Source organism: Streptomyces sp. NPDC096339 (genome assembly GCF_044762985.1).
Taxonomy (GTDB): Bacteria; Actinomycetota; Actinomycetes; order Streptomycetales; family Streptomycetaceae; genus Streptomyces.
In genome coordinates, this window is the sequence record NZ_JBIWFI010000007.1 from 166,296 (window position 1) to 223,966 (window position 57,671).

General features: G+C 71.1%; 44 protein-coding genes and 1 pseudogene (2 of these 45 cut by a window edge). 22 read left to right on the forward strand and 23 right to left on the reverse strand.

Going from position 1 to position 57,671, the window contains the following annotated elements:
* The 4 genes in view from ACIQ5Y_RS13210 to ACIQ5Y_RS13225 are tightly spaced (each overlapping or abutting the next) and all read right to left on the reverse strand, a layout consistent with a single transcriptional unit that may run on beyond the window.
* On the reverse strand, positions 1–1,204 hold the 5' portion of the coding sequence (locus ACIQ5Y_RS13210; protein ID WP_403879127.1) for an ABC transporter permease. Its footprint begins 17 nt before the window's first position; only the first 1,204 of its 1,221 coding nucleotides appear in the window; its start codon is at positions 1,202–1,204; its stop codon lies off the left edge, out of view.
* Positions 1,201–1,896 (reverse strand): ABC transporter ATP-binding protein, encoded by a 696-nt coding sequence (locus ACIQ5Y_RS13215; RefSeq protein WP_403879129.1) that lies wholly within the window; start codon positions 1,894–1,896, stop codon positions 1,201–1,203. The genes ACIQ5Y_RS13210 and ACIQ5Y_RS13215 overlap by 4 nt, the downstream gene beginning before the upstream one ends.
* Entirely contained in the window at positions 1,893–3,038 is a 1,146-nt protein-coding gene (locus ACIQ5Y_RS13220; protein WP_403879131.1) for a peptidoglycan-binding protein, read from the reverse strand. The genes ACIQ5Y_RS13215 and ACIQ5Y_RS13220 overlap by 4 nt, the downstream gene beginning before the upstream one ends.
* On the reverse strand, positions 3,035–3,601 hold the full coding sequence (locus ACIQ5Y_RS13225) for a hypothetical protein (protein ID WP_403879133.1): 567 nt from the start codon (positions 3,599–3,601) through the stop codon (positions 3,035–3,037). The genes ACIQ5Y_RS13220 and ACIQ5Y_RS13225 overlap by 4 nt, the downstream gene beginning before the upstream one ends.
* A 223-nt stretch (positions 3,602–3,824) precedes the next feature.
* On the opposite strand from ACIQ5Y_RS13225, the gene ACIQ5Y_RS13230 reads away from it, so the two are divergent.
* Positions 3,825–4,481, forward strand: coding sequence for a response regulator transcription factor (locus ACIQ5Y_RS13230; protein WP_403879135.1), 657 nt, complete (start codon positions 3,825–3,827; stop codon positions 4,479–4,481).
* Entirely contained in the window at positions 4,478–5,656 is a 1,179-nt protein-coding gene (locus ACIQ5Y_RS13235; protein WP_403879137.1) for a sensor histidine kinase, read from the forward strand. The genes ACIQ5Y_RS13230 and ACIQ5Y_RS13235 overlap by 4 nt, the downstream gene beginning before the upstream one ends.
* A 145-nt stretch (positions 5,657–5,801) precedes the next feature.
* Here the strand turns inward: ACIQ5Y_RS13235 and ACIQ5Y_RS13240 are convergent, their stop codons facing one another.
* The 3 genes from ACIQ5Y_RS13240 to ACIQ5Y_RS13250 all read right to left on the reverse strand — a co-directional run bounded on the left by ACIQ5Y_RS13240 (position 5,802) and on the right by ACIQ5Y_RS13250 (position 9,132).
* Entirely contained in the window at positions 5,802–6,758 is a 957-nt protein-coding gene (locus tag ACIQ5Y_RS13240; protein ID WP_403879139.1) for a sigma-70 family RNA polymerase sigma factor, read from the reverse strand.
* A gap of 66 nt (positions 6,759–6,824) precedes the next feature.
* Positions 6,825–7,859, reverse strand: a complete 1,035-nt coding sequence (locus tag ACIQ5Y_RS13245; RefSeq protein WP_403879141.1) for an ABC transporter permease — start codon at positions 7,857–7,859, stop codon at positions 6,825–6,827.
* A gap of 70 nt (positions 7,860–7,929) precedes the next feature.
* The gene (locus tag ACIQ5Y_RS13250; protein ID WP_403879143.1) at positions 7,930–9,132 is read right to left on the reverse strand and encodes an NAD(P)/FAD-dependent oxidoreductase; all 1,203 of its coding nucleotides are present in this window, start codon (positions 9,130–9,132) and stop codon (positions 7,930–7,932) included.
* A gap of 180 nt (positions 9,133–9,312) precedes the next feature.
* Here ACIQ5Y_RS13250 and ACIQ5Y_RS13255 point away from each other — a divergent pair, with 180 nt between their 5' ends.
* The 3 genes from ACIQ5Y_RS13255 (at position 9,313) to ACIQ5Y_RS13265 (ending at position 11,568) form a co-directional block, all read left to right on the forward strand.
* Positions 9,313–9,876, forward strand: a complete 564-nt coding sequence (locus ACIQ5Y_RS13255) for a GNAT family N-acetyltransferase (RefSeq protein WP_403879145.1) — start codon at positions 9,313–9,315, stop codon at positions 9,874–9,876.
* 253 nt (positions 9,877–10,129) lie between these two features.
* Positions 10,130–10,504: an SAV_915 family protein gene (locus tag ACIQ5Y_RS13260; RefSeq protein WP_403879147.1), complete on the forward strand. Its 375-nt coding sequence runs from the start codon at positions 10,130–10,132 to the stop codon at positions 10,502–10,504.
* Positions 10,505–10,518: 14 nt separating this feature from the next.
* Complete coding sequence (locus ACIQ5Y_RS13265; protein WP_403879148.1) at positions 10,519–11,568, forward strand: diaminopimelate decarboxylase family protein; 1,050 nt, start codon at positions 10,519–10,521, stop codon at positions 11,566–11,568.
* Between the two features lie 115 nt (positions 11,569–11,683).
* Here ACIQ5Y_RS13265 and ACIQ5Y_RS13270 read toward each other — a convergent pair whose 3' ends face one another.
* The 6 genes from ACIQ5Y_RS13270 to ACIQ5Y_RS13295 all read right to left on the reverse strand — a co-directional run bounded on the left by ACIQ5Y_RS13270 (position 11,684) and on the right by ACIQ5Y_RS13295 (position 20,803).
* Positions 11,684–12,796, reverse strand: a complete 1,113-nt coding sequence (locus tag ACIQ5Y_RS13270) for a type IV pilus twitching motility protein PilT (RefSeq protein ID WP_403879150.1) — start codon at positions 12,794–12,796, stop codon at positions 11,684–11,686.
* Positions 12,793–16,701: a hypothetical protein gene (locus ACIQ5Y_RS13275; RefSeq protein WP_403879152.1), complete on the reverse strand. Its 3,909-nt coding sequence runs from the start codon at positions 16,699–16,701 to the stop codon at positions 12,793–12,795. Before ACIQ5Y_RS13275 ends, ACIQ5Y_RS13270 begins: the two co-directional genes overlap by 4 nt.
* Positions 16,698–17,222 carry a type II secretion system protein gene (locus tag ACIQ5Y_RS13280; RefSeq protein WP_403879153.1) on the reverse strand — a complete coding sequence of 175 codons (525 nt, stop codon included), beginning with the start codon at positions 17,220–17,222 and terminating at the stop codon, positions 16,698–16,700. Before ACIQ5Y_RS13280 ends, ACIQ5Y_RS13275 begins: the two co-directional genes overlap by 4 nt.
* The gene (locus ACIQ5Y_RS13285) at positions 17,219–17,671 is read right to left on the reverse strand and encodes a prepilin-type N-terminal cleavage/methylation domain-containing protein (protein ID WP_403879155.1); all 453 of its coding nucleotides are present in this window, start codon (positions 17,669–17,671) and stop codon (positions 17,219–17,221) included. Before ACIQ5Y_RS13285 ends, ACIQ5Y_RS13280 begins: the two co-directional genes overlap by 4 nt.
* Complete coding sequence (locus ACIQ5Y_RS13290) at positions 17,668–18,879, reverse strand: type II secretion system F family protein (protein ID WP_403879157.1); 1,212 nt, start codon at positions 18,877–18,879, stop codon at positions 17,668–17,670. Before ACIQ5Y_RS13290 ends, ACIQ5Y_RS13285 begins: the two co-directional genes overlap by 4 nt.
* A gap of 103 nt (positions 18,880–18,982) precedes the next feature.
* Positions 18,983–20,803: a GspE/PulE family protein gene (locus ACIQ5Y_RS13295; RefSeq protein WP_403879159.1), complete on the reverse strand. Its 1,821-nt coding sequence runs from the start codon at positions 20,801–20,803 to the stop codon at positions 18,983–18,985.
* Positions 20,804–21,091: 288 nt separating this feature from the next.
* Here ACIQ5Y_RS13295 and ACIQ5Y_RS13300 point away from each other — a divergent pair, with 288 nt between their 5' ends.
* The 3 genes from ACIQ5Y_RS13300 (at position 21,092) to ACIQ5Y_RS13310 (ending at position 23,158) form a co-directional block, all read left to right on the forward strand.
* A complete protein-coding gene (locus ACIQ5Y_RS13300) occupies positions 21,092–21,442 on the forward strand; it encodes a type IV pilin protein (protein ID WP_403879160.1) in 351 nt (116 codons plus the stop codon).
* Between the two features lie 180 nt (positions 21,443–21,622).
* Positions 21,623–22,447 (forward strand): prepilin peptidase, encoded by an 825-nt coding sequence (locus ACIQ5Y_RS13305; protein WP_403879162.1) that lies wholly within the window; start codon positions 21,623–21,625, stop codon positions 22,445–22,447.
* A gap of 159 nt (positions 22,448–22,606) precedes the next feature.
* Positions 22,607–23,158 carry a PadR family transcriptional regulator gene (locus ACIQ5Y_RS13310; protein ID WP_403879164.1) on the forward strand — a complete coding sequence of 184 codons (552 nt, stop codon included), beginning with the start codon at positions 22,607–22,609 and terminating at the stop codon, positions 23,156–23,158.
* A gap of 111 nt (positions 23,159–23,269) precedes the next feature.
* Here the strand turns inward: ACIQ5Y_RS13310 and ACIQ5Y_RS13315 are convergent, their stop codons facing one another.
* Both ACIQ5Y_RS13315 and ACIQ5Y_RS13320 read right to left on the reverse strand, forming a co-directional pair.
* Positions 23,270–25,147, reverse strand: a complete 1,878-nt coding sequence (locus ACIQ5Y_RS13315) for an FG-GAP-like repeat-containing protein (RefSeq protein ID WP_403879166.1) — start codon at positions 25,145–25,147, stop codon at positions 23,270–23,272.
* 395 nt (positions 25,148–25,542) lie between these two features.
* The gene (locus ACIQ5Y_RS13320) at positions 25,543–26,691 is read right to left on the reverse strand and encodes a hypothetical protein (RefSeq protein WP_403879167.1); all 1,149 of its coding nucleotides are present in this window, start codon (positions 26,689–26,691) and stop codon (positions 25,543–25,545) included.
* 379 nt (positions 26,692–27,070) lie between these two features.
* Between ACIQ5Y_RS13320 and ACIQ5Y_RS13325 the strand changes: the two genes are divergently transcribed.
* From ACIQ5Y_RS13325 to ACIQ5Y_RS13335, 3 genes are all read left to right on the forward strand, one after another.
* On the forward strand, positions 27,071–27,706 hold the full coding sequence (locus tag ACIQ5Y_RS13325; RefSeq protein WP_403879169.1) for a hypothetical protein: 636 nt from the start codon (positions 27,071–27,073) through the stop codon (positions 27,704–27,706).
* A 68-nt stretch (positions 27,707–27,774) separates the two neighbouring features.
* Positions 27,775–29,376: a prepilin-type N-terminal cleavage/methylation domain-containing protein gene (locus tag ACIQ5Y_RS13330; RefSeq protein ID WP_403879171.1), complete on the forward strand. Its 1,602-nt coding sequence runs from the start codon at positions 27,775–27,777 to the stop codon at positions 29,374–29,376.
* Positions 29,377–29,380: 4 nt separating this feature from the next.
* Positions 29,381–29,767 (forward strand): excalibur calcium-binding domain-containing protein, encoded by a 387-nt coding sequence (locus ACIQ5Y_RS13335; protein WP_403879173.1) that lies wholly within the window; start codon positions 29,381–29,383, stop codon positions 29,765–29,767.
* An 88-nt stretch (positions 29,768–29,855) separates the two neighbouring features.
* Here ACIQ5Y_RS13335 and ACIQ5Y_RS13340 read toward each other — a convergent pair whose 3' ends face one another.
* From ACIQ5Y_RS13340 to ACIQ5Y_RS13350, 3 genes are all read right to left on the reverse strand, one after another.
* Positions 29,856–30,824: an MASE1 domain-containing protein gene (locus tag ACIQ5Y_RS13340; protein WP_403879238.1), complete on the reverse strand. Its 969-nt coding sequence runs from the start codon at positions 30,822–30,824 to the stop codon at positions 29,856–29,858.
* Between the two features lie 71 nt (positions 30,825–30,895).
* Complete coding sequence (locus ACIQ5Y_RS13345) at positions 30,896–31,726, reverse strand: PP2C family protein-serine/threonine phosphatase (protein WP_403879175.1); 831 nt, start codon at positions 31,724–31,726, stop codon at positions 30,896–30,898.
* A gap of 38 nt (positions 31,727–31,764) precedes the next feature.
* Complete coding sequence (locus ACIQ5Y_RS13350) at positions 31,765–34,686, reverse strand: BTAD domain-containing putative transcriptional regulator (RefSeq protein ID WP_403879177.1); 2,922 nt, start codon at positions 34,684–34,686, stop codon at positions 31,765–31,767.
* Between the two features lie 80 nt (positions 34,687–34,766).
* Between ACIQ5Y_RS13350 and ACIQ5Y_RS13355 the strand changes: the two genes are divergently transcribed.
* The 6 genes and pseudogenes from ACIQ5Y_RS13355 (at position 34,767) to lanKC (ending at position 42,602) form a co-directional block, all read left to right on the forward strand.
* Positions 34,767–35,309, forward strand: a complete 543-nt coding sequence (locus ACIQ5Y_RS13355; protein ID WP_403879179.1) for a carboxymuconolactone decarboxylase family protein — start codon at positions 34,767–34,769, stop codon at positions 35,307–35,309.
* A gap of 31 nt (positions 35,310–35,340) precedes the next feature.
* Positions 35,341–36,342 (forward strand): GNAT family N-acetyltransferase, encoded by a 1,002-nt coding sequence (locus tag ACIQ5Y_RS13360; protein ID WP_403879181.1) that lies wholly within the window; start codon positions 35,341–35,343, stop codon positions 36,340–36,342.
* Between the two features lie 73 nt (positions 36,343–36,415).
* Positions 36,416–37,606 (forward strand): annotated as a pseudogene (locus tag ACIQ5Y_RS13365) (glycosyltransferase); the annotation flags it as partial.
* 18 nt (positions 37,607–37,624) lie between these two features.
* Positions 37,625–38,356: an SAM-dependent methyltransferase gene (locus ACIQ5Y_RS13370; RefSeq protein ID WP_403879240.1), complete on the forward strand. Its 732-nt coding sequence runs from the start codon at positions 37,625–37,627 to the stop codon at positions 38,354–38,356.
* 77 nt (positions 38,357–38,433) lie between these two features.
* On the forward strand, positions 38,434–39,942 hold the full coding sequence (locus tag ACIQ5Y_RS13375; protein WP_403879183.1) for a DUF4246 domain-containing protein: 1,509 nt from the start codon (positions 38,434–38,436) through the stop codon (positions 39,940–39,942).
* 101 nt (positions 39,943–40,043) lie between these two features.
* Complete coding sequence (lanKC, locus tag ACIQ5Y_RS13380) at positions 40,044–42,602, forward strand: class III lanthionine synthetase LanKC (protein ID WP_403879185.1); 2,559 nt, start codon at positions 40,044–40,046, stop codon at positions 42,600–42,602.
* A gap of 260 nt (positions 42,603–42,862) precedes the next feature.
* On the opposite strand, the gene ACIQ5Y_RS13385 is transcribed toward lanKC, so the two are convergent.
* The 4 genes from ACIQ5Y_RS13385 to tsaD all read right to left on the reverse strand — a co-directional run bounded on the left by ACIQ5Y_RS13385 (position 42,863) and on the right by tsaD (position 49,365).
* Positions 42,863–44,980 carry a UvrD-helicase domain-containing protein gene (locus ACIQ5Y_RS13385; protein ID WP_403879187.1) on the reverse strand — a complete coding sequence of 706 codons (2,118 nt, stop codon included), beginning with the start codon at positions 44,978–44,980 and terminating at the stop codon, positions 42,863–42,865.
* Positions 44,981–45,145: 165 nt separating this feature from the next.
* Positions 45,146–47,635 (reverse strand): SpoIIE family protein phosphatase, encoded by a 2,490-nt coding sequence (locus ACIQ5Y_RS13390; protein WP_403879189.1) that lies wholly within the window; start codon positions 47,633–47,635, stop codon positions 45,146–45,148.
* Between the two features lie 96 nt (positions 47,636–47,731).
* Entirely contained in the window at positions 47,732–48,217 is a 486-nt protein-coding gene (locus ACIQ5Y_RS13395) for a DUF6328 family protein (protein WP_403879191.1), read from the reverse strand.
* A gap of 89 nt (positions 48,218–48,306) precedes the next feature.
* Positions 48,307–49,365: a tRNA (adenosine(37)-N6)-threonylcarbamoyltransferase complex transferase subunit TsaD gene (gene tsaD, locus ACIQ5Y_RS13400; protein ID WP_403879242.1), complete on the reverse strand. Its 1,059-nt coding sequence runs from the start codon at positions 49,363–49,365 to the stop codon at positions 48,307–48,309.
* A gap of 291 nt (positions 49,366–49,656) precedes the next feature.
* On the opposite strand from tsaD, the gene ACIQ5Y_RS13405 reads away from it, so the two are divergent.
* On the forward strand, positions 49,657–50,793 hold the full coding sequence (locus ACIQ5Y_RS13405) for a Gfo/Idh/MocA family oxidoreductase (RefSeq protein WP_403879193.1): 1,137 nt from the start codon (positions 49,657–49,659) through the stop codon (positions 50,791–50,793).
* Positions 50,790–51,575 (forward strand): cupin, encoded by a 786-nt coding sequence (locus tag ACIQ5Y_RS13410; RefSeq protein WP_403879195.1) that lies wholly within the window; start codon positions 50,790–50,792, stop codon positions 51,573–51,575. The genes ACIQ5Y_RS13405 and ACIQ5Y_RS13410 overlap by 4 nt, the downstream gene beginning before the upstream one ends.
* 144 nt (positions 51,576–51,719) lie before the next feature.
* Here ACIQ5Y_RS13410 and ACIQ5Y_RS13415 read toward each other — a convergent pair whose 3' ends face one another.
* Complete coding sequence (locus ACIQ5Y_RS13415) at positions 51,720–53,552, reverse strand: glycoside hydrolase family 15 protein (RefSeq protein WP_403879197.1); 1,833 nt, start codon at positions 53,550–53,552, stop codon at positions 51,720–51,722.
* A gap of 175 nt (positions 53,553–53,727) precedes the next feature.
* Between ACIQ5Y_RS13415 and ACIQ5Y_RS13420 the strand changes: the two genes are divergently transcribed.
* The 3 genes from ACIQ5Y_RS13420 to ACIQ5Y_RS13430 form a co-directional block, all read left to right on the forward strand.
* On the forward strand, positions 53,728–54,096 hold the full coding sequence (locus ACIQ5Y_RS13420) for a three-helix bundle dimerization domain-containing protein (protein WP_403879199.1): 369 nt from the start codon (positions 53,728–53,730) through the stop codon (positions 54,094–54,096).
* The gene (locus ACIQ5Y_RS13425) at positions 54,096–55,079 is read left to right on the forward strand and encodes a polyphosphate kinase 2 family protein (protein WP_403879201.1); all 984 of its coding nucleotides are present in this window, start codon (positions 54,096–54,098) and stop codon (positions 55,077–55,079) included. Before ACIQ5Y_RS13420 ends, ACIQ5Y_RS13425 begins: the two co-directional genes overlap by 1 nt.
* Before the next feature lie 69 nt (positions 55,080–55,148).
* Positions 55,149–57,671 carry the 5' portion of a cation-translocating P-type ATPase gene (locus ACIQ5Y_RS13430; RefSeq protein ID WP_403879203.1) on the forward strand. It continues 198 nt past the right edge of the window, so 2,523 of the gene's 2,721 nt are visible here — the first part of the coding sequence; its start codon is at positions 55,149–55,151; its stop codon lies off the right edge, out of view.

Consider the following 57,671-nt stretch of genomic DNA (forward strand, 5'->3'; position numbering starts at 1 on the left):
CCGTGGGCGAGAGTCGGGAGGCGCGGACGGCCGGGTAGAGGCCGGCCAGGGCACCGATGGCCAGGGTCGCGGCGATGCCGCCCAGCACGGCCCACGGCGGGATGACCGCCGGCCAGTCCTGGTACGCGGCGTACCCGACGGTCACGGTGGTTCCCAGGAGTGCTCCGCCGACGCCGCCGAGTGCCGACAGCAGAAGGGATTCGGTGAGGAACTGGGTGCGGATCTGTCCCCGGGTGGCGCCCAGCGAGCGTCGCAGACCGATTTCGGCACGGCGCTCCAGGACCGAGATGACCATGGTGTTGGCGACTCCGACGCCACCGACGAGCAGGGCCACCGCGCCGAGGCCGAGCAGCAGTCCCGTGAAGGCTTCGCTCGCGGCCTGCTTGGCGGCGAGGGCGTCGGAAGGCCGGGATACCTTGACCTCGCCCGGGGCTTGGGGGTTGGCGGTGGCGCCGAGTACGGACCGTACGGATGAGACGTCGGCGTCGGCGCTGCGGACGTAGACGGTGGTGGGACGGCCGTCGAAGCCCAGTACGGTTTCGGCGGCCGGCCAGCCGATGAGGGCCGCCGAGTTCAGCTCGGGGGCGAGCGAGACCGGTTCGAGGATGCCGATCACGGTGAACCAGCGGCCGCCGATCAGCACGCGGGTGTCCGGCCGGGCGTGGCCTGTGCCGAGGCGCTCAGCGGCCTCGGCCCCGAGAACCGTGGTGGGGTACTTGCCGGTGGCGGCGTTGAGCCAGGTGCCACTGCGGAGCTTCGCTCCTGTGGTCGCGGGAAGGTCGGTACGGGCCGCATAGGCCGTGATGCCGCCGTTGTCCGTGCCGGGGATCCTGTCGGTACGGAAGACATCGGTGTCCGCGAGTTTCCCGATGGCCGACATCGCGGTCACCGGGCGGATCCGGGAGATCATCTGCTCTGCGGTGGGCGGCAGTTGGGCGGTGCCACCGGTCAAGGTGTCGCCCGGGCCGACGGTGAGCAGGTTGGTGCCCAGTGCGGCCAGGGTGCGGTCGAGGTCGGCACGGGAGGATGAGGAGACGCCGACCACCGCGACCATGGCGGCGATGCCGATGGCGATGCCCAACGCGGAGAGGAACGCCCGCATCGGGCGCGTACGCAGGCCCAGCGCACCCACTCTGACCGCGTCGGCGGGCCTCATCCGTGCAGGCCGCAGCCTGTCCGCGGGCAGCAGCGCGTCCGCGGTCATCGGCTCTGCTCCGCTGCGGGGGCCTTGCGGCGGAGCGAGTCGTCGACCACCCGGCCGTCGCGCATGTGGACCTGCCTGGGCAGGGACGCGGCGAGCTCTCGGTCGTGGGTGATGATCACAACGGTGGTGCCGGAGGAATGGAGTTCCCGCAGCAGCCGCATCACCGCCTGCCCGGACACCGAGTCCAGTGCGCCGGTCGGCTCGTCCGCGAGCAGAAGCGCCGGCCCACCGGCCACGGCCCGGGCGATGGCCACGCGCTGGCGCTCGCCGCCGGACAGCTCGTGCGGCTCGTGGTCCATGCGCCGGCCGAGGCCGACCCGGTGCAGTACCGCCGCCGCACGCCGCCGCCGTTCGGCGTGCCGCAGCCCCGAGTAGAGGAGTCCGTCGGCCACGTTGGCCAGTGCCGTGGTTCCGGCGGCGAGGTGGAACTGCTGGAAGACGAACCCGATCCGGGAGGCGCGCAGCGCGGACAGTTCGGCGTCGGACAGCGCGCCGATGTCGTGGCCGTCGAGGTGCACGCCACCGGTGGTGGGTCGGTCGAGGGTGCCGAGCAGGTTCAGCATGGTGGACTTGCCGGAGCCGGACGGCCCGACGATGGCGACGAGCTCACCGCGGTCGATGGCCAGCGAGACACCGCCGAGTGCGGTGACCCCGCCCGGATAGGTCTTGGTCACATCTGTCAGGGTGATCACTTCGGTATCCCCACCTTGGCGCCCTGGGCGATGCCGCTGCCGGAGACCTCCACCCGCCCTTCGGCGAACAGCCCCGTGGTGACCGCGACGTACCGCGAGGTCGATCCCTCGACCACCTCCACACCGAAGCCGCCCTCGGCGAGGGCGAGCAGCGCGGAGACCGGCACCGTCAGGACGTCGTTGCGGGTGTCGGCGGTGAAGACTACGTGCACTCCGGCCTGGTCGTAGGCGCGGACGGCTTCGCGAGCCTTGGCGTCCGCGAGCGCGACCACCGCCTTGATCTTCGTCTCCGCCTTCTTCTGGCCCTCGGCCGGCTTCGACGCGGTGGCCACCTCGCTGATCGTGCCTTGGACGACCACCCCGTCAGGGAGCGAGACGTCGACCGGAGTGCCCTGTTTGGCCAGCCGCTGGTCGGCGATGTCGAGCTCCGCGGTGACGGCCTTGGCGGTGCCGGTGTACGACAGCACCTTCTGACCCGGCCCGGTCTGCTGCCCCGGCTCCGCCTCCAGGCCGGCGACCCGGACGGCGTCGGGGGCGAACACGATCCGCCCCAGCTCCACGGTCCCGGTCTTCCGCAGACCGAGGCTGCCCTGCCACCGCTCCACCGCCTTGGCGGTGGCATCGGTGTACTCCTCATCAGGGGTGAACCCGGTGTAGCCGAGCGCGCGGAGGTTCTCCTCCAACTGCTTGACGTCCAGCCCTTCGGCACCCTTCGCCAGGGCACGATAGGCCGGCAGTGACCCGTACAGCAGCACCACGGGCTGGTTGTCCAGCGCGTACAGGGCCTTGCCGCGGGTGATCTCCGCGCCGGACTTCGGCAGCAGGGTGAGCGTGCCGGGAAGGCGACCGGTCATGCTCTGCGCCGTGCCGTAACCCAACTGCGCGTCCACGTTCTTGGTGTCCTTGAGTGTCTGCCGCAGCACCTCGGCCGTCGCGGGCGGGAGAGCCCTCCCCGACTCGGCTCCGGAGTCGCCGTCGCCCGGGAGGAGTACCGCGGCGGTTCCCACACTCGCCGCGGCCAGGGCGAAGGCCGCAACCGCGATCGCGGTGCCGCGCGGTCCGCGACGCCGTCCGCGGGTCCTCGGGGGCGCCGTCGGGTCCACCGGGCCGTCGAGGTCCTGTTCGCTCGTCGCCTGCGTCACCGTGCCGTCCCCGCCTTCCTGCTCTCCCCTTCGGCGCCGCCGCACTTCTTCCAGGCGTCCTTGAAGTCCGGGTCCTCGGCCTGTCCGGGGCCGATGTCGATGCCCTGGCCCTCCTTGGGGTCGGCGAAGTTCTCGACCCCGTTCTCGCGCATGCACCGCGCGAGACCCAGCATGGCCTCCCGGTCCTTGGAGTCGTTGCGGTCGGCGGGAGCCGGCGGAGCGGAGGAGCGGCACGCCTCGATGGCCTTGTCGGCCTTCTCCTTGTTCGAGCCGTCGATGGAGAGCCCGATGCCCTGGCCGGGCTTGGGGTCCGCCACGTCGAGGCCGTGCTGCCGCAGGCACTGCGCGTACCGCACGGCCGCCTCGTCCCGGCTCAGGCCGGGAGCGGCGCTGCTCGTGGCGCTGCTCGTGGCGCTCTTGGTGCCGCCGTTCGCGGAGGCCACGCCGGTGCCACCGTCACCGGACTCGCACGCGGTCAGTGTCAGGCCCAGTGCCAGGGGCAGGGCCGCGAGCAGGACGGGGGTGCGCGACCGCCTCTGATCCGTCCGAGTCATCCAGGTCATGCGAGGCCTCCTTGCCGGTCTGCCGGCCCGGTGCCGGCGTTCGGAGGCGATGCAACTCGCGGCGGTGTTACCTCGCTGTTTCCTCACCGGGCACCGGAGCCCCTCGACGGCCTCTCACCATGTGGACGGCTGCTTACGAGGAGGAAACACGCTCGTCGGCAACGATTGGCTGCGACTGCGGCCTGACGGATGAGCGGCAGCCCGACGGGAGGGACGGCCACGCATGCGGCTCCTGGTGGCGGAAGACGAACGGCTGCTCGCCGACACGATCGCGGAATGGCTGCGGGAGGAGACCCACGCGGTCGATGTCGCGTACGACGGCGCCGCGGCGCTGGAGCGTACCGACGTCAACGACTACGACGTGATCATCCTGGACCGCGACCTTCCGCTGGTGCACGGCGACGAGGTCTGCGCCCGGCTCGTCGCATCCGGCCACTCGGCACGGGTGCTGATGCTGACCGCCGCCGGCGAGGTCACCGACCGAGTCGCCGGACTGTCCCTCGGCGCCGACGACTACCTCACCAAGCCCTTCGCCTTCCCCGAACTCGCCGCCCGGGTCCTCGCGCTCGGCCGGCGCTCCCGCCCGGCCGCGCCACCGGTTCTCCGCCGCCGCGGCATCACGCTGGACCCGGCGCGCCGCGAAGTCTTCCGCGACAACCGCTACGTGCCTTTGGCGAAGAAGGAGTTCGCGGTCCTGACGGAACTGCTGCGCGCCGACGGTGCCGCGGTCTCCACCGAACAACTGCTGGAGAAGGCATGGGACGAACACACCGACCCCTTCACCGGGGCCGTCCGCGTCACCCTCCTCAAGCTGCGCCGCAAGCTCGGAGATCCACCCGTCATCGAAACCGTCACGGGCGTGGGGTACCGCATCCCGTGAAGAAGCGCCGCATCACTCTGCGCGCCCGGCTCACCCTGGTCTACGGCAGCCTGTTCCTCTCCGCCGGGATCGTGCTGCTCGGCGTCACGTACATGCTGTTCGACCAGCAGCTCGGCCGGGGCGGGGAACTCGACGTCCACTCCGATTCCAGTGGGGGCACGGCCACGCGGCAGGACACCTCACTCGACAACCGCAACTGGGTGGAAAGCGAACAGAAGAGACTGAACGACGCCGCCACCGCCTCGCTCATCACCCAAGGCGGTATCGCGCTGGTCGTCGTCACAGGCGCCGCCGCGGGTTTCGGCTGGTTGATCGCGGGCAGGGTGCTGGCGCCGCTGCACCGGGTCACCGAGACCGCCAGGCGCATCGCCGCGGCCCCGGCCGCCGACCGCGGCCTGCACGAGCGCATTGCGCTCGACAGCCGCGACGACGAGGTGAAGGACCTCGCGGACACCTTCGACCTGATGGTCGAACGGCTCGACCGTTCCTTCGACGGGCAGCGCCGCTTCGTCGCCAACGCCTCGCACGAGCTGCGCACGCCCCTCACCGTGGGCCGAGCCCTGGTCGAGCTGGCCATGCACCGCAAGTCCGCCTCCCCGGACGTGAAACAGCTCGGCGAGAACCTCCTGGAGATCAACGACCGGCACGAGCGGCTCATCACCGGCCTGCTCTTGCTCGCCGGCTCGGAGAACCACGTTCCCGAGCCGCAGCCCGTCGACCTCGCCGACGTGGTCGCCCATGTGGCCGCCCAGTCCTCCCCCGAGGCCGAGCGGGCCGGGATCGTCCTCCATGCGGCGGCCGGCCCGGCCCCCACCACGGGTGACGCCCTGCTGCTCGAACGCCTGGTGCAGAACCTCGTGGAGAACGGCGTACGGCACAACATCGGCGCCGGCGGATGGGTGCGCGTGGTCAGCCGCAGACGCGAGGACGACCAGGTGCAGATCGAGGTGAGCAACACCGGACCGGAAGTACCGCCCTACGAGATCCCCAGCCTGTTCGAACCCTTCCGCCGCCTGGGCACCGAACGCCTCGTCACGGCCAAGGGTGCGGGCCTCGGCCTGTCCATCGTCCGCTCGATCACGCACGCCCACGGCGGCAGCGTCACCGCGCACCCCCGCCCGGCCGGCGGACTCACGTTCACCGTCACCCTCCCCCAGGACCCCGAAGGGAACTGACAAGCCCTTGGTCGTCACCGAGCCGGTGGAGGAACCCGGCGTGCGGATCAGGTCGATCGGCCCGGGGAAGCCGGGACTGGTCGAGCCGATGGGCGTCCACGAGCAGGCAGCGCCCACGCTGCACCTGGCCGAGGTCGGCGTCGGGTCACCACTGGGCGATGAGCGGTGCATCCGGTCCGTGCGCCCGCCAGGCTTCGGTGAGGCGGACGAGGCGGGCCGGGGCGGCGATGCCGCGCACGGTCGCGATCTTGCCGCCTGCGACGTCGAACGTCACGGCACCGATGACCTGGTCGCCGAGCACGAAGAGGAGGGCGGGGGCGCCGTTGACGGACGCGTAATGCACGGCCGGCGTGCCGCCGGCCAGTCTCCTCTTCGCGGGTGTGGGCTTGAATCCTGCCCGTACGACGGCGGCGATGCGCCGCGGAGTGTCGTACCGCAGCAACTTCTCGGCCAGGCCGCCGGCGCCGTCGGAGATCGCGGTCGCATCGTCGGTGAGCAGTGCCACCAGCTGTTCGGTGCGCCCCGAGGAGGCAGCGGCGAGGAACTCCTCGACGATCCTGCGGGCGGATGCCGGGTCGACCTCGGCGCCCCCGCGGCGCGCGGCGGTGATGCGGCGCCGGGCCCGGTGGAGGTGCTGCTGACTGGCGGACTCGGTGATGTCGAGGATCTCGGCTATCTCGGCGTGGCCGTAGGCGAACGCTTCGCGCAGGACGTAGACGGCCCGCTCGAGGGGGGACAGGCGCTCCATGAGCATCAGCACGGCCAGGGAGACCGATTCGCGCTGCTCGAAGGTGTCGGCCGGGCCGAGCAACGCATCGCCGTCGAGGAGCGGTTCGGGCAGCCAGGCACCGGCGGTGCGTTCGCGGCGGGCCTGCGCCGAACGGAGCCGGTCCAGGCACAGGTTGGTGACGACCTTGGTCAGCCACGCCTCCGGCACCCTGATCAGCTGCCGGTCCGCGGCCTGCCAGTGCAGGAACGCGTCCTGCACCGCGTCTTCGGCGTCGGTGGCGGAGCCCAGCAGCCGGTAGGCCAGTGAGGCCAGCCGGTTGCGGCCGGCCTCGAACCGACTGGTGTCGAAGCGATCAGTGGCGGTGCTGTCCATGCGGCCACCCTAGGACGCCGATTCCGATGGTGAGGGGGGAGGTGCCAAGCCGGTGGTGCTGGGCGGTCAGACCGTCCCGCGCACGGCCGGCTGTGCGAACGTGTCTGCGACGGTGGCGGCAGGACGGCGGCGAAGGGTGCCCGCCAGGCACAGCACCGTGCCGAGCGTGAGCCACGTCACCAGGACGGTGGCGGTGTGGGTGGCGCCGTGGCCGTCGAAGAAGGCGGTGGAGCGCAGCAGTTGCCCACCGGCCCCCGGCGGTAGCAGTTGGCCGAGGCTGCCGGACCAGCCGGGCAGCATCTCGGGTGCGGTCGCGGTGCCCGACAGGGGGTTGCCGATGAGCATCATGGTGGCGGCACCGAGGCCGAAGCCGAAGAACCCGAGCAGCGACTCCAGACCGAGGATGGTCAGGGATATGGCCGCGATGGTCAGGGCGATGGCACCGCAGTTGGCCCAGTAGGAGCCGTCGAGTGAGCCGAGCCAGAACTGCAGGATCGCAGCCGTGGCAAGTCCGCCGGTGACGGCGAAGGCGAACGCTCCCGTGACGCGGCGGACTCCGCCTTGGACGAGCCTGGTCAAGAGCAGGGCGGCGAGCAGGCCCCCGATGACCAGCGGCAGGGCTCCGGCGGACAGTCCGGCGCCGCGCGGGTCGTCGGCCGGCAGCGGTACGAGGTCGCGGGAGGCGACCGCGGCGCCGGGTCCCTGTGCCTGGCCGAGGCCGCTCACCATGCTGTTCAGCGTCTGGACGACGGCGGTGCTGCCGGCGGATGCGGTGATGACCCGTGGGGTGCCGGAGCTCAGGTCGATCGCCCCGTACACCTTGCGGTCGCGGATCAATTGTTCGGCAGCGGCGGTGTCGGCGACCTCGGTGACCTCGAAGCCGCCGGGAACCCGTTGGCCGAGTACCGCAGTGATCCGCTCGACAGCGGGAGCGGGCCCGGCGACGGCGATCGGCACGTCATGCACCGATGAGCGTACCGACGGCCAGGCGAAGGCGGTGAGCAGCAGGCTGATGCCCACCGTGAGCAAGGCGACCGCCCTGGCCACGGTCGGCCAGGGTGAGGGCGATGCGGTGGCTGCGGGCGCGGCCTGAGTGGACATGTGCCTTCTCCTTCGGGGAAGGGAGTTCATCGCCGGGTGAGCGGGTCCTCGTAGTCGACGCGCGGCTCGACTACGCGATCGACTTCTCGGCGGGGGACGCGGCCGGCGCGGCGGCCAGGCGGTGCCTCCGCTTGGGCAGCCCGAACGTCGGGTGGGAGGTGGCCCACAGCGACATCCTCACGATGCCCGCCTTGATCCGCGCGGCCTTGCGGCCGCCCACGTACTTCGGCTTTGCCCGCCCTTCGCCGTCGACCATCTGCAGGATCCCGTCCCGCCGCCCGAGGCTGATGTGGTTGCCCACGTACTCCAGCTTGGTGCTCGCGATCTCACGGCCGGTCAGGCGTCCCACGATCGCGTCCGTCGCCTGCCGGCCGGTGTATCCGGCCGAAGCGCAGGACATCGGCAGCGGCCGGCCGTTGTCGCCGATGACGTGGGCGCTGTCGCCGGCGGCGTACACGTCCGGGTGCGAGACCGACCGCATGGTGCGATCGACGACGATCCGACCGTTCTCGGTGACCGTCAGCCCACTCGCGGCGGCGATCGGGCCGACCGCGAACCCGGCCGTCCACACGGTCGCGTCGGACGCCAGGACGGTGCCGTCGGCGCACAGCACCCGCTCGGCTTCGACGGCTTCGACGCCGGTGTGCTCCACGACGGTGATGCCCAACCGGTCGCAGGCCTGACGCAGGTGGCCGCGGGCTCCGGCGGCGAGCGGGGCGCCCAGCTCGCCGCGGGCAACCAGCGTCACCGACAGACCGGGCCGGGATTCGGCGATCTCGGTGGCGGTCTCGATGCCGGTCAACCCGTCGCCGACGACCAGCACACTCCCGCCTTCGCCCCGCTCGCCCAGGCTGTCCAGGCGCTCGCGCAGGCGCAGCGCGGAGGGCCGACCGGCGACGTCGAAGGCGTGTTCGGCCACGCCGGGGACGCCGTGGTCGGCGCCGTGGCTGCCGAGCGCGTAGAGCAGCGTGTCGTAGCCGAGCTCGCCGCCGCCTTCGGTGTCGGCCACGGCGACGACCCGGCGCTCGGGGTCGACGGTGGTGACCCGGGCCAGGCGCAGCCGTATCGCCATGCCCGCGAAGACGTCGGTGAGCTGTGGAGCGTCGATCTCCTGGCCGGCCGCGAGCTGGTGCAGCCGCAGCCGCTGGACGAAGTCCGGCTCGGCGTTGACCACGGTGATCTCGATGTCCGCCGGGGACAGCCGGCGCGCCAGTGTCCCGGCCGCGTAGGCCCCGGCGTAGCCGGCGCCGAGGACGACGATGCGGTGCTTCATCTCTCGCTCCTGTCGGTTCGCTCGCTTGCTTCCGGTGACTTGAGCGGAACAGCGCCCCGATCCCTGACAGGAACCGAACGTGACGTGCGTCACGGCAGCCGGCTCCGGGTCACGCCGACTGTCCAGCCCGAGCATTCTGAACCGGTAGGTCGGGGCGACCGCCTCTGGCAAGATCAGTCCGTGGCTCGACATTCGGTGACCTTGCGCAGGATCGAGTTCGCGGACTGGCGAGCCGTCCACTCCTGGGCTTCCCTCCCTCAGGTGTGCCGCTTCCAGAGCTGGGGGCCGAACACCGAAGAGGAATCGCGCGCGTTCGTGGCGACTGCGGTCGAGGCCTGGGCGCACTCACCTCAACGGCGGTTCGTCTATGCGGCGCATGTCGAGGGCGAGGTGGTCGGCCTGGGTGAGCTCCACATCCGCAGCCGGCATCAAGGCGAGATCACCTATTCCGTGCATCCCCGGGTCTGGGGACAGGGCGTCGGAACGGCGATAGGGAAGGGACTGCTTGCGCGAGGGTTCGGGCATCTCGAACTCCACCGCATCCATGCCACCTGTGACCCCCGGAACCTCGGGTCCGCACGGGTGCTCGGCAAGCTCGGCATGACGTGGGAAGGACGTCATCGTCACACCGCGCTGATCCGGGACGGTTGGCGAGACTCCGAAGTGTTCAGCATCCTCGAAGACGAGTGGCGGGAGATCGAGGGCCCGCGTATCGGGCCGGGCGGGCCGAACCCGACCGCCTGAACGCCTGCCGGGCGCAGCTGCGGGGCCGGTGGCACGAGCTTGCCCGCGTGGGCGGAGTGTGTCCGGACGTGCTGCCGGCAGTGGCCGCCCCCGGTCGTCAGCGATCCGTATGAACTCCGTCTGCCGTCGTCAAGATGCCGTCAGGGGCGGGCTACCAGGGCGCGGGTGCGGGGATGGCTTTCGAGAGCCACCCCGGGCCGCCTCCCCGCGTCCGGGGCACCATCGTCCGTTCATGGCTCCTCAAGGAGGCCCCATGTGCTTGTTCCAGTACGACGACGACCCCGAGCCCGGGGAACGTGTCCCGGCCGGACTCCTCTACGTCCCGGTCCGGCCGGGAACCACGCGGGTGGCGGTACGCGTCTTCCGCACCCCGCTGGGCGCGCGTACGGCGGTCGGATTCACCGACCCCGGTCGGCTTGCCGCCACGTTCGGCGCGGAGCAGCCGTGGATCCGGCTGTCCGAGGGGGCGCTGCGCGCCATGGCCGAGCCGCTCGGGGTGGTGCTGCTGACCGTCGACCCGACGTTCACCGCTCCCGCGGTCACCGGGTCCCTCGCCACCGGCTCCCCCACGGCCGGTCCCGCTGCGGCCCCGACCGCGCCGCGTGTCACTCCGGCCTCGGCCGCCTGAGAGGGGGTCGGACGATGACCACTTCGGTCATACCCAGGCCGGACTCCGGAACGGGCGACCTCTCCGTCTGGCCGGCGTCCACTGCCCGGCTCGCTCACGGCGGACTCGCCGTCGGCGGGGTGGCCCTCGCGGACGTGGCGGCCCGGTTCGGCACTCCGGTCTACGTCCTGGACGAGGGTGAGGTGCGCGAGCGCTGCCGCGCCTACCGGGGCGCGTTCCCCGAGGCCGAGGTCCTCTACGCGGCCAAGGCGTTCCTGTCCCGCGCCATGGTGCGCTGGGTGCAAGAGGAGGGGCTGGGGCTGGACGTGTGCTCGGCCGGGGAGTTGGAACTGGCGGTGACGGCCGGGTTCCCGCCCGAGCGGATCGTGCTGCACGGCAACGCCAAGTCGCCCCACGACCTCGACAGCGCGCTGCGGCTCGGGGTGGGGCGCATCGTCATCGACAGCCCGTCGGAGATAGCCCGGATCGCCGCCGCCGTCGGACCCGAGCTGGACATGGGTGGTGGACACGGCGTCGCGTACCGGCCCGGCGAACCCGCCCTCGACGTCGGCGCCCTCGCCCGCAAGCTGCGGAGCGGACTGGAAGAGAGCTGTGCCGCCGCCGGGATGGCCGTCCCTCGCCTGGTCATCGAGCCGGGTCGCGGCGTCGTCGGGCCGGCGGGGGTCGCCCTCTACCGGGTCCTGGCCGTCAAGCGCACCGGGGACACGCTGTTCGTCGCCGTCGACGGCGGCATGAGCGACAACCCGCGGCCCGCCCTGTACGGGGTCCGGTACGCGCCCCGGCTGATCGGCAGGACCTCCGCGGCCGACTCCCGTACGGCCACGGTCGTCGGGCGGCACTGCGAGGCGGGGGACGTGCTCGCCGCCGGGGTGGAACTGCCGGGGGACATCCGCCCCGGCGACCTGATCGCCGTGCCGGTGGCCGGGGCGTACCAGCTCTCCATGGCTTCCGGCTACAACATGGTGGGCCGCCCTCCGGTGGCCGCGGTCAACGAAGGCACCGTCCGGCTTCTCGTCCGCCGCGAAACCCTGGCGGATCTGCGCCGGCGGGACATCGGCGCCTAGCAACGGTCACGGCGGAAGGATCCCGCCGGTCCCCCACCCTTGCGAGGGACCGGCGGGATTCCTCGCGCTTCCCACACGCAGTCGCAGTTGGCGCCGAACGCCCGTCATCCGGCGGTCAGGTGCGGACGACCGGGACGTGGGGCCGCTGGATGTCCTCCGGGTGGGCCGTGAACCGCACGGCCTCCTCGTAGGCGATGGTGCCGGCCGCGACGAGGGCGTTGATGCATGCCTCCAGGGTCTGCATGCCGTCACGGTGGCCGGTCGAGATCAGGTTGCGGATCTGGCGGGTCTTGCCCTCGCGGATCAGGTTGCGCATCGCCGACGTGCCCACCAGCACCTCGAAGGCGGCCACCCGGCCCCCGCCGATCCGGGGGATGAGCGTCTGGTTCAGGATACCGACCAGGGTGTGCGCCAACTGCAGCCGGATCTGCGGCTGTTGCTCGGCCGGGAACACGTCGACGATGCGGTCCAGCGTCTGCGACGTGTCGTTGGTGTGCAGCGTGGCGAACACCAGGTGCCCGGTCTCGGCGATGGTCAGGGCCGCGGAGATGCTCTCCGGGTCGCGCATCTCGCCGAGGAGCAGGACGTCGGGGTCCTCGCGCAGGGCCGAGCGCAGCGCGGCGGGGAACGAATCGGTGTCGGTGCCGACCTCGCGCTGGCTGACCGCCGCGCGCTTGTGCTGGTGCAGGTACTCGATCGGGTCCTCGATGGTGAGGATGTGCACCGACCGGTGCGTGTTGACGTGGTCGACGAGCGCCGCCAGGCTCGTCGACTTCCCCGATCCGGTCGGCCCGGTGACCAGCACGAACCCACGCGGCAGGCCCGCCCACCCGATGACCGTCGGGGGGAGCCCGAGCTGTTCGGACGACGGCACGGAGAACGGGATGATCCGCAGCGCCAGCGCCGACGCGCCGCGCTGCACGAAGGCGTTGCCGCGCAGCCTGGCCTTCTCCCCCCAGCTGAAGGCGAAATCGACCTGCTTCTCACGGCGGAACCGTTCCGTGAGTTCCTTGCCCAGCACCCCGGTCACCAGGTGATCGACTTCCGACTCGGTCAGCGCGGCCCCCTCGACCGGTCGCAGGGCGCCGTCGACGCGGAGGAACGGCGCCGATCCGACGGTGAGCAGCAGGTCGCTGCCGCCCCGCTCCCACAACTCACCGAGCAGGTGGTCGATGATCGCGGCACTCGGCCCGGACATGGTGGCCTCCAAGGTGGCGTGCTTGCTCATGGCAGGACCGTCCATTTCTTGACGGTGCCCGCGTGGCCGTCGAAGGACACGGCGGCCTGGACGAGGGGGCCGGACAACAGGGCGATCCCGGTGCCGTCGAGGTGCTCGGTCGCGCCGCCGCTCCCGGCGGTGACGGTGTAGGTCACGGTCAGCCCCGCCAACTGGGAGGCGTTGGTCAGGCCGCACGGTGCCAGGTCGACCTGGTCGGTCACCGGGCCGCTCGTGCCGGGATGGACCGGTACGTTCAGTGAGTTGGCGCCGGTGCAGGTGCTGCCGGTGAAGTCCACCGACATCCTCACCGCCTTCACGTCTCCGTCGTCGCGGTGCGCCACCTGTAGGACGGCGTGGTCGAGCGGTGCGGTCGTGGCCGGTGTCGGCTGGGCGTACCCGCCGAACGTGAGGGACGCCTGGCCACCGCCGGGGATGGTGGCGTCCGTGACGTCGACGGGCGTGCCGGGAGCCGGGGGCGTGAACCCGGTGACCGCGCCGACCGAGGTCGGTTTCGCGATCACGGCCGGATAGGTCGTGAACAGCACCGGCTCCGGCGGGATTCCGATCACCGGGCGGAGGTATCCGGCGGCAGGGCCGATGCCGAGATCGATGGTCCGGGCGACGATGCCGCGGGTGACGACCTGCGAGCCGACCTGCTTCATCGACAGGTCTACGGCGCCGGTCGGTGCGTAGACGGTGCCGTTGATCACCAGGCGGCTGTGAGCGGTGTTCGTGTCGGCGTCGGCGGTCGACTTCAGCACCGCGCAACGGTTGCCCTCGGTGAGGCAGCCGGACAGGGGCCTGATGGACGGTGCTCGAACCACGATGTCGAGCTCGACGCCGTCGAGCCGGTCGGCGGCGTCGGTACTGCCCGTGCCCAACCTCGCCGTGTAGTCGGCGGCGAGCTTGGACAACTGGTCGGCCTTCTTGACCCCGCAGGCGCCGAGGTCGACCAGGTCGACACCGGGTACTCCTTCATGCGCGGTCAGGGCGTGGTTCGCGTCGCAGGCGGTACCGGTGCCGGAGACGGTCAGCGCGGTCGCGGGCGGCACCGTGGGCGAGGGCCGTGCCGGGGTGGTGTCGTCGTCCTGGTGCGCTACGCGCAGCACGACCCTGTCGATGACCGCCCCCGCCGGCAGGGGCGGTACCTCGAACGCGTCGAGCCGGATCGACGCCGACGGGGTGGCCGTGGCGAGCGTCGCGGTCGAGGTGGTGGTGTCGATCGCCTGCGCGTTCTTCGGGTTGGGGAACGCCGCGGCGGTGGGCGTCGCGGTGCTGCTCGCCCGGGTGGGCCGTACCGAGATCGGGGGCCGGTGGGACAGTTCCAGGGTGATGCCGTCGAGCTGATCGGTGGCGGTGGTGCTGCCGGCGCCGAGGGTGGCGGTGTAGGTCACGACCAGGCCGGTCAGCTGGGCGGGGTCGGTCAGCCCGCAGATGGCGACCAGGTCCAGGGTGTCGGTGCCCAGGGCGTCCTGGCGCACGGCGAGCTTCTGCGCGGTGGTGCAGGAGCCGGGTATGCCGGGGCCGGACAGGGTGACCACGACCGTCGGCGCGGGTCCTCCGGTCGCCCCGGGAACGTCGCGGTGCGCGATGTGCAGCAGGGCCCCGTCCAGGACCGAGCCGGGCGCCACCGCGGGAGTGTCGTAACCGCCGAGGTTGATGGTGGCGGTCGGCCTTGTGGCCGAGTCGAGCGTGGCTTGGGCCGTGTTGGCGCCGTCGATGGCCTTGGCGTTGGTCGCGGGGATGAACGTCGTCGACTCCGCGCTCGTCGCCGGCCGGGGCGGTGGCGGGTTGTAGACGACTTCGAGCCACATGCCGTCCAGGGAGTTGGCGCCCGCGGTGCCGCCCACGTTCAGTCCGGCGGCGTAGGTCGCGGTCAGGCCGGTCAGCTGTGCGGGTTGGGTGATGCCGCATGCCTTCAGGTCGACGCGGTCGTCGCCCGGGCCGGCCCGCACGGTGAGCGGCAGGTTGGTACAACTGCCCCCGCCGTCCGCGGGGGTGACGTTGATTCTGGGCGCGGCCGCGTCACCGTTCTCCTGATGGGCCACCCGCAGCACGGCGGAGTCGATCGTCGACCCGGGCGGCAAGGGCGGCAGGCCGAACCCGGCCAGGGTGATCGACGCGAACGGGGCCGCCTTGGTCAGATCGGCGCCTGCCACCAGCGATGCCGGCTGTTCGCCGATCTCCAGGGCGTTGTCGGGAACGGTGCCGGTGGCCGTGAACCCGGTCGATCCGGACACGGCGGTCGGCTTGAACGTGGTCGGCGTGCGGTAGGCGACCTCCAGCCGGATGCCGTCGAGACGTTCCGTGGCGGTGGTGCCGCCGGCGTCCAGGGTCGCGGCGTAGGTCACTGTCAGGCTCGTGAGCCGGGCCGGGTCGGTGAGCCCGCACGCACCCAGCAGGTCGATCGGGGGGTCCTCGGCGAGCGCCGTGTGCCGGGGCAGGTCGTCGGTGCGGCAGGTGTCCGCGCCGACGGCGGTGGTGACCGTCACGGCGCCGGGGGCGGTCAGGTTGCCGTCGTCCTCGTGCCTGACGCGCAACGTCGCGCCGGTGATGACCGAGCCGGGCGGTACCCGCGGGGTGAAGCCGGCGAGCTGTATCGAGGCCGACCGACGGTTCGTCGGGTCGAGGACGGCGTCGGCCGTGCAGCTCGCGGTGCCCGTCGGCTGCGCACACCCGGGCAGGGTCGGCCGTTCGCCACCGGTCAGGGCATGGCCCGGATTGACGAAGCCGGTGTTCGTGACCACCGCTGTCGGCTTCAGGTCGTGTGCCGGCTTCGGCGGCTGGACCCCGTACACCGCCACCTGCTGCGCGCCCGGGGTCACCGGGGCACACAGTTCGACGTGTCCACGGTCGACCTGGAATCGGCTGCCGCCGCCCATCATGACCTCGACGCCTTCGGGCCGCGTGGTGGCGCAACCGCCCGGGTTGGGGATGGTCGGGCGGGTGGGGGCCCCGGGATCCCAGCCTGCCGGCGTGCCGCCGACCACGCTGACCGTGGGGTCGGTGACCGTCCAGACCGCGGCGGCGCCGGTGCCGCCGGTGAAGGTGAAATCGAAGTGGTAGACGCCCGGCTGTAGCCACACGACGACGCCCGGGCAGTCGCCGGCGGTGAGGCGGGTGAGGGCGCCGGCGTCGTCGTAGTAGCCGGGCTGCAACCGGACCAGCCAGGAACCGGGGGCGGGGCACGCGGGCACCGTCCGCCGGATCGGGACGGCCGTGGCGGGCGGGGTGTAGTCCGGATCGGCTCCCACGACCTTGTCGGCGGGAGCCGACGGGGTGTCGTTGGCGCAGTCGTGCGCGTAGGGCGCCTGGGTCGGGGACAGCTGGGGCTGCGACACGGCGCGGGAGCAGTCGCCGACGGCGGACACGTCGCCCGACACCACCATCGAGGCGCCGGCGCCGGTGGTGATGTCCGAGTGGGAGAACACGCTGCCTTGCACGCGCAGGCCCTGCGTGGTCACGTTGACGCCGTCCTTCGCAGCCTGGCCCAGGCTGCGAAGGGCGTCCTGTGGTTGGGTCGCGCGCGTGGTCGCGGCAGACGCGTTGAGGGGGTCGCAGTGGACGATCATCTGCCGGCCGTTGATCGGCGGGGCGGTGTAGGGGGCGCACGGGTTGCCCTGCGAGAAGTTCTTGATCGCGAGCTGCGTGGCACCGTCCGCGCTGTAGTCCCGCTTGCCCTGGTCGACGTAGGCGTTCGCGGCTTTCAGTCCCGTGCCGACGAAGGACAGGACCGACACGGCGACCAGGCTGAAGACGACGACGAAGGCCAGCGCGAGGATCAGTGTCGCGCCCTGTTCGTCGTCGCGCCGGTTGCGCGGATTCGGGCGGCGCGGGCTCAGGTGGCGCGGGCTCAGGTGGCGCGGGTTCAGGTGGCGCGGCTTCAGGCGGCGCGGGTTCGGGCGGCCGCTCATGACGAGCTCGATCGCCGGACGGCGGTGAGGGCCGTCGGGGGTACGGCGGGGTCGCTCTGCACGGTCAGCGTTACCTCCATGGGCGAGGTGCACGAGGTCTCGGCACCGCAGCTCAGAGTCACCGGATGGGTCGATGTGGTGTTGTCGAACCGGCCGAGCAGCGTGGTGACGACGCCTCCGTCCGTGCACGTGACCCGGTTGAGGGCACCGGTCGGCTGGTCGTAGGTGTAGACGACGTCGGTGCCGGGCCGACTCAGGTGGACGATCACTCCGGCGACCCCGCACGCGGGGTCGGTCGTGACCCTGTCCGCGCTTCGCACGTCGCCGTAGAAGTAGCGATTGAGCGTGCCCACCGCGCTGGTGGCGGCCACCCGCCTCTCGGTGTCCGACGTGAACCGCAGTCCGAGGATGATCGCCGTGGGCAGCAGTGTCGCGATGATGCCCACGATGACGATCGTGACCAGCAACTCGGTCAGGGTGAACCCCGACTCCGAGCGCCGGGACGGTCGTTGCTTCGTCATGACAGCATCGACTCCCGCTTGACCACCTCGAGCGTCGTGTCCCTGACGGGGTTCGGGCCGGTCGAGTGCACGGTGAGCGTCACCTTCTGCACTCCGGTGTCGGCCGTCGGGCAGGGCGCGCCGAACGCACCCACCCCGTCCCAGTACTCGATCTCGACGGTCACGGTGTATCCGGCTGGTGGCGCCGAAGTCTCGTAGCCACTGGCGCAGGGGACGTACGGGGCGCTGACGACCTTCTCGGCGGCGCTGCGGATGACCGAGTCGGCGCCGGTGACCTTCTGCTGCGTGACCGAGCTGATGATCGCGGTGCCCATGCCGCCGAGGATGGCCACGAAGGCGACGCCTATGAGCACCACGGCGACGAGGACCTCGACCAGGGTCTCGCCCTCCTCGCCGCGGCGGCGCCAGGGGCGGCGTGCCGGTGCCGGTGCCGGTGTCGGGCCGGTCACTGGACCTCGACCTGGTTGTAGACGCCGTAGATCGCCGAGAGGAGGGCGACGGCCACGAATCCCACGACGACCCCGACCATGATCACTACGGTCGGTTCGAACAGGCTGGTCAGCCGCTTGAGTTTGTGCTGCAGTTCCTTCTCGTAGAAGTCCGACACGTTCTCGAGCTGGTCGTCGAGGGTCCCGGTCTCTTCTCCCACGCGCATCATCTGGGTGACCGTCCCGGGGAACAGCTTGGTGCGGGCGATCGGCCGGGAGATGCCGCCACCTTCGAGCATTTCCGTCCGGGCCGTCGCGATGGACCGCTCGAACACCAGGTTGTTGGTGCCCGAGCCGGCCAGGTTGAGCGCCTCCGGGATGGGCACTCCGGCCTTGATCATCGAGGTCAGGATGCGGCAGAACCGTTCGATGACCATGAAACGGACCACGTCGCCGAGCACCGGCATCGCCAACAGGAACCGGTCGCGCAGTGCCCGCCCCCGCTCGGTCCGCAAACCGGCGATCACCGCCGCGACGAGCACGACGAGCACTCCGATGACCACCGGGTACCAGGCCGTGACGAAGTCGGTGAAACCCAGCAGGATCCGGGTCGGCAGCGGCAGTTCCGCGTTGAAGGAGGCGAAGAACACCTTGAAGCGGGGCAGTACGAAGATGACGAGGACGAGGACGACGGCGATGGCCAGCACCATCACCAGGCTCGGATAGGTCAGGGAGGAGCGGATGCTGCGCCGGGCCTCGACGTCGCGCTCGATGTAGCGGCCCAACTGGGCCATGACGACATCGAGTTCACCGGTCGCCTCCGCGGAGCGGAGTACGGAGATGTAGAACGGCGGGAGCGCCTTGGCGTGGGCGGCCATCGCGACGGCGAAGCTCTCGCCGAAGCGCAGCGAGTCCATGACGTCGACGAGCACCTTGGCCAGCTTCTTGTCCTTGGTCTCGGCGCGGATGATCTCCAGGGCGTCCAGGATGGGCACGCCGGCCTTGATGAACGCGGCCATCTGGCGGGAGAAGTTGCTCAGTTCGACCAGGTCGATCTTTTCCGCGGTGAGTTCGAGTTGCAGCAGGTTGCGGCCCGCAGCCTTGACCGACTGCACGTCGTAGCCCTGCCGGGTCAGACTCTCGGTCACGCCGTCGACGCTGGAGCCCGTGAGTACGCCGGTGGTCCGCTTCCCGTCCGGGCCGAGCGCGACGTACTTGAAGGTGGCCATGCCGATGCCCTTCCTGGTTTCCGGTGTCAGAGGTTTGCGTCGTTCGGGTCGTACGGGTCGTACGGGTCGTCAGTATTCGGATGCGGCATCCGGCGAGCCGGGGCTAGACCACGTACACGCTGGACATGATCTCGGCGATGGTCGTGGTCCCCTCCTCCACCAGACGGACGCCTCCGTCCAGGAGGGTGTCCATGCCCTGCTCGCGGGCGGCCTTGCGCAGGCTGCCGATCGGCGCCTTCTCGACGAGCAACCGCTTGATCACGTCGCTCATCACGAGCAGTTCGAAGACGCCGATCCGCTCCTGGTAGCCGGTCCTGGAGCAGAAGTTGCAGCCCCGGCCCTGCCAGAACTCGATGTCGGTCGACCCGCCGGCCTTGGCGAAGAAGGCCAGTTCGTCCACGCCCGGCTGGTAGGGCTCGCGGCACTGGTCGCAGATCCGCCGTACCAGTCGCTGGCTGACCACCCCGGAGACCGTGGAGGTGATCAGGAACGGCTCGATGCCCATGTCGACGTACCGGTGCAGTGCGGAGCAGGCGTCGGCGGCGTGGATGGACGACAGCACGAAGTGGCCCGTGAGAGCGGACTCGACCGCGATCCGCGCCGTCTCGGCGTCCCGGATCTCGCCGACCAGGATCACGTCGGGGTCCTGCCGGAGGATCGAGCGCAGCCCGGTCGCGAAGGTGATGCCCGCCTGGTCGTTGATCTGGATCTGGTTGATCGACGGGAGGACGTACTCCACCGGGTCTTCGATGGTGGTGATGTTGCGCTCGCTCTGGTTCAGCTCACCGAGCGTGGCGTACAGGGTGGTCGTCTTGCCACTGCCCGTCGGCCCGCCGCAGGCGACCATGCCGTGGGGGGAGCGCAGCAGGGACGACAACCGCTCGTAGGTCGCGTCGGGCATGCCGAGCTCGGCCAGCCGGAGCATCGTGCGGTTGCTGTCGAGCAGCCGGAGCACCGCCTTCTCACCCCAGATGGTGGGGGTGGTCGCGACCCGGATGTCGACCGACCTGCCGTCGATCTCGGTGGAGATCTGCCCGTCTTGCGGGCGCCGCCGGTCGACGATGTTCATGTTGGCCATGATCTTGATCCGGCTGACCACGGACGGGCCCATGTTCTCCGGCAGGCTCAGCACGTCGTGCAGCGCGCCGTCGATGCGGTACCGGACCCGCACCCGGTCGCCGTGCGGTTCGATGTGGATGTCCGAGGCCCGGTCGCGCAGGCCCTGGGTCAACATGAGGTTGACCAGGTGCACGACCGGCGCGTCCTCGCTGACCACCCTGGTCCCGGAGGCGGCGTCGCGGCCGGTCTCAGTCGCCTTGAACGCCTCGACCAGGCTGCCGGCGCCGGCCAGCGCCCGGTACGCGCTGTCGATCGAGCGGCGGATGTCCGAGGGAGCCGCGATCGCCAACTCCACCCGGTCCGGCGCGACGGCCCGGCCGACCTCGTCGAGAACGCGCGGGTCACCCGGGTCGCCGGCCGCGAGCAGCAGCATGCCCTCGGACCGCCGCACCGCGACGACGCCCAGCGAGCGGGCCAGCGCCTCGGGCACCCGGGCGGCCGCCTCGGGATCGATTTCGCTCTGGCGCAGGTCGGCGACGGGGACGTCGAGTTGGACCGACAGTGCCTCGATCAGTGACCGCTCGTCGACCATACCGAGTTCGAGCAGCAGGGCACCGAGCCGCTTGCCCGACGCCGACTGCTGCAGGAGCGCCTCGTCCACCTGCGCCGGGGCGAGCAGCCCGCGCTGCACGAGCAGTTCCCCGAGGCGCGGCCCCTTCGGCCCCGCAGGCGTCGCGTCCCCGAGCGGTGCGTCCGCCGGGACCGGAGACGGCGCCGCGTCCTGCGCTCCATCGGACAGGGTGCCGTCCTCGCCCGCAGGGCTCGTCGCCGCCGCGCGGCCCCGGAAAAGCCGGCGATTCGCCAAGGAACCCACCCCTATCGCGCATCCAGAACAACGGCCGATCATTCACCGCGGAACCCGTCCGCAGAACTGTCAGCCGCTGAGTAATCAGCTGCATGCTACAGCACGGGATCAGGCTGGCATCTGCCACTCAAATCCAAGGTGTTCCTCGGATCTGCCTCTTGTAGGCCCACCACCCACTCAGTAGTCTGTGGCTGATTAATCACGTGGTTACTACCGCCTGATTTGCTTGCACCGCTCGCTAGATGGAGAGAAATGTTCACACACCTGCAGAGCAATTTGCGTCAGCGAATGCGCGCGCAGAACAAGACGGCGGAAGCCGGCTTCACGCTGATCGAGCTCCTCGTGGTCATCGTGATCCTCGGCATCCTGTCCGCCATCGTCGTCTTCTCCGTCGGCGGCATCAACGACAAGGGTCAGCGCGCGGCTTGCAAGACCGACAAGAACACGCTCCAGACCGCGGAAGAGGCGTACTTCGCCACCACCGGCAAGTACGGCACCGTGGCTGACCTGACCGGCAAGTTCCTGTCCGGCCCCTCCAAGTGGTACGAGGCCACGGTGGCCGCCGACGGCAAGTTGGCCATCTCCCTGATCACTCCCGGCCCGGGGGAGCCGGAGAACGACTGCAAGCCCTTCGGATAGCGAAGGCCTCACCGGACATCGCCGGCCGGCGGTCGGCGGTCGGCGCTCGCCAGACGTCCAGTTCGCCAGGTGGCTCGAACACGCCACCTGGCGAACCGCGTTCGGCAGCCCGCGGCATCGCCGGATCCATCGTTTTGCGCTGGTAGCAACTCGTACGCACCGTACGGCACCATTGCGGCCATGCCAGCCATATTTGTCGTGATCATCGGTCTGTTGGGACTCGCGGTGGGGTCGTTCCTCAACGTCGCCGTCTCGCGAGTACCGGCCGGCCTTTCGGTCGTGCGACCCCGCTCCGCCTGCCCGCGATGCGCCACGCCGATCGCGGCCCGGGACAACATCCCCGTCGTGTCCTGGCTCCTGCTGGGCCGGCGTTGCCGCGCCTGCCTGGTCCCGATCCCCGCGCGCTATCCGCTCATCGAAGCGCTCACCGCGCTCCTGTTCGTCGCCGAGACACTGCGCTTCGGCCGGTCGGAAGTCCTGCCGGCCGCACTGGTCTTCACCGCGGGCCTGCTGGCCCTCGCCGCCTGCGACGCCGAGCACTTCCTGCTCCCCAACCGGCTGATCTACCCGACTCTCGGGCTCACCGCCGCTTGTCTGCTCGCCGCCGCGGCGGCCACCGGCCAGTGGCACCGGCTCGGCGTGACCGCGGCCTGCGGAGTGGGCGGATTCGCCGTCTTCTTCGCCCTGTACTGGGTCCGGCCGGCCTGGCTCGGATTCGGCGACGTACGCCTGGCCGGCCTGCTGGGCACCGGGCTGGGCTGGCTCGGTCCGTGGTACCTCGTCTTCGCGGTGCTGGCCGGAAGCGTCGCCGGGTTGGTACTGGGCCTCGCACTCATGGCGGCGGGGCGAGCCACCCGCAGCACCCGCCTCCCCTTCGGCCTGTTCCTGGCCGCCGGCGCCATCGCCGCCCTCCTGGTCGGCGCTCCTGTCGTCCACTGGTACGAGAGCGTGAGCAACCCGAACGTGCCGGGTGAGTCACTCACATTCGTCCGCCACCGTCCATGACCACCCGGCCCCGACGCCAGTCGCGGGCCGGATTTTTCGTGTGCCGGCCTGCCGGACCGACCGGCCCACTGCCCTCGGCGCAGGTACCGGTTTCGGCCTATTCGGCTCCCGGCTCGATCAACATCGCGATCGCCACCGCTGCCCCATACCCTTGTTACCATGGAGCAACTTGATCTGCCGCTGGCCGAGTGGATTGTGCTGGCACTCATGGCCGAACGACCCAGCCACGGTTTCGCCATCGCAACCCTCACCGCGGAGGGCGCAGAAATCGGTGAGTTCTGGTACATCTCGCGGCCCATGGTCTACCGGTCGATCACGCGGCTGGTCGAGCGCGGGCTGATCACGCCGGTCGGCGCCGAAGAAGGCAATCGCGGACCGCAGCGCATGATCTACGGCGCCACCCGCTCGGCGAAGGCAACGGTCAGCCGGTGGCTCAGCGAACCCGTGGCCCAGCTGTTCGACGTCCGCGCCGACCTCACGTGCAAGCTCCTGCTTCTCCAGCGCCGCGGGACCAGCCCGGCCGTCCTGGTCGAGCGTCAACGGGCCGTCATCGACGAGATCGAGGAGTCGCTGCGCGCCAAGGAGGACGGTGCCTCCGACGACCTTGCCCGCGCGATCTACGCCTGGCGACTGGAACACGTCCGCGCCGCGCGCCGATTCCTCGACGCCGTCAACGCCGACTCGGCGCGGCCGGCCGTCAAGGCCGGCTGACGACGTCACGCGCACGCCAACGAGACGGGCCCGGCGATCGCTTCACCGCAATCGCCGGGCCCGTCTCTCATGTCAGCGTGTCAGGTGCAGCCGTCGGAAACGGCTCGTTGCCTACGGCACCTCGACCACGGTCTCGCAGGAGCCGTCCGAGACGGAATCCGTGCCCGGGAGCGTCGGACCGCCGTTGGCGTCACCGGCGCAGACGTCCGTGTCGCTGCCGCCGGAGAGGGTGTCGCTGTCCGCGCCACCGACCACGGTGTCGTTGCCGGAGCCACCGGAGAGCGAGTCATCGCCGGCCCCGCCCCGGACGATGTCGTTACCGCTGCCGCCGCTGATGGGGTCGTTGCCGTCACCGCCGTCGAGGTAGTCGTTGCCGCTGCCGCCCGACACGGCGTCGTTGCCGCCGAAGGTACAGATCGTGTCATTGCCGCTGCCGCCGCTGACGGTGTCGTTCCCGTTGCCGGTCACGATCACGTCGTCGCCGCTCGTGCCGTTCACGATCCCGTTGCCGGTGATCGTGGCGGCGAGACCGTTGCAGCCGGCCGAAACGTTGATCGTCACGGTGGCGACGTTCGAGTCGACCGTGCCGTCCGTCGCCTTGTACGTGAAGCTGTCGCTTCCGACGTAAGCGCTCTCGGGCTGGTAGCTGAAGGAGCCGTCGGCGTTGAGCGTCAGGGTGCCGTGCGCCGGCCCGGTCACGACCGAGGCCGTCAGCGTGTTGCCGTCGGGGTCCGTGTCGTTGCCGAGGACACCGGGAGCGCCGACGACGAGCGGGGTGTCGGCACCGACGTGGTTGTACGACTCGTTCGCGGCCGTCGGCGTCCGGTTCGACGCGTTGAGCAGCACCGACGCGTCGTTGACGAACGTCGCCGAGCCGTTGGCGTTCGCCGTGACGACATCGGGACGCCCGTCGCCGTTGAGGTCGGCCACCGCGGCGGACTGCGGGTTGAAACCGCCGTTGAGCCCGAATGCGAGCGGGCTGCCGAACGCACCCGTGCCGTCGCCCTCCAGCACGATGACCTGGTGCGAACCGGCGCTGGAGACGATCAGGTCGACGTGGCCGTCGCCGTTCGTGTCGGACACCGACGCGGAAGTGAGGTTCGACCCCGCCGACAGGAGGTTCGCGGTGCCGAACCCGCCCGCGCCGTCGCCGAGCAGGACGGCGGCCCGCCCCGGCGTGCCGGGCGCCACGATGACGGCGTCCTGCTTGCCGTCCTCGTTGACGTCGGCGAGCTTGAGCTTGGTCGGCAGTGTCATGCCGGCCGAAACGCTCGACGCCGCGGCGAAGCCCCCGTCTCCGTCGCCCAGCAGCACGGAGAGCGTGCCGGTCGAGGAGTTCGACGTGACGAGGTCCAGGTGACCGTCGCCGTTGAGTTCCGCGGCCGCGATGCCCTGCGGCCCGGTGCCGCCGTTCAGTCCGAAGCGGGTCGCCGCACCGAACGTGCCGTCGCCGTTGCCGAGCACCAGCGCGACGTTGTTCGTGTTCGCGTTGGCCGTCGCGAGGTCCTGCTTGCCGTCCTCGTCGAAGTCGCCCACGACGACGCCGACCGGGAAGCGCGCGACACACGGGTTGTCGCCCGTGGTGTCGCACCCGGGCAGCGGGTTGAGTTCCACCGCCGCTCCGGCGCCGAGAGCACCGGAGCCGTCGCCGAGCCAGACCAGGGCGATGTTGCCGCGCCCGTCCTGGCTGATGACGTCCTTGTTGCCGTCGCCATTCACGTCCTGGATCACTGCCGAGCTGATGAAGCGGCTCGACATGGTCTGCGGCGCCGCGTACTTCGTCACGGTGCCGAAGCTGCCTCCGCCCGAACCGAGGAACACGCCGACGCCCTCGGCGCGGATCGCCGTCACGAGGTCCGGCTTACCGTCGTTGTTGAGATCGCCGATCGCGACGGCGGTGCTGCCGCGGCCGTTGTCGTCGAGGTTCGACGCGGTACCGAAGCCGGTCGTGTTGACACCGTTCGCCGACGCCGGGGTGACGGCCATCATGACAGTCGCAACCGCGAAGACGGCCGCCGGAATTCGGCGTGACCGAATCCGCGTGACCGCGCCTGCGCGGCCATCCGGCGTGAGGTGCCGACGAAATGATCTGTTCATGGGTGAGGCCCCTCCTCAGGGCCTGATGAATAGGAATGGGTGACGCGCTTCGGCCGACCCGGTGGGAATTCATGGCGGGATGACGCCGGGTAATCGACTGCACTAGTCAGCCATTGACAACCATGGCGGCGTGCGCGATGCGCGTCATGCAACCTGCCGGGACGAGCGTTCCGGCGGTTCTGCCGTCGATGGGCAGGGAGGCCGCCGACGAGGATCGCCGGGCCGGGACCGTCGACGGGCGATGCTCGTCCTTGGCCGACGGTCCGTGGCCCAGTGCTCCGGATCGCCTAGAAGCCGTAGGAGGCGAGGGTTCCCTGGATGGTGGTGTCAGAGTCCCAGTCGTTGGTGAACAGGTCGCCCCAGATGGCCGCTGCGCCGGCGTGTCCGCCGTTCAGAGCGACGCCGTACTGCGCGATGGGTCCGTAGCCGGAGTACGCGCTCGTAGCGACCTCGGTCCACGCGTTGGGGTCATTGGTCGTGGTGCCGTTCAGCGAACTCGACGTCCAGGCCACGTTCATGACGTTCGACTTCGCGACAAGACCCAGCTGGGTGTTTCCGCCGGCGTTGGCCGTCACCGCGCCACGCACCTGGCTGATTCCCGATTCCAGGCGCACCTTGCACGCCGTGCCCGCGCTGTCGCACGCGCTTCCCCGGAACACGTTCTGGCCCGCTCCGCTGTCGGTCCACGTGAACCCGTTCTGCACCAGCGCCTGCTTGGACGCCGCACCGAACGGCGCGGAAGCCGGGTCGGCGACGGCGATCCGGTTCCCACTCGTCCCGAGCCAGGTCACAACTCCCGAGATCGTCGTGGGCGCGCCTCCGGAGATCGGCGACGCGTCGCACCGAGGCGACTGCGCCTTGCCGTTACCGCTGCCGTTGGCGTCCGCGCCGAGCGCCAGCGGCGGACTTCCGGCGTTGGACGGGTCATCGCCCTTGGTCGAGCCCGCCCAGCTGCCGTTACAGCTGTAGATCGCCAGGTGCCCTTCTGCCACAAGATGCTTGGTCGTGTAGTCGCCGTTGCACTGGACGCTCCCGCTCGCCGTGCACGTCCCACCGTCCACGGTCGGGATGACCGCGTCCACGTTGGCTTCGTCCGCCGACAGGAACGCGTCGATGTTCAGCGGCCCGTTGACGCAGTTGTTCGACGAAGAGGGATTGCACGTGGTGTAGGGGCCGGCGCTCTTCAGCTGCTGACGCAAGCTTCCCGACGTGATCCCACGCATCGTGGACGTATCGATCGCCGGCTTGTTCCAGTACCCGCCGATCTGCGACGCGGAGTTCGCCGTGAACGACGTGAACGACTTGGACGCCGCGATGTGCGCCTTCAAGTCCTTCATGGCGGGATACATGTTGTTCGCGACACCGACCTCCGAATCCGTCGTTGCGAACGCCGCCGGTGCCGCGACGGTGATCAGCGCCGTGGCGAGGGCACCCACCGCGAACGCGTTCCGAACTCGGCGCATCGCGGTGCGGCCTGAGTGCGGACCGCTTCGAGCACGGCTGGACCTTATTTGCATCTGCTACTCCTAGTCGATCTGGTTGACGGCGCCTGCCGGACGGGAACCCCGCTGATGGGATCAGGCAAATACCGAAAACACCTGGGCATGTGCAAGGTTTTCGGCGCAACAGTGCCGCATGCGCCTAGATGGTGCTCACGCCGAGCCTCAGTAGTCAATCATTGACAACCATGCGTACTGTGGATGTAATGCACACATCCAGACTGCAACGGGCCTGGTGGGCGAGTGCCGTCGGCCCGCTGCGAGACAGCAGAGAAGGGGCTGGCGGCACGATGGGCAGAGGCGTGGTATGTCACGGTTGAGCAGACTTTCGCGCTCGCGCGCGATCCGGCGGAGTGCGCTGGTTCTCACCGTGGCCGCGGTGGCGCTGGGCGTGGTGGTGTTCGTGCGCGGTGGGTCGGATACGGCTGCCCGAGCACAGAGGCCCGAGCGCGAGTGGTGCACGCCAGGCACTCCGCGCACCCCTCTCTGCCCGAACAGCAAGGTGTTCGACGCAAAGGAATACGCCACCCACGGCGACTCCTTCGAGTGCGACAACTTCGCCAATCAGGCGGATGCCCAGGCGGTGCTGCGGGCCGACCCCAGCGATCCGAATCACCTCGATGACGGGGGCGGCGTCGCATGTCGCGGATTGCCGGAACCGCGCGACACCACAGCGGTTCCCCAGATCGCACAGCAGTTCAAGTGCGGTCCCGGCAACGTCCGTAGCGCGCTCTGCCCGCAGCCGGATCGAGCCTTCGACGCCCGCTACTTCCTGCGCTACGGCAATGACGCCTACGACTGCCCGGACTTCGCCAGCCAAGCGGACGCCCAGGCCGTCCTGCGCTTCGCGCCGGCCGACCCGAATCACCTTGACGTCAAGGGGAAGGGCATCGCATGCCCGGACCTGCCGGGACCCAAGGACGTCAAGCCCGTGCGACGGGGAACACTGTGACGCGGCAAAGACTCGCCCGTGCGCTCGGGCTGGACTTGACCCATCGATTGAAGGAAGCCCCGACTGTCATGACACCGGATCACCGCCTGTTCCTCTTGCGCTCCAGACGCCAGGACGGCTTCACGCTCATCGAGTTGCTCGTGGTCATCGTGATCCTGGGCGTCCTCTCCGCCATCGTGGTGTTCTCCGTCAGGGGCATCGGCGACACGGGCCGCAAGCAGGCGGTCGCGGCGGACGCGGCCACCCTGCGGACAGCGGAAGAGTCCTTCTGTGCGAAGCACGGACACTACGGGGCAATCGATGATCTGATCAATGACAAGCTGCTGACCGACGAGCCGGTCTACAACATGGTGGCGACCGGTGAGGAGAACAAGTGCGGTCAGGGCGCGAACTCGTCGTACACGCTGTATGACACCTCACCGTCGGAGCGCGCAGCGGACGCGATCCCGGTGGGACCGGGTCCGGCCGACCTCGCGGTCGACGAGAAGGCCAATCGCGTGTACGTCGCCTCCAGCACGGACAACAGCGTGACCGTGATCGACGGCAAGACCGACAAGCCGATCGGTTCTCCGATCAATGTTTCGAGCGCTGTGTCCACCCCGAACCGGATCGCGGTCAACCCCAACACGGGGCAGGTCTACGTCGGGGGCACAGGCGGCGTCGCGATCATCGACACGGCCAACGGAAATCAAGTGACCCGCGTCGGCAACTTCACGACGACCGTCAGTGGCCTGGCAGTCTCGCCCGAGAACGGCGACGTCTACGTCGGCGGGGGAACTTCGGCGGTCGCCTACATCGCGGCCGGCAGCTCGTCGGCGACGACGATCCCACTGCCCGATGCGGGACGAATCGTTCTCGGGAACGTCGGTATGGACTTTTCCTTTGACGCAGCGCGCCATGAGGTGTACTTCGCAAAGCAGGGTCTCGGCAACGTCGCGAGCCCCAACAGCGGCCTCTACGCCGTCTCGACGCAGACCCACGTGGCCAGGGCCGTAGCGGATTTCCCGACGAAGTCAGGCTGCGGTGCCGGCAGCGGCTTCGGGCACCTCATGAACACCACCGTTCGTGGCGCTATTGCCGTCGATCCGAACCGCCACCGCGTCTACCTTCTCGCCAAGAGGTGCGTTGAGGACCCGGCGCGCCCCCCGGGTTCGGTTGGGGCGCAGGTCGCGACGACGATCGTCATCGATCCCAGCAACGGTACTTCAACCCCGATCGACGACCTGGTGGGAACGGGTGGCACCCACATCTCCGCGGTCTACAACCCTGCGGCAGGGTCGGTCTACCTCTTCTCCCAGAGTCCTCAGGCCAACGGGCAATGCCCCGCTTACGGGGGTCGCATCATCCGAATCAGCGGGACGGCGAGCACGAAACAGGCATTGGTCTGCCAACAGTCGCCCTTGACCACCGGAAACCCGGCGCACAAGGCCGCCGTGCTGAAGAACTTCAACAGGGTCTTCGTCGCGCAACGAAGGGTTGAAAACCCGGACCCCAAGCTTGCCTCGCCGGGCGGCCTCGGGGTGGCAGACGGCACCACAATGCTGACGCAGGCTCCGCTCGGCATGCCTCGCGAGTTCGCCTCGCTGGCCGTGAACAACACTACGGCGAAGGTGTACGCGGTCGATTCGACAAACCCATACGTCGAGGTGTTCCGGACAGGACCGGCCTAGGACCATGCCAGACCAGTCACGCAACATCCACAAGAGCCGGCATCACCGGCTACGACCGGGCCGTCGGACCTCCATCGCGATGGTCGGTGTGATCGCGGCGATCACGCTGACCGCGTGCTCCGGCAATGACGCCCCGGAGCGTGCGTTCGACGTCGCTCCGTACGTGCACAAGGGGCACGTGGTCGACTGCGACGCGTTCAAGAGCCAGGCCGACGCGCAAGCGGTGCTGCGAGCGGACGCGCTCGACCCGAACGAACTCGACAGGGACGGCGACGGCATCGCATGCCCGAACCGCCCCAAGCCGACGGACAAGAAGCCGGTCCACCGCGACTACATGACCGACCTGGACGGCGCGCCGATCAGTGAGCCGGTCAAGCCGTCGGCGACGTAGCAACACTGGAAGCGGTCATGCGCGGCACGGATGTCTTTCCGCCGCGCATGGCCGCTTTTGGCGCGTCCACACGTACGGGCCTACGGGCCTACGGCGGCGGATCGTCCTCGGGCGGGAGTTCGTACGACTCGGGCCTCGGCTCCATCCGGGCCACCATCTCCGCGAGCCGCACGCAGACCTGTTTGATCTCCTCGTACGTCCTGTCGCGTTCGGTGATGATCGCCGCGATCAGGAGGGCCGTCAGCGCCGTCGTGCCGTTGAAGGCCTGGAGCGTGACCATGACGGTGAAGACGTCCTCGCCGGCGAACGGGCCCTTGTTGCCGGCGGCGGCCAGGATCGCCAGCGTCGACACCACGAGCGCGCACGGCGCCGAGCCGGGCAGCCGGAAGCGGAAGGCCGCCCAGATCAAGAACGGGGAGACGAGGAAGAGCAGGGTCGAATCGGGCGTGCGCGTCACCAGGAGCGTGACGGACACCGTGCCGAGCGCCAGCGCCACCGCCTCCAGCCAACGGCCGGGTCCGGCCCGCGACGGCCAGCGGGCCTTGCGCAGCACGAGCAGGAAGGGTGTGACGACGAGGATTCCCATCGCGTCGCCGGTCCACCACACCGACCACGTCGGCCAGAAGTCGCCCGCGTCCACTGCTCCGGAGAGGACCAGGACGCCGCTTCCGATGGTCGAACTGATCAGCATCCCGGCGAGCGCGCCGAGGAAGACCAGCGCCAGTACGTCGCGCAGCCGGTCCAGCTCGTTCCTGAACCCGGCCCTGTGCAGCATCAGGCAGGCACAGACCGGCGCCAGGGTGTTACCCGCGGTGATGGCCAGTACCGAGAGCAACGACGGCCCGAGGAACACGTTGGCCAGGAAAGCGCCCAGCGCGATGCCGGGCCAGACGCGCAGCCCCAGCATGAGCAGCGCGGCCAGCGCGATGCCGGTCGGCGGCCACAGGGGGGTGACCTGGTCACGCACCAGCTGCTGGAGGAGGCCGAGCTTCGCGGACCCGTAGTAGGCGGCGGCGACGGCGAGAATGCGCAGCGCGGTGGACCCGTGACGACCCATCTCTGCGCTGCCCACGACAGCAGTCTGCGCTCAGATCCCACCGCCGGCGACCGCAAGGCGGCGCTCACCGGTCAGACCGCCTCCTGCGGGCCGTCGTAGCGGACGACGAGGACCGCGGCGTCGTCGCGGTGTCCCGTCAGGTCGGCCACCTTGACGACGGCGGAGGCCAGCACGTCGGGGTCGGCGTCGAACCCCGCGCGCACCAGTTTGACCACTTCGGCCAGACCGGACTCCATCGGGTAGTGCGGGCCTTCCACCACTCCGTCGGTGAGCAGCACGAGAACCCCTGCCTCTGTCAGACGCCGGTGGGTGACCGGATACCGCTCGCCCGGCACGATGCCGAGCGGTGGCCCGCCGCGGTCGAGCGCCACGCCGTAGCGGCCGCCGGCAGTGGCCCAGACCATCGGGACATGGCCGGCCCTGGAGTCCGTCAGATCGCGGCTGACCGGATCGAAGCGCAGAAAGGTGCACGTCGCGAAGAGGCCACGGCCCATGGCGATCAGCAGATCGTTGGCGCGGCCCAGCACCTCGCGGGTGTCGGTGGTCGCCTCCGCGAGGGCGCGCAGGCTGGTGCGCACCTGCCCCATGAAGGCGATCGCCTCCATGTCATGGCCCTGTACATCGCCGACCGTGAGCCCCAGTGACCCGTCGTGCATGACGAAGGCGTCGTACCAGTCGCCGCCCACGTCCAGACCGCCTCGTGACGGCGCGTACCTGGCCGCCAGCTGCAGCCCGGGCAACTTCGGCAGCCCGGGCGGGAGCATGTGTCGCTGCAGGGCCATGGCCAGCTCGACCCTGGCCCGCTGGTATTCGATCCTTTCCAGGGCCTGATCGACGAGCTGTCCGAGTGCGACCAGAAGGTCCTCGACACTGCCGGGCGGCTCAGGACGGTGTCCGCTCATCACGGCTCCTGGCTCTCCTACAGCCTTCTCACCCCACCCTAGCCGTCCTGTTCGACTGGCGCTTCGAGGCCGTCCCCGGTCGGCCCCGGCGCGGCGAGGAGGGAACGGACCTCTTCGGCCTCGGGGACGGCGAGGGCGGTGTAGAGGTCGAGTGCCTGCCGGGCGTGCTCGTGGGCGAGGTCGATCCGGCCGAGGTCGCGGTGGACGTGCGCCAGGCCGTGATGGGCGCGGGCCTGCTCGGGGCGGTAGCCGAACTCGCGGGCGAGGGTCAGCGCGGTGTCGTGTTCGGTCGCGGCACGGGCGAGGTCGCCCAGGGAGCGGGAGGCTTCCGCGAGGGCGTTGAGCGACTCGGCCTCGTCTCCGGGGAAGTCGAACCTGCGGCTCAGCTCCAGGGCGTCGTGGTGATGGCGGCGGGCCTCGTCGTGGCGGCCTTGCCGTTGGCAGAGCAGCCCGATGTTGTTCAGCACGATGGTCTCGCCGATGCGCGATCCCGTCTCGCGGTACACGTGCAGTGCTTGCCGATGGTGCTCGTGGGCGGCTTCGTGGCGTCCTTGGCGTTCGTGGACGATGCCGAGGTCGGTCAGGCATCTGGCTTCGCCACCGCGGTCGCCGAGCTCGCGGAAGAGCACGAGGGACCGTGCGCAATGGTCGTGGGCCCGGTCGTGTTCTCGCCGCCTCATGGAGACGTTGCCGAGGCCCTGCAGGGCGCGGGCCTCGGCGACCCGGTCGCCGGCCTCGCGCGCGAGGTCCAGGGCGCGGTGGTAGTGCTCGGCCGCTCGCTCGTAGGCGCCGTGCCACCAGAAGTGCACCTCGCCGAGATCGATGAGCGTGCGTGCTTCGGCGGCGGTGTCGCCGCTGAGCCGGCCGGCTCGCAGCGCCAGGTCGTGGAGGGCGAGCGCGTCGGCCTGGTGGGCGTGGCCCAGCAGGTAGCGGTGCAGGGTCGCGGCCAGTTGGCCGGTGTGCGGGAGCCGGTCGTGCTCGGCCGCGTACTGGCCGGTGGCGATGAGGTTCGCGCGTTCGGCGTCCAGCCAGGCGATCGCCTCGGCCTCGTCCCGTGGGGGCGAGGCCGGGGTGTCCGGCGCGGGGATGCGCGGCCTGCGGTTCCTGCCCTCGGGGTAGAGGTGGTCGACGGCCGTGCTCGCGGTGTGGAGATAGTGGTGGAACAGCCGGCCGAGGGCCTCGTGCCGGGCGCCCAGGGGTTCCTGGGCGGCAGCGGTGGCGAGGGCGTGTTCGCGCAGCAGGTCGTGGAAGGTGTAGCGGCCGAGCTGGTGCTGGGCCAGGACGTGCGCGTCCAGGAGGTCTTCCAGGAGCGTCTCGGCTTCGTCGAGCGGGACACCGGCCAGCGCGGATGCCGCCTCGGGGCCTATGTCACGGCCGGGCTGGAGCCCCAGCAGCCGGAACATGCGTTGCTGGTCCACCGTGAGCTGCTGGTAGGACAACGTGAACGCCGCTGCCACTCCCCGCTCCGCGGTGGCCAGCTCGGCCAGTCTGCGGCGCTGGTCGCGGAGCCGGTCGGCCAGGTACGCGACGGTCCAGCGGGGACGGTGGTGCAGGCGGGCGGCGGCGATGCGGACCGCGAGCGGCAGGAATCCGCACAACTGCAGGACATCGAGGACGGCCAGGGGTTCGGCGGCCGCCCGTTCGCCGACGATCGCCGTGAACAAGTCCACCGCGTCCGCGGCAGGCAGCACGTCCAAGGACAGGGCGTGTGCCCCGTCCAGGTCGGTCAGCCGTCGGCGGCTGGTGATCAGGACGAGGGCGCGTGAGCTTCCGGGGAGCAACGGGCGTACCTGGTCGGCGCCGAGAGCGTTGTCCAGCACGGCCAGCACGCGACGGCCGGAGAGTTCGGACCGCCAGAGCGCCGACCGATCGGCGGCCGAGGCCGGAATGTGCGGGGCGGGTACGCCGAGTTGGCCCAGCAGAACCTCGAGGGCGGCTCCGGTGTCGAGCGGAGCCTGGCCGGCGGTGTGGGCCTGGAGGTCGACGAAGAGCTGTCCGTCCGGGAAGTGCTCCGCGAGGCGGTGCCCCGCGTGGACCGCGAGTGTCGTCTTGCCGACCCCGGCCATCCCGTCGATCGCCGAAATCGTCACGACGCCGCCGTTGTTGCCCGACCACAGGCGGATCAGCCCGTCGAGTTCGTCTTCGCGCCCGGTGAAGTCCGGGACGTCGTAGGGCAGGAAGTTGATCCCCTGCGGTTTCGCCGGCGCGGCGACCGGCGGCCGCAGCTCGGGGGCGTCCCGCAGGATGTCCTGTTCGAGTTTGGTGAACGCCTGGCCCGGGTCCAGTCCCTGCTGTTCGGCCAGGGTCGCCCGGAAGGTCCTCGCCACGTGCAAGGCCTCGCTCTGGCGTCCGGCGCGGTGCAGGGCCAGCATGTACCGGCGGCAGAGCTTTTCCCTCAAGGGGTTGGCCGCCGCGTGGACGGCCAGTTCGTCGATGAGGTCCTCGTGCCGCCCCCGGGCCAGTTCCAGCTCGGCCAGGCGCTCGACGGCGGTCAGCAGCTGCCCGTTCAGGCGTGCTCTGGCGCTCTGGACGTAATGGGCGGTGATGCCGGCCAGGGGTTCTCCCCGCCACAGCGCCAGCGCGGCACGTATCCGGTCCGCGGTGTCCGCCGCGTCGTCGGAGCCGGCCCGTTCCTCGGCGATCAGGCCGGTGAACTCGTCCAGATCGAGTTGTCCCGGCTCGGGGGTGATCACGTACCCGGCCGGCCGGGTTGCCAGCATCCGGTCGGCTTCCGAGGCACGCAACATCCGCCGGATCGCGGCGATCGTGGTCTGGATCTGCGCGCGGGCGGAATCCGGAGGCAGCGGTCCCCACATGGCGTCGATCAGGCGATCCGTACTGATCGCGACGCCGGCGTGCAGCAACAGGTACGCGAGCACCGCACGATGACGGGGTGCCAGGCCGGGCGTGTCCGAACCGGGAGCCACGGCCTCCACCGGGCCGAGGACCGTGAACCGCATGCCGTCACTCCAGGGGGTCGCATCGCGTGCATCGAGGAAGCATCGGGAATGTATCAAGATCAACCGGCAGGGTTGCCCGCATGCCACTCCACACCGTTGAACCGGAGACCGCGACCGGTGAAGCCGCTGCTCTTTTCACTGCCACGCACCAGGCCCTGGGGGTCGTCCCCAACCTGGCCAGGGTGATGGCCAACAGCCCCGCCGTGCTGAAGGGGTACGTGGGCGTCCTGACGGCCCTCGGCTCGGAGGGCGCACTGCCGGCGGACGTGCGCGAGCGCATCGCGCTGCTGGTGGCGCAGGAGAACGCGTCCGACTACTGCCTGTCCGTACACGCGTTCCGCGGGACCAGGACGGCGGGGCTGAGCGCGGCCGAGGCCACCCGCGCGCGCCGGGGCGAGTCCGACGACCCCTGGGCCGCCGCCGTCCTGGACCTGGCCGCCTTGTTGGTCCGTGGCCGCGGGACCGTGACCGACGAGCGGCTGGCCGCGGCCCGGCTCGCCGGCCTGTCCGACGGGCAGATCGTCGAGATCGTCGCCCATGTCGCTCTCAACGTGTTCACCAATTACCTCGCTGCGGCTGCCCGTGTCGACATCGACTGGCCGCTCGTACGCCACACCGACTGACTCGACCCACTCGACCAAGAAGGCCACTACCTTGCCCACCTCAGTGCACGTCAATCCGCTCCAGCGCGTTTCGGCCGCCGAAGCCAACGCGTGGCATCGCGTCGTCGCGGCCTCGACGGCCCACGACCTGCCGGGAGTACCCGTCCCCGACCCCGGACAGATCCACGCACAACTCACCCGAGCCCCTCTGGGTGGCCACCGGCTGACCTGGCTGGCCACCGCCGCGGACGGCGTCCCGGTCGCGGTCGCCGGCCTGCGGGTGTTCACCTCCCCGGGCCAGGAACACCTGGCCGAACTGGAACTCCACGTCGACCCCGCGCACCGCCGCCTGGGGACCGGCTCCCTCCTGATGTCGGCGGTCGTGGCGGCCTGCCGCGCCGAGAACCGGCGCAGCCTGATCGCCACGGCCGCCGCCGACGGCCCGGGCGAAGCCTTCGGCGCACGGTGGGGCTTCCGCCGGGCGCTGACGTTGGACCACCTCCTGCTGCGCCTCGACGAGACGGACCGGGCCGACCTCCGCCAGGTCGCGGATGCCGAGCACCCCGGCTACCGGCTGACCGGCTGGACCGGAACGGTTCCCGACGGCCTCGCCGCCGCTTTCGCCACGGCCAAGAACGCGATGAACGACATGCCCGTCGGAGACATGGACTACGGCAGCGTGGCGTGGGACGCGGACCGCGTTCGCGACATGGCCGCGGTGGTCGCCGACCGCGGGGACACCCTGCTGACCGTCGCCGCCGTCCACGACGACGGCACCATGGCCGGCTACACCGAGATCCTGATCCCCCGGGGAGTGCCGTCGCGGGTCCAGCAGTACGACACCGCGGTCGTCCCCGCACACCGCGGCCACGGCCTCGGGCTGTGGGTCAAGGCCGCCATGGTGCGCCGGCTGCGCGCCGAACACGCGTCCGTCACCGAGATCGAGACGGACAACGCCGAGGACAACGTCCACATGCTGGCGGTCAACCACCGACTGGGGTTCCGTTCCTACCGGCGCACGCGCGAGTTCCAGCTCGACGTGTCCGCGTCTTGATCCGTACCGATCTCCTTCCTGTTCCATCGCCGGCCGAGGCCGGCACCCACACCACAGAAACGAGAAACACGACATGCGTGTGCTGTTGATGGCGTACGGGTCTCGCGGCGACATCGCGCCGCTGGCGGGACTGGCGGCGCAACTGCGGAGTCTCGGCACGGAGGTGCGCGTGTGCGCGCCGCCGGACGAGGAGTTCGCGGAACTGCTGGCCGGTGTCGGTGCGGAGTTGGTGCCCTTCGGGCGGGACGTGCGCGCGCTGCGAACCGGTGCTCCGCCGTCGGACGCGGCCGCGTTCGCGGCCGAGCTGGTCGCCGCGCACTTCGAGACGGTCGGCAAGGCGGCCGAAGGCTGTGACGTGCTGGTGGCGAGCGGCCTGATGCCGGCCGGTGCCCGCTCGGTGGCCGAGAAGCTGGGCATCCGCTACGTGTACGCCGGCTTCCACCCGTTCGAGATGCCCTCCGCGCACTACGCGCCGCCGCCGCGGCCCGGCCCGCCGGCCCCGCCCGGCATGACCGACAACCAGGAGCTGTGGGACCTGGACGCCCACAAGGTCAACGCCCTCTACCGCGAGCCCCTCAACGCCCACCGCGCGGCGCTGGGCCTGGCACCGGTGGACGACGTCCGCGACCACGTCTTCACCGAGCGGCCGCGGCTGGCGGTGGACCCGGTCCTGGGCCCGTGGCAGCAGCTGACGAACCTCGACCCCGTGCAGACCGGTGCGTGGATCCTGCCCGACGAACGCCCCCTGCCCGCCGATCTGGAGACGTTTCTGGACGCCGGCACCCCGCCCGTGTACGTCGGCTTCGGCAGCATGCCCCTGAGCACGGACACCGGCATCGCCCGGACAGCCGTCGAGGCTGCCCGCGCGCAGGGCCGCCGCGTGCTGGTCTCCCGGGGCTGGGCGGACCTGGGCCCGGTGGACGACTCGGACGACTGCTTCGTCGTCGGCGACGTCAACCACCAGTCCCTGTTCCGTCGGGTCGCGGCCGTCGTCCACCACGGCGGCGCGGGCACCACGACCACCGCCGCCCTGGCCGGTGCACCCCAGGTGGTGGTACCGCAGTTCGTGGACCAGCCGCAGTGGGCCGCCCGCGTGGCCGATCTGGGCATCGGCGCGGCACACGACGGCCCGACCCCGACCCTCGCGTCCCTGTCGGGCGCACTCGGGACGGCACTGGCCCCCGAGACGGCGGCACGGGCCAGGGCCGTCGCCGGCACGATCCGCACCGACGGGACGGCGGTGGCCGCGGAGCTGCTCCTCGACCGGGGGCAGGCCGCACCGATCAGCCGGGAACGGATCTCCATGATCGCCCACGCCGATCACCCGATAAAGTCCCCGCTCGACGACGACTCGGTGAGCCGCCTGCTCGAACACGGCCTCCCGCGGGGCGACGAGCGAGTGCTCGACCTCGGATGCGGCACGGCGGAATGGCTGTTGCGGGCCCTGGAGTCGCGCCCGCACCTGCACGCCGAAGGCGTCGACGTCTCCGAAGCCTCGCTGCGGCACGGCCGCCTGGCGGCGGACGAACGCGGGGTCGGCGAGCGACTGGTCCTCCACCGGCAGGAAGCCGCGGACTTCGCGTCTCCCCGTACCTTCGACCTGGTGATCAGCGTCGGCGCCACCCATGCGTTCGGCGGCCTCCTCCCCACCCTCGCGGCAGCCCGCGAGCACCTGGCCCCCGGCGGCCGCGTTCTGATCGGCGAGTCGTTCTGGGACCGCGCCCCTTCACCGGCGGCCGTCGAGATGTTCGGCGACCTCGCCGATCTCGCGACCACGGTGGACCTCGTCGTCGCCGACGGATGGACCCCGGTCCACGGCCACGTCAGCACCCGCGCCGAGCTCGACGCCTACGAATGGGCCTGCTGGGGCTCGCTGGCCTCATGGGCTCTGGACCACCCTGCCGACCCGGCCTCCGCACAGGTACTGGAGGCTGCCACCGACGCACGTTCACAGTGGCTGCACGGATATCGGGACAGCTTCGGCTTCCTCTGCCTGGTCCTGCGCCGGACATGACAGGGGCCACGGCTGCGGTGTCAGTCCGCTGAAGTAGCCTTCCCGCCACCGCACACCGACTCGGAGGACCAAGAGAATTGACCGGCCTGTCCGCTTTCCCGCTGCCCTTTCAGACATCCCGTTCCATAGCGTTCGCGACACCCCGAACGCTGCGGGAACTCGAGATGATGGAGTGCAGTGCGCACATTCGGGCCAAGCCCGGGTGGTTCGACAAGATGAACGATGCCGACGTCGTCGCCAGGTGGACGCGGGAAGCGGTCGCCCAGGGCCTCACCGAAGCGCAGGTTGGTTACGTGCTCGCCGAACTCGCGCACTACGCCGCGTTGCGGGACGAGCGGACCGGAGTCGAGGTGTCCGCCGTCGACGGGGTGTGGCAGTCGGACTCGCTGGTCGAGGACGAGCTCAGGTCCCGGTTGCGTGAGGCGGTCCGGGTTCTCGAGCAGGTCCCCGAAGCGGAACGGGACTGGCACCCCGGGTCCGACGGCCAGGTACTGGATCTGGTTCATCCCTCGCTGTTCTGCCTGGTCAAAGAGGCGAGTGGCGCGCCCGAGCGGGCTTGGCGGAACCCGACGGACCGCTATTCGAGGTACGAGTTCTCGGAGAAGTTCCAGTGGCTTCCCACGGACGTCGACGTGAGCGAAGAGGGCGACGTCTCCTTCCGTTCCTACGTCAACAACGTCCACCCCGAGAAGCACCGCGAACTGGCCTCCGTCCTGCCGGACTTGTTCGCCCGCATGCGCCCGCTGCTGGAGAACGTGCTCACCGATCTGCGCCATCCCCGGCCCCTGCGGATCGAAGCCGATCCCTACGGGTGGTACGACTCGGAGCCGGAGTATCCCGACGAATCCTCCCACGATGACGACGAGGCGTACGCGGAAGCCGTCCGTGCGTGGGGACGGGCCCAGGACGACTGGTGGGAGAACCGCCGCCCGGTCGTCCCGGACGCCCCGGCCTTCACCCCGCCCGAGTTGCCGGACGCATCCGCCCGGGTCGACCTGCGCGGCCGTGGTCTCCAGGTCATCGTCAAGCTCGCCACCATTCACCTCACCCCGGAGAAGCCCGAGTACCCCGGCGGGTCCTGGCACGTCGAGGGGATGCTGAACGAGCGGATCGTCTCGACCGGCATGTACTACTGGGACAGCGAGAACATCACCGAAAGCCGGCTGGGTTTCCGGGCGGCGCTCGACGACCCGAACTACGAACAGAACGACGACAACGGTGTGCGTGAGGTCTACGGCCTGGAGAACGAAGACGCACTGAACCAGATGCTGGGATCGGCATCGACCCCGGCGGGCCGCTGCCTGGCGTTCCCGAACGTCCTGCAACACCGCGTCGGCTCGTTCCGCCTCGCGGACACCACCCGCCCGGGACATCGCAAGATCCTCGCGTTCTTCCTGGTCGACCCGGAGCGGAAGATCGTCTCGACATCGGACGTGCCACCACAACAGCCCTGGTCCGAAACCTCGACCATGACGCTCGAACAGGCCCGGGACTACCGGGAACAGCTCATGCGGGAGCGCAAGTTCTTCGTCGACGAACACAACGAGCAGCTCTACGAACGAGAGTTCTCCCTCTGCGAGCACTGAACCCGGCGCACCACCACCGCTCGACCGGCGAGGGCGAAACTTCGGCGTGGCGTCCGGCGCGGCCGTCTTGGCCGCTCCCCACCACCCTGTGAGGAGACCCCGTGCTGGAAGGCTTCGGCGAAGCGCTCGCGGACCGGGAGTACTACCTGCCGCTGACCGGCGTGGCCGACCCCGGGCCGCGCTTCGCTCCCGGCGAGGTGCCGCCGGGTCTGCGGGGCACCGACCGGGGCATCTGGACGGTCTGGGGCGGTGCGGGGACCGGTCCGGCCGAGCAGGGGTGGAAGATCCACGTGTCGGCTCGGCTGGACCGGGCGCAGCACGTGCTCGACACGGTCGCCGGGATCTGCTTCTCCGAAGGCGTGCCGTTCAAGCACCTGAGCGCCCGGCTGTTCTTCCTGGTCCTCCATCACAAACACGCCGGGCGGGCCCAGTCGGGCAAGTTCTGCGCCCTCTACCCGCCGGACACGGCGACCGCCCGCCGGCTGCTGGAACGCCTGCGTGACGCGCTCGACGGGGAGGAGGGGCCGTACGTCCTCACCGACCGGCGCTTTCGCGACTCCCGGACGGTGCACTACCGCTACGGCTCCTTCGGCGCCCGAAGCCGGCTGCGGGCCGACGGCACCCGCGAGGGACTGGTCCGCGACGGCTCCGGTCGCGAGGTCGTGGACCTGCGGCTGCCCGCCTTCCACCTGCCGGCGGGGATCGCGGACCCCTTCGTCGAGCGGGAGGAGCAGCCGCACGCGGGCCCGATCCTGATCCGCGACTACGAGGTGACCCGCGCGGTCCGCCTGAGCAACGCCGGCGGCACCTACCAGGCGCGGGACCGGCGGACCGGCCGCACCGTCTTCGTCAAGGAGGCCCGCGCCCACAACGGCCTGGTCTTCGACGGGACCGACGCGGGGGCGCGGCTGCGGCACGAGTACCGCGTGCTGCGCGAGCTGCACGCGGCCGCCCCCGGGGTGGGCCCGGAGCCGCTGGACCACTTCACGGAGTGGGAGCACGACTTCCTCGTCACCGAGTACGTCGCGGGGCAGCCACTGGTGGGCTGGCTGAGCCGGTCCACCCCGCTGGCCCGCGCCGACCGCACGGCCGAATCCGTCGCCGCGTACTACGAGGCGTGCCGGCGCCTGCTGGCCGCGCTGGACGCCTCGCTGGAGCGACTGCACGCCTCCGGCTACCGGTTCGGTGACCTCAGCCTGGGCAATGTCATGGTCACGCCGTCAGGCGGGGTCCGGCTCGTCGACTTCGAGGCGGCCTCGGCGCTGTCCGCGGCACCCTCCGCGATGGGCACCCCGGGGTTCACGCCTCCACCCGGCCTGCTCCGGGCGGACGCCGATCCGCTGCTACAGGACCGGTACGGCTCGTCGGCGGTCGCGTTCGCCTTCCTTGCGCCGTTCCACGAGATCGCCGAACACGCGCCCGCCAACCTCGCGCTGCTGCGCCGCGACCTGGCGGACGTGGCTCCGCCGCAGGACCTGTGGCAGCGGGCCACCGCCTTCCACGCGGCGCGGGAGCAGGAGTGGGACCAGGACGGTCGCGACCGACTGCCCTCCCCCGCCGAGCTGGACGCCGATCCGCGCGGCTGCCTCGTCCGGCTGGCCGGGGAGGTGGCCGCGGGGCTGCTGGAGACGGCCGACGCCGACCGGCCGGCCTGGGCCTTCCCGCCCTCGCCCGAGGCGTTCCGGACCAACAACGTGTGCCTGGCCTACGGCACGGCCGGGGTGGTGCACGCCCTGCACCGGGCCGGCGTCCCGGTGCCGGAGGAGATCCGCGAACGGCTGCGCCGCGACACGCTGGCGCAGCGCGCCGCACTACCCCCCGGGCTGCTCGTCGGCTCGGCCGGCATCGCCCGGGTACTGGCCGGCCTCGGCCTGCTGGACGAGGCCGTCGATCTGCTCCGGGACGCCGACGACCACCCGCTCACCGCCTCCTGCGGCACGCTGGCCGGCGGGCGGGCCGGGGTCGGGCTGGGCTGGCTCGCCCTGCACCGGCTGACCGGGGACAGCGGCCACCTGGAGCGGGCCGCGGCGGCGGGGGCAGGCCTGCTGCGCACCCCCGACCTGTCGGCCGCCCTCGGCGAGCACGACGCGCGCGGTCTGCTGCACGGCCGCTCCGGGCTCGCCCTCTTCCTCCACCGCCTGGCCCGGGACACCGGCGAGGCCCGTTGGCTGGAGGCGGGCCGCCTGCTGCTCCACCAGGAGCTGGACCGGACCTTCGCGCCGGCCGACGGCTCCCTGTCCGTCTCCGACGACGCGCGGCTCACCCGTGCCATGCCGTACCTGGCCACGGGCGCGGCCGGTGTCGCGGCGGTGCTCACCCGCTACGTGGCCACCGCGCCGGACGAACGCTGCGCCGCGGCGCTGCCGGGGCTGGTCGCCGGCATCCGGGTGTCCTGTGCCCCGAAGGAAGTGGGCCTGTACCGGGGGCTGGCCGGACTGACCTGGTTCCTGACCGGGCACGCCGAGCTCACCGGCACGGACGCCGCACGCGGGGACGCCGTTCGCGCCGCGACCGGCCTGCTGAAGTACGCCGTCCCCTACCGGCGCGGTGTCCGGTTCCTCGGAGCGGGGTCGCAGCGGTTCACCGCCGACCTGTCCAGTGGCGGGGCCGGTGTCCTGCTGGCCCTCCACCGCCTGCTGGCCGGCCCGCTCCTCCCATGAACGCCTGGGCACGGCGGTGAGTGACTCCGTGCCCGGGTATGCAGTTGCCGACCGACACGACCCCGAGAAGAAAGCGGAGACAGCCATGAGTCAGATCCTCGCGCTCCAGGCACTGGAGACCGAACCGGAAGACCATGCCTTTCCCCCGTGCTTCAGCGTCGCGTGGAGCATCAGCGACATCTTCCCCGAGCCGATGTAGCCGGCCGGCCCGGGGAGGGCCGGGACCGGTGGCCCTGCCACCGGCCCCGGCCGTTCCGGATTTAGGAACGTGAAGGGCCGACGCTGCCCAGCCACAGCAGGTCGCGAGCGCGGGTCATCGCCACGAAGAGCCGACTGCGCAGCAGTTCCGCGCGTTCCCTGGCCGCTTCCGACGGCTCCGTACCGACGGCCGGTGTGCCGGCCGGTGCGCCGCCCGGGCTGCCGTTCGGCGTGGCGTCCGTGAACACCGCGTCGTACCGGGGCAGGAAGACGTTCTTGAACTCCAGGCCCTTGGCCCTGCGGTACGTTCCCAGCTTCACCGTGTCGGCGGCGCGGCCGTCGTAGTGCTCCAACTGGCACACCGGGATGCCCGCCTGGGTCAGCAGCCGGTGGTAGTGGCCGATGGCGCGCAGGGAGGGGCACAGCAGGGCGGTGTCGGCGAGCGCGCCGTCGGGCAGGGAGCGCAGGGCGGCGAGGAGTTGCCCGTCGTGGGCTTCCACCGTGGGCCCGGTGACGCGTACGACGTCACCGTCGTGGTAGGTGAGGTCGACATCGCGGCGGCCCGGGGTGCGCAGGCCGTCGAGGTCCACGAAGGAGTCGTCGGCCACGACGGTGAGGGCCGCGTCCAGGATCTGCTTGCTGTTGCGGTAGTTGGTGCGCAGCACCTGTCCGCGGTCGCCGCGGATGTCGATGTCCGCGTCGGTGAGGCGGAAGCCGCCGGGGTAGACGGTCTGCTGGCCGTCGCCGACGAGCAGCAGACCGTTGGGCGCGTCACCGACGAGCGCGTGCAGGAGGCGCACGCCGACCAGTGTGAGGTCCTGGACCTCGTCCACGATGACGGCCGCGTACAGGGGGCGTTCGCGCCGCCGTGACGCTTCGGCCAGGGCGAGGGAGAGGACGTCGTTGAAGTCGTGGACGCCGCGCTCGCCGCGCCGTGCCTCGTACTCCTCGTACAGCTCCCACATCGCCCGGCGGTGCGTGCGGCCCAGGCTCGTCCTCCGCCGCAGCCTGGGGAGGGTCGCGTACTCCTCGAAGCGGGTGAGGCCCCGCCCCTTGATGACGTAGTCGATCTCTTCGTGCCAGTAGGCGGGGGCCGGGTCGAGCGCGGCCAGTCGGCTCTCACGACCGACGTGTTTCCAGGCGAGGCTGAAGGCGGTCTCGGCCTTCTCCCGGTGCAGTCGCACCGGTATGCCGCGCTCCTGGAGGAACTCCTGTGCCCAGGAGTGGAGGCTGCGGAAGTCCACGCGGTCGGCGACGGCCGGGGCCATGGTCCCGAGGAAGGTGCTCTGCACACGGGGGAGGTTGTTGGCGAAGGTGACGTACAGGATGCGGCCGGTCGTCCGCCTGGCCAGGTAGGCCGCGCGGTGCAGGGCCACGACCGTCTTGCCGGTGCCCGCCGGTCCGCTGATGCGTGCCGGGCCCGCCCAGTTGCGTCGCACCAGTGCCACCTGATCCGGGTGGAGGAAGGTCATCCACTGCTCGATGGGCGCCGCCATCGCCGCCTTCAAGGCCGCGTCCCGCAGCCCTTCCAGGTCGAACAGCCCGTCCGGGGAGTCCTGTCGGTGGGGCTCGGGCCCCGCGTGCGACACCTGGTGGTCGATCGCCGACCCCGCATGGCCGGGGAACATCCGTTCGAGATGATCGGCGATCGCCCGGACCGACTCGGCCCGCAGCCTGTGCCGCTGCGACAGCAGCACGGGGCCGATCTCGTGTTCGCCCAGGAGCCGTATCCGACCGAGGCCCGCGTCGATGCTCCGCCCGGCGAACACCATGAGCGGCTGGACCGCCACCGGTGACATTCCGAGGGACGCCACCGCGCTCTCGGCGGCCTTCGTGGCGGCGAGCAGCGCGGCCGACCGCTCCTGCCCGGGCTCCGCGCCGGCCGTGACCTCGATGACGAAGACACCGCCGGGCCCCACCAGCAGCATGTCGGCGTTCGCGCTCTTGGTTCGCGCCCCGGTCCCGGACCCGGGTCCGGCCCCGGTCCATTGCCGGTCGACGAGTAAGCGCCATCCGCGCGCGGTCAGTACCAGCAGCTGGGCGAGGACCCGCTGCTCGTCCTCGCCGGCTTCCTTCCACCGCCGGGCAAGCCTGCGGGCGGCCTGCCAGTGCTCCCGGAGCAACCGCTCCTGCCGTCGTGCGTCCTGCGCCCGCCGCGATCCCGCCCCGCCTGCCCCCATACCAGCCCCCCTCGTACGCGGAGTGGCGATCATAGGACGCAACGCGACGGGAGCGGCAGGGTGCGTGCGGCCGGCCGGGACCTCGGTGGAGCGGCCGGGTCCCGCGCGGGACCCGGTCTGGAGGCGGCGGAAGACCTCGCGTTCGGGCCTCCCGGGCCGTCGGCTTCACGCGTCCCGCGGAAGGTGGATGTCCAGGACGCACATGTCGTCCCGCTGGGACGGGTGCAGGGCGGACAGGAGCCCCGCCAGCGCGTCCCGGTTCCCTCCGCCCATGGCGTCGGCGGCCGCCCGCCCGAGGCGGCCGAGCCCGTCGGCTATGTCCTCCCCCGGGACCTCGACGAGTCCGTCGGTGTACAGCAGCAGGTGGTCACCGGGTTCGAGGTCGAGCGTGTCCTCGACGTACACGGAATCGCGGGACGCTCCGAGGAGGGTTCCCTCGGGCGCGGGGAGGAAGCGCGCCTCGCCCCCGCGGACCAGCAGGGGTGGCAGGTGTCCGGCCCGCACCCAGGACAGGCTGCGCGACGCCGGACGGTAGCGCATCATGATCATGGTGGCCGTGGTGGCGGACGCGCCGGCGGCCGTGTGCATGAGGAGCGCGTTGAGCCGGCCCATGGCGTCGGCGAGGGCCGAACCCGTGATGATCATGCCTTTGGCGGTGAACCTCAGCTGAGCCATGGTGCCGACGGCTGCCAGCCCGTGGCCTGCGACGTCCCCGACGACGAAGAGGGCGTTCCCGTCGGGCAGTTCGATGGCGCTGTACCAGTCCCCGCCTACGTTCACCCCGCTGTCGGAGGGCATGTACGCGACGTCGACGCAGAGCCCCACCAGCTCGATCGACTGCTCCGGCACGGGCAGCAGCGCGTGCCGCAGGCCCGCGGCGATCGCCCGTTCGGCCCGGAGCATGCCCCGCTGGACCAGTACGGACCGCTCGCTCTCCAGCAGGGCGAGCTCGGCGTCACGCAGCGGGCTGAGGTCCTGGAAGAACCCGTGCACCTTCACGGGTGTGCCGTCCGCGTCCGTCTCGGCTTCGGCGACGATCCTCAGGTGCCGGACCCCGGCCGCGGTGGTGATGCGGAACGGCTGGTCGATCGGGGCCCCTTCGCCCAGGAGCTGCTGGACGGCCCCGGCGAGCACCGGCAGGTCGTCCGCGACGACGTACCGCGGGAGCTCCTCCAGCATCACGGGCCCCTCTCCGGGTGCCCGGCCGAAGATCTCGTAGACCTGACCGGACCAGTCGATCGTGTCCGTGATCAGATTCCATTCGGCCCAGCCGAGGTTCCCCAGACGCTCCATGGTGGTCACGCGCCGGTTGTCGCGTTCGCCGGTGTCGTGGCGGATCCACGAGACGACCAGCCGGGCTCCCAGCCGAGCCGCCTGGACGGAGAAGACCGAGGTCCCGGGGACGCCGCCGATGACCTCCTGGTACTCGAACGGCTCGCCGTCGTACACGGCCCCGGTGTCCAGGGCCTCGACATAGCCCTGCCACAAGGGGGTTCCCGCCACGGTGGGGTAGGTCTCCAGGATCCGGCGGCCCACGAGCTCCTTCCCCCGGCGTCCGGCCACGTCCACCGAGCCCGGAGCGGCCGCGTCGATCCGGTAGTCCTCCACCTCGCCGGACGGCGAGCGCACGGGCGACAGGAGGATCGTCGCCCCGGGGAGGGCGTCCAGGATCCGCTGGACGGCGGCGACCTCCTCGTCCGCCGGCCGGGCCCCCGAGCGTTCGAAGGCGCGCAGGGCGCCGCCGCACAGCCGCACCGCCTGCTGGAGCAGGGTCTTGTCGGCGTCGCCGAAGGGGCCGGGGAGCGTCCGGAGGAATCCGACGGCGCCTGTGGTCGGGCCCTTCCCGGGCAGCGGGATCCACGCACGCGTGCGCCACCGCGCCGGCGAGCCGATGAGCTGGTACGTCTCGGCGTCGCGCTCCGGGTCCTCCAGCCATCGCGGCTCCCCGGAGGTGATCGCCTCCAGGGCGGCGACACCGGTGAAGGGCGGGATGTCCTGCCATTGGGCGGCCAGTGCCGCGTCGATCCCCGCGTGGCCGACGAGCTCCAGGCGCCCGGACGCGTTCATGTAGATCATTACGCCGTCCACCCCGAGCGGGCCGCGCAGCGCCTCGTGCAGGACCTCCGCCGCGTCGCCCGGGCTCCGGGCTCCGGCGAGCGCGGCGGCCAGGCCGGACAGGAGCACGCGCGAGCCGGGGACGGCGCGGCGTCCGTTGCGGTAGCGGGCGGAGCTGAAGACCGACCCGTCCGTCTCCGGGGTCGGCGGGATGTCGGCCACGGAGGGCGGCGGGAACGGGGACGGCGACGCGGGCGAAGACGTGGACAGAGACGGAGACGGAGACGTGGACGACGGGGACGGGGACGGGGACGGGGGCACCGTGGGGGGTGGTGGACGGATCCCGCCGAGGGTGATCCAGCACTGCTCCATCAGCGACCGGGCCCGCAGTCCGGCCTCCCGGACCAGCGCCTCGTACGCCGCGTCGGCCGAGAACCCCTCCCGGGCCATCAGCACGCCCTTGGCCCGTTCCAGTACCGCCGTGGTGGATGCGAGGCCTTCCAGGTCCGCCACCTCGGCCCGGAGCCGCGCCACGACCTTGGCCAGGGCGAGCACCTCGGGCGACGCACCGTCACCGGTGGCCGTCGGATCCGTCTGCACCCTTCGAGCATGGCACGGCCACGGGATCCGGTGCGGGACCGCGACGTTCGCCGACCCCTGACGACCGTCACGGAACCGCGCTTCCCGCTCCCGCGGTCAGTGCCGGGCGGTGTAGCGGATCCGCGCCCACAGGGGCAGCACGAACCAGCACAGCAGGTACCAGGCGAACACGCCGACGACCAGCCACAGCGCGAGGGCGTCGTCGGTCGCGACCCGCAGCACCATCAGGAGGGCTGCGGTGCAGGTGGCCACGAGCAGGACGAGCCCCGCGAACGTCAGCCGCGCGGCCCAGGCGACCGCCTCCGGCTTGATGCGACGGCCCGAGACGATCCGGTGGAAGGCGACCGGCCCGATCAGCGCACCCGTCGCCGCCGCTCCCAGCACCACCGTCACGACGTAGATCGTCTTCTCGGCCTGCTCCAGTCCGGCGAACGCAGGGGTGAAGACCACCGTCAGGAGGAATCCGAACAGGATCTGGACTCCCGTCTGAGCGACGCGTACCTCCTGGATGAGCTCCTGCCACTGCCGGTCCGCGCGCTCCTCCGCGGTCTCGTCACGGCCGTGACCAGTGTCGGTGGGCATCCGGACGCCTCCCTGAAGTCCCGCCTCACCGGACGCCTACCCCTCGGCCCGCGCCGCATGCGCTGGGTACGGTGACGGCGCCCGGCATGTCAGGCGACGGGAAGCGAACGGCGGGCCACCGGGTGCAGGGCCGCGTACTCCAACGGCGCGGACGGGTCGACGGACACGTCCAGTCGGGCGGGTTCGGAGCCGGCCCGTACCAGCAGGTCGCCGACGGCCGCGATCATCGCGCCGTTGTCCGTGCACAGCGTCAGCGACGGCACCCGGAGTTCGACCCCGGCGGCCGCGCAGCGTTCCTCGGCCAGGGCCCGCACCCGCGAGTTGGCCGCGACCCCGCCCACCACGACCAGCGTCCGTACGCCGTACTCCCGGCAGGCGGCCAGCGCCTTGCGGGTCAGCACGTCCGCGACGGCCTCTTGGAGCGAGGCCGCGCCGTCGGCCAGCGGGATCTCCTCGCCGGTCTGCCGGTGCCGCTCGGCCCACCGTGCGGCGGCGGTCTTCAGTCCGGAGAAGGAGAAGGCGTACGGGTCGTCGCGCGGACCCGTCAGCGGGCGCGGGAAGGCCACCGCGCACGGGTCGCCCCCGCGGGCGCTCCGGTCGATCGCAGGGCCGCCGGGGTACGGCAGTCCGAACACCCGGGCCGCCTTGTCGAAGCACTCCCCCGCGGCGTCGTCGACGGTGTCGCCGAGGTGCAGGATCGGGTCGCGCACCAGGTCCCGGACCAGCAGGAGCGAGGTGTGGCCTCCGGACACGATCAGCACCACGCAGGGGTCGGGCAGCGGTCCGTGCTCCAGGGTGTCGGCCGCCACGTGCCCGGCGAGGTGGTGCACCCCGTACAGCGGCACCCCGGCCGCGTACGCGAGCGTCTTGGCCCCGGCCAGTCCCACCTGGAGCGCGCCCGAAAGCCCCGGACCGGTCGTGACGGCGACGGCGTCGATGTCGCGCAGGCGCAGCCCTGCCCGGTCGAGGGCCTCCCGGACCACGGGGTCGAACGCCTGGAGGTGGGCACGGGCCGCGATTTCCGGCACGACCCCGCCGAACCGGGCGTGCTCGTCCATGCTCGACGCCACGACGTGCGCGAGCAGCCGCCCGCCGGAGACGATCCCGGCCCCGGTCTCGTCGCACGACGACTCGATGCCCAGCACCACCGGAGCGCCCACACCGGCCCCTTTCGCATGAAGATTGTTGTTGCACATAACTTGCAATAAGGTACCCGGTCGGTTCGGTCGAGCCGTACGTCACCCGGCACACGAACGGGGGAAGGGGATTCGGCCACATCGACACGGGCCGCGCCGTACGCGCGGCCCTCGAATCGGGACCGTCGCGAGGGAGGCCGTCCCGTGGCGCGCTCGCGGGCGTGGCCGATCTTGTGCACCCGCGCCGGAACGGCGGCGCGCCCGGTCCGGGAGGCGCCGGAAGGATCGCTAGGGTCACCGTCCGTGACTCTCCGTTGCGTACTGGTCGGTTACGGCCGGATGGGCGCCCTGCACCACGCGAAGCTGACGGGACTCGGCGTACGGGTGGTGGGCGTCGTCGACTCCCGGCTGTCCGGGTCGGCCCGGGCTTCGGCCGGCCTGCCCGTCATCTCGCCGGCCGGGGCGGCCCGCTTGCGCCCGGATCTGTGGGACATCTGCGTCCCGACCGCGGCCCACGCCGCCGTCCTGGCCGAGGTCTGCGGCGGCGACGCCCGGGCGCACGTCATCGTCGAGAAGCCCTTGTGCGCCCCGGGCGACGTACCGGTGGTGCGCGGGTTGCTCGCCGCCCACCGCGGCCGGGTCGTGGTCGGGGAGCACTACCTGTCGTCCGCCGTGCTGGAGCGCGTGGCCGAGGCCACGGACCGGCTGGGCCTGGTGCCGCGCCGCGTGACGGTGGAGATGAGCAAGCACCGCGGGCGTGATGTCAGCCAAGGTCGTTTCCAGGACCGGGACTTGGGGGCGCTCGGCTACGAAGGGCCTCATCTGGTGGCCGTCGTGGACTCACTGGGCCGCCGCCTCGGCCTCGATCCGGTGCCGGAGGGCACGGTCGCGGTCGAGTTCCACGGAGCCGCGGACGGCGCCGGTCCGACCCAGGACGGCGTCGAGGTGCGCTACCGCACTCGCGCGCCGGGTTCGCACTGCGAGGTGTCGCTGTACAGCTCGATGACCGGGCGAATCGGCCACCCCGGTCTGCGCCCCGACGGACCGGCCCTCGCGTCTTCGGGCATCGGCCCCGGCTCCGACACCCGGTACCGGGCGGTGCGCGTCGAGGGGGTCGATCCGCAGGGCCGCCCCTGGCAGGTCACGGGCGCCTTCGAGCCCGTCCCGGGCCTGCCCCGCAACCACGGCACGGTCACCGTGCGGCCCCCGGGGCAGCCGGCCGCAGCCGAACGGCACGTCGTACGGGATGCCGTACGGGACGACAGCCTCGGCCGTCATCTCGCCCGCACCCTCGCCCACTTCCAGGGCCTCGGCCCCAACCCGGCCCCGCCCGGGGAGGCTCTCGACCAGTTGGCCCTGCTGCATGCCTGGAGCGGTCGTCCCGCCCCGGCGCCCTCGCCCACGACCCGTCAGCCCCTGTGCCTGGGAGTCCCGACATGACCGCAGCCGTCCCCGCCCGCACGATCGGACCCTCCGTCGGAGTCGGACGCCCGCCCGGCCGGCCCGCCGGAGTGGGCGTGTCGCACGTGCGCGTCCATTCCAGCCAGGCCCCCGACGGGCAGTGCGGGGGCACCCCGCACGTCCACCTCGTCTGCACCGAGATGTACGTGGCGCTGGAGGGCAGCGGTGCCGCCGAGTTCCTCACTCCCGCCGGGTTCGAGCGCGTCGAGCTCCGCCCGCACACCGCCGTCACGTTCGCGCCGGGAACCCTGCACCGGTTGGTCCCCGACCCCGGCAGGGACCTCACGATCCTCGTGATCATGGAGAACGGCCACCTCAACGAGCAGGGCGACGTGGTCTTCGTCTTCCCGCCCGAGGACCTGGCCGACGCGCGGCGCTACGAGGCCCTGGCCACCGCCGCCGGCCCCGCCGCCGTGCTGGCGCGGCGGGACCGCGCCGTGACGGGCTTCACCGCCCTGGTCTCCGCCTGGCAGCAGGATCCGGACCAGGGGCGCGCCGCCCTCCTCTCCTTCTACGACCGCGCCGCCGCCCTGGTCCGGCCACGGGCCGCCGGCTGGCCGGATCTGGTCGCGCACGGTCCGGCCCGTGCCGTACAGCGGCTCGCCGAGCGCGCGTCGGCGGCCGCGGCCGGTGACCCCGCGCACCTGGCCGACGCCGCGCTGACCCGCCTCACCACCCCCGGCACGGTGCCGCACCGCGCCGGGTTCTGCGGTGACGTCCACACCTACCGGCCCGCCTCGGTCGGCGCCCCGACCACCTGAACCCCGAGGAGTCCCCGCCGCCATGACGACCGGAACCGCCCCGGCGCGTGATGGCCCACCCGACTTCCTGGCCGCGTCCTGTCTCGTGTACGCCGCTCAGGGCCGCCGCCCCCACCGACCCGGCGCGGTCAGCCGAGGGCGCGGTCAGCCGAGGGCGCGGTCGAGGTTGAATGCCGCGCTGATCAGCGCGAGGTGGGTGAACGCCTGGGGGAAGTTGCCGAGTTGTTCTCCGCTCCGGCCGATCTCCTCGGCGTAGAGACCGAGGTGGTTGCCGTAGGTGAGCATCTTCTCGAAGGCCAACCGGGCTTCCTCCAGGCGTCCGGCGCGGGTGAGCGCCTCGACGTACCAGAACGAGCAGATCGAGAAGGTGCCCTCGGAGCCGCGCAGGCCGTCCGGGCTGGCCTCCGGGTCGTAGCGGTAGACCAGCGAGTCGGAGACCAGATCCGCGGTCAGGGCGTCCAGGGTCGAGAGCCACTTGGGGTCGGTGGGCGAGATGAACTTGGCCATCGGCATCATCAGTACGGAGGCGTCGAGCACGTCGTCGCCGAGGCCTTGGGTGAACGCCCCGCGTTCCGCCGACCAGCCCTGCCGCATGATCTGCCGGTAGATCGCGTCCCGGCTCTGCTGCCAGCGGGGCAGATCGGCCGGCAGGCCGCGCCGGTTGGCCATCCGGATGGCCCGTTCGATCGCCACCCAGCACATCAGCCGCGAGTAGACGAAGTTCCTCCGGCCGCCCCGGGTCTCCCAGACGCCCTCGTCGGGCTGGTCCCAGTGGTCGCAGAGCCAGTCGACCACGGTACCGACCTCGTCCCAGTGGGCGCTGCTGATGGGCTTCCCCCACTTGTCGTAGAGGTACACGGAGTCGATCATGGCTCCGTAGATGTCCAGTTGGAGCTGTTTGGTGGCGGCGTTCCCCACCCGCACCGGGCTCGATCCCCGGTGCCCTTCGAGGTGGAGCAGCTCGGATTCGGGCAGGTCGGTGCGGCCGTCGATGCCGTACATGATCTGCAGCGGACCGGTGGGGCCGGCTCCCGGCTCGATGCACCGGTCGGACAGGAAGCCCATGAACGCCTCGGCCTCCGAGGTGAAGCCCAGGCGGAGCATGGCGTAGACGCAGAAGGCGGCGTCGCGGACCCACACGTAGCGGTAGTCCCAGTTGCGCTCGCCGCCGACCCGTTCGGGCAGGCTGGTCGTCGGCGCGGCGACGATCGCACCGGTCGGCGCGTAGGTGAGCAGTTTCAGCGTCAGCGCGGAGCGGTTCACCATCTCCCGCCAGCGGCCGCGGTAGCGCGAGCGGCTCAGCCAGTGGCTCCAGAACCGGACCGTCGCCTCGAACTGCTCCTGCGCCTCGGCGCGCGGACAGCCCCGGGGTCGGACGCCGTCGCTGATCTTGTCGAGGGCGAACACCGCGGACTCGCCTTCGAGGAGCTTGAAGTGCGACCACACGTCCTTGCCGTCGCTTTCGAGCGGCGTCGTGGAGGTCAGTGCCAGTGAGATCGACGGGGCCTCGAACACGGCCTCGTGGGCCTGCGCGCGCACGGTGTGCGCCTCGGTGCCGTAACCGAAGCGGGGGGCTATCCGCGCTCTGAAGGGAAGGGTGCCCCGCACGCAGATCACCCGCCGGATCAGCCGGTGCCGCACCGCCTCCCGCGATTCGTCGACGACCGGCATGAAGTCCTGGATCTCGGCCACGCCGTCGGCGGCGTAGAACCGCGTGATCAGCACGTTGGTGTCCGGGAAGTAGAACTGCCGGGTCCGCGCGGGCACGTCGGCGGCCAGCTCCCACGATCCGCCCCGGTCGGCGTCGAGGATGGCGGCGAACACGCTGGGTGCGTCGAAGCGCGGGCAGCAGTACCAGTCGATCGTGCCGTTGGTGCCGACGAGCGCGGCGGTGCGGAGATCACCGATCAGGCCGTGCTCGGAGATCGGCGGATAGCGCGTGCCGTCCACTCCCCCGGATACGGTCCCGAACTCCATGCCGTCCTCCCTGCCGTCTCGCTGCGGGCGGGTGCGGGATCGAGAAGACCTCGTCCTTCATGTTAGGTCGCCCCGCTCTCCCCCGGAGGGCGATCTTGTCCGGGTGAGCAGACAATGAGCGGCAAGGACCTTCTCGTGGCGATGGCGAGATGGGCGGTTCTGCGGTCTGGAGGTCGTGGAACATGGGATCGGCACCGCCATGACGGTCGAGGGGCAGACCCATCGGGTCGACGTGTGCCTTCCCGCCGAGGGCCCCACCGCCCCCACCGCCCCTCCCCGGCCGGTGGAGCGGGATGATCCCGCGGCCGAGCCGACCCCGTCCGCGCCCGGCTCGTACGAGGAGTCGGTGACGATCCGGGACATGGTGGCGCGGCTGGGCGCCGCCTACCCGTCGGTGGACCGGGCGACCGTCGAGGCGACGGTCAGGACCGAATACGACTCGTTCCGCGAGGCCAGGATCAGGGCCTTCATCCCGATCCTGGTCGAACGGCGTTCCCGCAGGGCGCTCGGCGCCGCCTCGGAGCAGACAAGGACTGATCGGTGATGTTCGACGAGAGAGCCGAACGCATCGCGGACTTCATCCGGCCGCTGCGGGTGGAACCGGGTTCCGAGGTGCGCCTTTCCCGGGACTTCGACCCGCGTTACAAGGCCGGCCTGAAGAAGCGGGACGGGATCGAGTTGCTGCGGACCGGGGTGTCGTTGCTGGCCGAGTACCAGGAGCGGCTGGCCGCCCAGAACACCTACGGGGTGGTCCTGTGCCTCCAGGCTCTCGACGCCGGGGGCAAGGACGGGACGATCCGCCACGTGATGAGCGGCGTCAATCCCCAGGGCGTACGGGTCAGCAGCTTCAAGGTGCCCTCCGTGGAGGAACTCGACCACGACTACCTGTGGCGTTACGCCCAGCGGCTGCCCTCGCGGGGCGAGATCGCCATCTTCAACCGCTCCCACTACGAGGAAGTCCTGGTCGTACGGGTCCATCCCGAGGTCCTCGTCCGTCAGAACCTGCCGGAGGACTCGGTCGGGCCGGATCTGTGGGAGCGGCGCTTCCGGCAGATCAACCGCTGGGAGCACTACCTCACGGACAACGGCTTCAAAGTGGTGAAGGTCTTCCTGAACCTGTCCAAGGAGGAGCAGCGCATCCGCTTCCTGAAGCGGATCGACCTGCCGGAGAAGAACTGGAAGTTCTCCGCGGCGGACGTCCGGGAGCGGCGCCGCTGGGACGACTACCAGCAGGCGTTCTCCGAAATGCTGTCGGCCACGAGTACGAAGTGGGCGCCCTGGTACGTCGTGCCGGCGGACCGGAAGTGGTTCGCGCGGATCTGCGCGGCGGCGGTCCTCGCGCACACCCTGATGGACATCGACCCGCGGTTCCCCGACGTGGGGGAAGAGGCGCGCAAGGACCTGCTCGTGACCAGACGGGCGCTGGAGAAGGAGGCGCCGGCCGGGGCCGAGGCGGACCCGTACGCCGCCGGACACCCGGGGAAGAAGGGCGGGAAGAAGGGGAGGAAGGGCGGGAAGCACGGCTAGACGGCCCAGGAGCCAGGACCTGTCGTACCGGCCCGGACCCGTCCGCGGCCACGGATCGGAGGCGGAACGATGACCGTGCGGTCGGTTTCCCCGGGTGAGCAGCCGCGGGCTGTGGAGGACGCCTGGTACACGCGTGATCCCGACGAGGTCGCGGCGGCGTTCTCCGTCGATCCGGCGGTCGGTCTCTCCTCGGCCCGGGCCGCGGAGCTGCTGGCCGCGCACGGCCCTAACGCGCTGCCGGAGGAGAAGCGGACGCCGACCTGGCAGCGGTTCCTCAGGCAGTACCGCAGTTACATGCAGCTGGTCCTGCTGGCCGCGGCTGCCGTCTCGCTGCTTATCCAGGAATGGACCACCGCGATCCTGCTGATCGTGCTGACCCTGCTGAACGCGGTGATCGGCCTGCGCCAGGAGGGCAAGGCGGAGAGCGCGATGAACGCGCTCCAGTCGATGATGAAGGCCTCGGCGCGGGTGCGCAGGGACGGGACGGAGGCGGAGATCCCCGCCGATCGGCTGGTCGTCGGCGACATCGTGCTCATCACCGCGGGGGACCAGGTGGCGGCGGACGGGCGCATCGTCGAGGCCAGCGCCCTGCAGATCGACGAGTCGGCGCTCACCGGCGAGAGCGTGCCCGCCGCGAAGGACGCCGGCACGCTCCCGGGCCCCCTGCCCGCGCCCGGTGACCGGACCTGCATGGCGTTCATGAACACCCCGGTCACCCACGGCAGCGGGGTACTGGTCGTCACCGCGACCGGGGCCGCCACCGAGGTCGGCAAGATCTCCGGGATGCTGTCGGCCACGGAGAAGGAGGTGCCGCCGCTCACCAAGGAGCTCGACACCCTGACGCTGTGGATCACCGCGGCGGCGGGCCTGACCATGATCGTGATGTTCGCCCTGGGGCGGCAGCGGGACCAGGCCTGGGACGTCCTGTTCGTCAGCGCGGTCTCCCTGGCCATCGCCGCGATCCCCGAGGCGCTGCCGACCGTGACCCAGGCGATCCTGTCCGTCGGCAGCCTCAACCTGGCGGAGCGGAACGCGATCGTGAAGGAACTGCCGTCGGTCGAGACGCTCGCCTTCACCTCGGCGATCAACTCGGACAAGACCGGCACGCTGACGATGAACGAGGTGACCGCCGTCGAAGTGCTCAGTCCCACCGACCGGTACACCGTCTCGGGTACGGGCTACGGGCTCGACGGGAAGGTCCACCACGCCGCCGGGTCCTCGGCGGGCATCGAGGACGCGATCCTGCCCTACGTGGTGGCCAGCGACGCGAAGCTGGTGGACGGCAAGGTGGTGGGCGATCCCACCGAGGGAGCGCTGCTGGTGCTCGCGCACAAGGCCGGGCTGGACGTCGACGCCACGAGACAGGCCTACCCCCGGCTCGCCACGCTGCCGTTCGACCCGGGGTACAAGCTGATGGCCACCTTCCATTCGGCGGTCGACTCTTCGGGCCGGCAGGTCGTGCGCTGCTTCGTCAAGGGCGCGGTCCCGGCGGTGGTGGCGCGGGCCGCCACCGCGCTCGCGGCGGGCGAGAGCATCCCGTGGGACGCGGAACTGGCCGGGCGTGCCGAGGACCAGACCCGGCGGATGGGCGGGGAGGGACTGCGGGTGATGGCCGCGGCCACCCGTGAACTCGACCCGGGCGACTTCGATCCGGAGGGCGACCTGCTCGCGTACGTCACCGGGCTGCGGATGAGCAGCCTCGTCGGCATGGTCGACCCGCCCCGCGAGGAGGCCAAGGCCGCCGTGGCCGGGGCCCAGGCGGGGCACATCCGGGTCCGCATGGTGACCGGCGACGACGTCGTCACCGGTGCGGCGATCGCCCGGCAGCTGGGCATCCCGGGCGAGGCGGTCCTCGGTGCCGATTTCGCGGCCATGAGCGAGGAGGAACAGCTCGCCCGCATCGACGGGATCGGCGTGGTGGGGCGCGTCGCGCCGGAGCACAAGGTGCTGCTCGCCAACACGCTCAAGAAGAAGGGCGACGTGGTGGCGATGACCGGGGACGGCGTCAACGACGCGCCCGCCATCAAGGCCGCCGACATCGGGATCGCCATGGGCAGCGGCACGGACGTGGCGAAGAACGCCGGACGCATGATCCTCTCCGACGACAACTTCGCCACCATCGTCTACGCCGTGGAACAGGGCCGGCGGATCTACGACAACCTCACCAAGTACATCCGGTTCGTCCTGCTCCTGCTGGTCACCTTCGTGCTGACCTTCCTCGGCGCCACCGTCTTCGACATCGCCGCCGGTGAGCCCTTCACGCCGCCGCAGGTGCTGTGGATCCACTTCGTGGTCAACGCCTCCTTCGGCTTCGCGCTGGGATTCGACCGGGAGAGCCCCGGGCTCATGCGCCGCAGGCCACGACCGCGCGGGGAATCGGTGCTCACCCGGCCCGTGCTGGTCACGGTCGGACTGGGCGGGCTGGCGATCACCGTCGTCCTGCTCGGGCTGATCGGGCTCGGCAAGGCCCACTACGACAGCGTCGCGACGGGCCAGTCGATCGCCTTCACCGCCTTCGCCCTCTGCCTGATCGTGGCGGCGTTCGAATGCCGCAGCGAGACGGATTCGGTGCTGACCACGACCACCTTCGAC

What these genes read in the sequence shown, in the direction of transcription:
- ACIQ5Y_RS13225 (WP_403879133.1), bottom strand. Translation starts at nt 3,601, where the DNA reads ATGACCTGGATGACTCGGACGGATCAGAGGCGGTCGCGCACCCCCGTC.
- ACIQ5Y_RS13230 (WP_403879135.1), top strand. Translation starts at nt 3,825, where the DNA reads ATGCGGCTCCTGGTGGCGGAAGACGAACGGCTGCTCGCCGACACGATC.
- ACIQ5Y_RS13240 (WP_403879139.1), bottom strand. Translation starts at nt 6,758, where the DNA reads ATGGACAGCACCGCCACTGATCGCTTCGACACCAGTCGGTTCGAGGCC.
- ACIQ5Y_RS13245 (WP_403879141.1), bottom strand. Translation starts at nt 7,859, where the DNA reads ATGTCCACTCAGGCCGCGCCCGCAGCCACCGCATCGCCCTCACCCTGG.
- ACIQ5Y_RS13250 (WP_403879143.1), bottom strand. Translation starts at nt 9,132, where the DNA reads ATGAAGCACCGCATCGTCGTCCTCGGCGCCGGCTACGCCGGGGCCTAC.
- ACIQ5Y_RS13260 (WP_403879147.1), top strand. Translation starts at nt 10,130, where the DNA reads ATGTGCTTGTTCCAGTACGACGACGACCCCGAGCCCGGGGAACGTGTC.
- ACIQ5Y_RS13265 (WP_403879148.1), top strand. Translation starts at nt 10,519, where the DNA reads ATGACCACTTCGGTCATACCCAGGCCGGACTCCGGAACGGGCGACCTC.
- ACIQ5Y_RS13270 (WP_403879150.1), bottom strand. Translation starts at nt 12,796, where the DNA reads ATGAGCAAGCACGCCACCTTGGAGGCCACCATGTCCGGGCCGAGTGCC.
- ACIQ5Y_RS13275 (WP_403879152.1), bottom strand. Translation starts at nt 16,701, where the DNA reads ATGAGCGGCCGCCCGAACCCGCGCCGCCTGAAGCCGCGCCACCTGAAC.
- ACIQ5Y_RS13280 (WP_403879153.1), bottom strand. Translation starts at nt 17,222, where the DNA reads ATGACGAAGCAACGACCGTCCCGGCGCTCGGAGTCGGGGTTCACCCTG.
- ACIQ5Y_RS13290 (WP_403879157.1), bottom strand. Translation starts at nt 18,879, where the DNA reads ATGGCCACCTTCAAGTACGTCGCGCTCGGCCCGGACGGGAAGCGGACC.
- ACIQ5Y_RS13300 (WP_403879160.1), top strand. Translation starts at nt 21,092, where the DNA reads ATGCGCGCGCAGAACAAGACGGCGGAAGCCGGCTTCACGCTGATCGAG.
- ACIQ5Y_RS13305 (WP_403879162.1), top strand. Translation starts at nt 21,623, where the DNA reads ATGCCAGCCATATTTGTCGTGATCATCGGTCTGTTGGGACTCGCGGTG.
- ACIQ5Y_RS13310 (WP_403879164.1), top strand. Translation starts at nt 22,607, where the DNA reads ATGGAGCAACTTGATCTGCCGCTGGCCGAGTGGATTGTGCTGGCACTC.
- ACIQ5Y_RS13315 (WP_403879166.1), bottom strand. Translation starts at nt 25,147, where the DNA reads ATGATGGCCGTCACCCCGGCGTCGGCGAACGGTGTCAACACGACCGGC.
- ACIQ5Y_RS13330 (WP_403879171.1), top strand. Translation starts at nt 27,775, where the DNA reads ATGACACCGGATCACCGCCTGTTCCTCTTGCGCTCCAGACGCCAGGAC.
- ACIQ5Y_RS13335 (WP_403879173.1), top strand. Translation starts at nt 29,381, where the DNA reads ATGCCAGACCAGTCACGCAACATCCACAAGAGCCGGCATCACCGGCTA.
- ACIQ5Y_RS13340 (WP_403879238.1), bottom strand. Translation starts at nt 30,824, where the DNA reads ATGGGTCGTCACGGGTCCACCGCGCTGCGCATTCTCGCCGTCGCCGCC.
- ACIQ5Y_RS13345 (WP_403879175.1), bottom strand. Translation starts at nt 31,726, where the DNA reads ATGAGCGGACACCGTCCTGAGCCGCCCGGCAGTGTCGAGGACCTTCTG.
- ACIQ5Y_RS13350 (WP_403879177.1), bottom strand. Translation starts at nt 34,686, where the DNA reads ATGCGGTTCACGGTCCTCGGCCCGGTGGAGGCCGTGGCTCCCGGTTCG.
- ACIQ5Y_RS13355 (WP_403879179.1), top strand. Translation starts at nt 34,767, where the DNA reads ATGCCACTCCACACCGTTGAACCGGAGACCGCGACCGGTGAAGCCGCT.
- ACIQ5Y_RS13385 (WP_403879187.1), bottom strand. Translation starts at nt 44,980, where the DNA reads ATGGGGGCAGGCGGGGCGGGATCGCGGCGGGCGCAGGACGCACGACGG.
- ACIQ5Y_RS13395 (WP_403879191.1), bottom strand. Translation starts at nt 48,217, where the DNA reads ATGCCCACCGACACTGGTCACGGCCGTGACGAGACCGCGGAGGAGCGC.
- ACIQ5Y_RS13410 (WP_403879195.1), top strand. Translation starts at nt 50,790, where the DNA reads ATGACCGCAGCCGTCCCCGCCCGCACGATCGGACCCTCCGTCGGAGTC.
- ACIQ5Y_RS13415 (WP_403879197.1), bottom strand. Translation starts at nt 53,552, where the DNA reads ATGGAGTTCGGGACCGTATCCGGGGGAGTGGACGGCACGCGCTATCCG.
- ACIQ5Y_RS13425 (WP_403879201.1), top strand. Translation starts at nt 54,096, where the DNA reads ATGTTCGACGAGAGAGCCGAACGCATCGCGGACTTCATCCGGCCGCTG.